The following is a 53,368-nucleotide window of genomic DNA, read 5'->3' as shown; positions in this document are numbered from 1 at the left end:
ACCGAATAGGTCTGCGGTGTGGGCTTCAGCGTCTTGAACAGCGCCGCGGCAGAGGCGAACTGCCGGGTTGCCCGCGGAAACATGCCGAACACATACTTGAAGCCGCGTGTGAAGATCGCATCCGCCCCGCCGCCGGTCTGGACCATCGGCTTCTTGGCGCGTTCGGTGATCGCCGCCGTCGGCAACACGATGTTGCTGCCGAACGACCCCAGAAAGAAGTCGGTGCCATCGTCGAGCTGACGCTGGATCAAGGTCGTGGCCCGCGCCGGATCCGAGGCGTCATCGAACAGCTTGAGTTCGATGCGATACTTCTCGCCCGCGATCTCGACACCGCCCAGGACGTCGTTCAGATAAGTCGCCGCCGTGATGTATCCGTTATTGACGTTGAGCCCGGTCTCCGCCGCTGCACCCGTGAGCGGCACCGATCCGCCGATCACCAATGTCTTGGCAGTCTGCGCATAGGCAGATCGTATCGCCGGAGAGGGGACGATAACCGCCGCAGCGGCAGCTCCTCGCAGAACATCGCGACGTCGCATATCGATCATCCCCTTTCATGCCCCTTCATGGTCGTCCAGCGCCTCGAAAGCCGATGCTCCCAGATGGCCCGTGTCGGTGCAAGATACATGCCCGTTCGGATCGGCTTTTCCCTGACACGAAGATCGCGACGCGATTGAACGCGGAGCTCTTTCGATATCCGAAAGAGATCGGGTGGCTCCCTCAGGAGGGCAACGAAGGCCGGTCGACCCGCACGCCCGACTTGAATACATCACGATGATGGCGGCGGTCCGCAACGCACTCGATATCCCGCGTGGGATCGCCCGCCACCAGCAGCAGGTCGGCCACATAGCCCTTCGCGATCCGGCCGCGGGTCGGGAGGCGCAGCAATGCCGCGCCATGAACCGTAGCCGAAGTCAGGGCGGCGGCGGCGGGCATCCCGGCATCGACCATGTAGCGCAGCTCTTGCGCGTTCTGGCCGTGCGGATTGAATGGCGTCCCTGTATCGGCCCCCATGGCGATGCGGCCACCGGCCTCGTAATAGGCCTTTACCGAGCAGCGATGGGCTTCCGCGGCACGCAGCACCTTTTCCTTCACCTCGGTACTGAAGCCGCTCTGCAGGTTGGCCATGATGTTGGTCGTGGCCGCCAGCGTCGGCACCAGGTAAATCTTCTGCCGCACCATCTCGCCAATGCTTTCCTCGGTCAGGAACACGCCGTGCTCGATGGAATCTACCCCGGCACGCGCTGCGTTCAGGATGCCGTCGGAGCCGATCGCGTGCGAGGCAACAGGCTTGGCGAAACGCCTCGCCTCGCGGACGCCGGCAACCAGCTCCTCGTAGGTGTAATGGGCCTGCTCGATGGCATTGCCGGGCGTGAGAACGCCGCCGGTCGCCATCAGCTTGATGCAATCGCAGCCGACATGGATTTGCTCGCGTACGGCAGCGACGACCTCGGCCGGTCCGTCGGCGATTCGCGCCACGGCGTAGTTCGCGCCACCGGTCATGCAGATGAATTTGCCGGCCGCCCGGATCGTCGGTCCGAGATGGCGGCCACTGTTGCAGGCGTCGCGCACCGCCAGCTCGATATGGTCGACGCCGCCGCAGTCGCGCAGGGCCGTGATGCCGCCCCGCAGGCACGCCTGGGCGTTTTCCAGCGCCTGCACCGTCAACTGCGCCCGCGTCCCGCCAAGCCAGCGGGCGAATCCGTCGATGTCGCCGGAAAGGGTCAGATGGGCATGGCTGTCGATAAGACCGGGCAGCAACGTCAGTCCGGCAATGTTGCGGCATGGCCCGTGATAGCCCTCGAAGGTGGCGCGCGGCGCCACCTCGGCGATCGTCCCGCCATCGACCAGGACCGCCCACCCCTCGCGCTGCAGGCTTTCGCCATCGAAGATCGCACCGCCGTCAAAAAGCATTGTCATTACGCCATCCAACTCCCGCTTCCAGGCAACCTACACTGAATGCGCCAGCGTGAGGCCGGCAATGCGAGGGACCGCCTCTCGGTTGTTTCCACACCCCCGCTCTGATAGGCCGATGCCTCTCTTGGAGGGCGAGGCTTTCGATGTCGTTGAGCTTGGCGTTGGGCTTGGCGTGGGGTTTGGCAAGGCGCCTGCAGGCGGTGATCTGCCTGATCGTTCTCCTCTCCCCTGGAGCCGGACGGGCGGACCAGTTCAAGGTGCTCGATGCCTATACCGGCTTCGCCGGCACACCCGCCGTCAACAGCGCCTCGGACTATATCGCCTGGCTGAGGCAGCAACCGGCGTTCCGTGACGGCAAGCTCGACCATCTGCCGGACCACGCTGTCATCCTGCACAACACCAACGTGCGCGGCATGTTGAATGGGCTGGGCTACGGCGATGCGGTGATCGAGGAAGTGCCGATCGGCTACACCGATCCCAACGTTCTCTTCGTCGTTCGGCCAGCGCGCGGGCAACCGTTCCTCGTCAATCGCGGCCTGCCCGGCGCCGGCGGCATCAGCACCCAGCTCGCCGAGCTGGCGGCCCTCGGCGTCAAGCAGGCCATCCATATCGGCACTGCCGGCCTGCTGGGCTCGCGGATCCCCTACTCGTCCCTCATCATCGCCACCGGCGCCTACAAGGATGGCGCCGCCTTCCTGCTGGCCTCGACGCCCGCCGAGGCGGCGGAACAGATCGCCTTCGCCGATGCGGGCCTGACCGACCGGCTCGATCGCGACATGACGGCGGCGGGCATCGCTCACGTCCGCGCCTTGGGATTCACCTCGCCGGTCTATTACTTCCAGAAGACCGGCCTGCTGAAGACCCTGCTTACCTTCCCGTTCGATGCGGGCCAGGCGCCGGGCTTCGTCGAGATGGAGGAGGCGTCATTCTTCGCCAGCGCCCGGCTCGTCGACGTCAAGGCGGCCAGCATCGTCGTCGGCTCCGACCGCGCCGTCCCGACCGGCGACACGATCCGACAGGAATTCTTCGACGGCAGTCTCGACCCGCTGCTGTCCCAGGCGTTGCGCCAGGCCATCGTCGCTCTCTCGACCCGCGAATAGACCCAGGAACGGTCCGCCGGGTTCGGCGTTTCCTGTCGGTGCACTCCACCGTCACCCTGACAGACATCATCCTGCGTCTGGCGGCCGCCGTCGTTGCCGGTGGGGTCATCGGTTTCGATCGCGGCACGCGCGGCCGCATTGCCGGGCTTCGGACGACCATCCTGATCTGCGTCGCGGCTGCGGGGGGCGATGATCGAGGCCAATCTGTTGCTCGGCGTGACGGGCAAGACCCAGTCATCCTTCAGCATGATGGATACGCTGCGCTTCCCGCTCGGCATCCTGTCGGGAATCGGCTTCATCGGCGCGGGCGTAATCCTCAAGCGCGGCGACATGGTGATGGGCGTGACCACGGCGGCGACGCTGTGGCTCATCACGGTTATCGGACTGGTGCTGGGCGCCGGCTACTTCGTGCTCGGCGGCGCCATGGTGGTGGTGGCGTTCGTCGTCCTGGTGCTGCTCGTGCGGCTCGAACCGCTGATGGAACGCGATCATCGGGCGGCCCTTACCATCGATGTCGCCGCCAACGGACCGAGCACCGACATGCTTCGCGCCACGATCCGCGAAGGCGGCTACAAGATCAAATCCCTGTCCCTGACCCAGTCGCAAGACCGGCAGCTGCGCTGTTCGGTATCGTGGACCAGCCGGGACGCCAGCGACCAGGTTCCAGCCGTCGTCAGCCGCCTGCTCGAACAGGACGGCGTGCTGCGCGTCGACTGGCATCCGCTCGAGACCGGTCAGCAGCACGACGATTAGCGCAATAGGCATCGACGAAGGCCTGAAGATCGTCGTAGACGGCCTGCGGCCGCGCATAGCGCGGTATCGGTCCGCTCTCGGTCTGGCGACCGAGGCCCGTCCGCACCAGGATGCCCGGACAGCGTGCCCGCCACGCGGCCTTCAGATCGCTCAGCTGATCGCCGACAAAAGGCGTGTCGGCTGCCTTGGCGCCGAAATGGCGTAATCCCTCGAACAGCATTCCCGGAGCCGGCTTGCGCCACTCCGAGCGGAAATTGTCGGTGCAGCACAGGACCAGATCGAGATGGGCCCCCTCGCGGGACAGCATCCGCCGCAACGCGTGGTGGATGGCGTCGAGCTGATGGTGGGTGATGATGCCCTTGTCGACCTCGGGCTGGTTGGTGCAGAGCACGACCTTGATGCCGAGGCGGTTCAGCCTGGCGATGGCTGCCGCGGCGCCGGGCAGCAGAGCGAGTTCAGTCGGCGCCTTGACGTTGTACTTCCGGTTGACGATGACGACGCCATCGCGGTCGAGCATGACCGTCTGCACGATCAGCTCGCGATCGCCTTGAGGAGCTTCGACGGCCGCACTTCCAGCCGCAGCTGCGCCATCGTGCACTGATGCGGTTCCTTGTCCGGGCGCCAGCGCACGAAGCGGGTGCCATGACGAAAGCGGTCGCCGGTGACGTGGTCATACTGGACCTCGGCCACGAGGCGCGGCTTGACCGGCTCCCATTCGGACGAGCGCTCCGTCGACCAGCGGCTCGGCCCGCCGGGCGCCCGCCCGGTGAATCCAGGACCGCCGCGCAGAGCCTCGAGCTTGCGCGTGAGGCCAGGCCGTTCATTGGCGGCGACTGCCGAGGTGAAGCCGACATGATCGAGCTTGCCGCCCGCGTCGAACAGGCCCAGCAACAAGGATCCGACCACGCGAGCGCCGCCGTCGGCCCGGGTGCTGGCGTAGCGGAAGCCACCGACGACGCAGTCGGCGGTGCGCAAGCGTTTGATCTTGAGCATGACGCGCTCGCCGGCCCGATAGCGCTCGTCCTGACGCTTGGCCACGACACCATCGAGCGCCCCGCCGCCGGCCCGTGCCAGCCATTTCTTCGCCTCGGTCAGGCGAGTGGTCACCGGCGACAGGTGGAGGAGTTGATCCGAGCCATAGGTCTTGAAGAAAGCTTCGAGTGCCAACCGGCGTTTCCGCAGCGGAGCCGACACCAGATCGGTGCCGTCCGCTGTCTTCAGCATGTCGAAGACGATCAGGATCGCCGGAGTCTCCTTCGACAGTCGAAGGATGCGGCTTTGCGCGGGATGCAGGCGCATCTGCAAGGCGTCGAAGGAAAGGGCGCTTCCCATCGGAACGGCAAGTTCGCCATCGAGAACGAAGCGACGGGCCGGATGCTGTCCCAGTCCCGCCACCACCTCGGGGAAGTAGCGCGCCAGGCTCTTGCCCGACTTTCCAATCAGCTCGACCGCTTCACCGTCCCGCACGGCGAGGCAGCGGAAACCGTCCCATTTCGGTTCGAATTGCCAGCCCGTTCCCTCGGGCAGCGCATCGACCAGTTGCGCTTCCATCACGGCGACCGGCGCCGACTCACTTTTCGGGATGCTTCTTTTCATCCTGAGGCCGGTTGGTGAAGCGCGCATTGCCGAGGCCCGTGCCGATGGTGAAGACGCCCCAGCGGGTGACATCCTGCATGTTCGGCACCTCGCTCAGCCCCTGCACGACGGCGTCGTTGTGAATGACGAACAACGGTTCGTGCCCATTGATGCGCGGCAGGCGCTGGGCCAGCTCCTTCGCGAGATTGAATTCCTCGCTCTCCCAGTTACCGGGCAGGTTCTGGCTTCCCTGGCGAATCGTGCCATGCTCGTCGATCAGCCCCGGGCATCCGATGCCGAAGAAGGGCGCGACCTTGAGCTTGTGGTCCGCGGCGGCTTGGGCGAGCTCCTTCGCCATGTCGGCCATGCGATCGACGGCCGCGTCGCGCGACGGCTTGTCGTCGCGGTGGCGCCAGTGGAGATACTTCCACACGCCGACCTTCGACATGTCGCCCTTCTTGATCTTCAGCTCCACGATGCCGACCCGCAGGTTCGTACCGCCGATATCCGCCGCCACGATCGCATCGTGACCTTCGAGCATCCAGGTCGGCGCCAGTTGGACCGCGCCGATCAATCCCGCCTTGTCCGGATGATTGTCGATGGTCCTGAGATCGATGCTGATGCCGTCGCCTGCCAGCAGCACGGCCGCTCGGCCCATCGCGAGCTGGCCGATGTGGCTGGCGCTGAGGCCGCCGCCGACCACGATCCGCTCCGTGCCTGCCCAGTCGCGAAGCCTGAGGAAGCGCCGCACCACGGTGGCGAGCTCGTTGCCGAACTCCTCGACGGCGGTGTGCACCAGGCCGGCCGCCACGGGGTCGGCGCCGGCAAGATAGGTATCGAGTTTCGATTTCGAGATCTCGCTGGTGGGCGTATCGCCGAACGGATCATCGCCGTGGCTGCGAAGCCGTTCCCGCCAGTCGTCGAGGATGGCGCGAAATGCGCGGCCGCTTGCGCGATCGCCGACGAAGCCTTCCTCGTCACGCAACACCTCGTTGTAGGTGTCGACGGTGACAGCCGGAAGCACCCGCCCTCCATGCCCCAGGACTGCAGGCTGGCCGACGGGCCTCTCCAAGGTTTTGGTCATTGGGCATCAACGCGGCATTGCGTCACAAGTTGCAGGAGAGGCAATCCACCTCACAGGCCGAACGGCCAGGTCTCCGGCGTTCCAGGCCGCGGCGACGCGGGCAGCGGTTCGACGGCCGACGTGCGATCGAACCAGACATAGGCATCGAACTGCCCCGGCAATTCGACGCCGGCATAGTGGCTCTGGCGTTCGGTCTCAGGCCAATAGATGACACCGATGAACCGCTCCAGGTGCTCGGCCGCCAGACGCTCCCGCAAGATGCCTTTGGTGTCGGCGAGAACCAGAACGCCGCGCCCCAAGCCGCTGTCGTGGAAGTGTCGTTCGATGCTGTCGGCGAGGGAGGGCCGCACTTCCATGATCTCCATCGGCTCGCCCCAGCCGTGAGCCGCCGCGACGGTACCGGTGTGGGTGCCGAAGCCGATCGACACCATCTGGTCGCCAAAGCGTTCGCGGCAAAGCTGGCCGAGATTGAGTTCATCGCGCACGCGCCCCATGTCGGTGAAACGCGCATCGCCGATATGGGAGTTGTGCGCCCAGACGACGGCCTTCGACCCTGGTCCGCGATGATCGAGGAGCCGGGCCAGCGTGTCGAACATGTGCCGGTCGCGCAGATTCCAGCTTTCGGCGCCGCCGTAGTATATGATGCGGTAATAGCGTTCCGCCGAAGCGACAAGCTGGGCGTTCTGGACCGCATCGAAGAACCGATCGTCGCCCTTCGCGGCATAACTCAGCCGATTGGACAGGAGATCGGTCAGGGCCGACACCACCGCCGGTTCGCAATCCCGATAGCCGCGGTTGAGCACAGCCCGGCCGTAGACCGACGGGTCCTGCTGCCAGGGCGTGAGGCAGCCATAACGCTCGCGGGCGACCTGCGCCGCACCCGAATCGACCCGGTCGAGATAACCCAGCACAGCATCGATGGAATCGGACAGGCTATAGATATCGAGCCCGTAGAAGCCCGCCTGCTTTTCCCCACGCAGCGGACGATTGTGCTCGCGCAGCCGCGCGACGAAGGCATCGACCTCGGCGTTGCGCCACATCCAGACAGGAAAGCGACGAAACACTTGCTTCGGCCCATCCGCCGACGTCCGATGACGGACATAGCGGTCGATCACTGCAGCGTCCGGCCAATCCGCCTCCACGGCAACGATATCGAAGCCATGCTTTTCGATCAGGCGCTCGGTGATTGCCGCGCGGGCGCGATAAAACTCCGACGTCCCATGGCTGGCCTCTCCCAACAGTACGACACGTCGATCGCCGAACCGATCGAACGGTTCGGCGAAGTTCGCATCACGAGGATCGGCCAGAACCAACGCCGATTGGCGAATGAGATTCGGCAGCGAGCCGCCGTCAGCCGATGCTGGTTCGATGTTTGACGAAGCCCCTTCGACGATATCGGAACTCCACCCTTCCGCGCCGATCAGGGGCACAAACCGCACGTCTTCGAGCGCTTCCTCCTCGTAGGTGTCGCTGCCGGTCCGTGTCACGCGCATGAGACGCTGCCGGTTCGGGCTGGCGCCGACCGGCATCACCAGCCGGCCCCCAACCGCCAACTGCCGCCGCAGTGGCTCAGGCACACGCGGTCCGCCGGCGGAAGCGACGATGGCGTTGAACGGCGCGGCCTCCGGCCATCCCAGCGTGCCGTCCCCTACCCGGACCTCTACATTGGCGTAGCCCAGCGCCGACAACCGGCTCCGAGCCAGTTCAGCCAGGGCGGGATGACGCTCGATCGCATAGACCTGCGCCGCCAACTCCGCCAGGACAGCCGCGGCATAGCCCGACCCTGCCCCGACCTCCAGGACCCGATCGCCGGTGCCGAGCTCCGCAGCCTCCGCCATGCGGGCGACGATGTAGGGTTGGGAGACGGTTTGCCCCTCCTCGATCGGCAATGCGGTATCCTCATAGGCGAACTCACGCATCGCATCCGGCAGGAAATCGGCCCGCTCTACCTTACGCATGGCCGCCAGCACCCGCCCGTCGCCGATGCCACGCCGGGCGATCTGGCGCTGCACCATGCGGTCCGTCTTGGCGCGGGCGGTATTGGCGCGGGGCATGCGAGGGGAACGACGCCGTCGTCGCAGCGGTTGCAACAATGGTCTGGGTCCGGCGTTCAATCCCTGACCCGCGATCAATGCGCCCGGGAGACTCATCATGAATGAACGGGACGAACGGCTGCGCGACACGATCACCGATACATTCACCAAGATGAACATCGACGCCCGCAACCTCGCGGTCGAGGTCGTCGATGGCGCCGTCATCGTGAAAGGCACCGTCGGCTCCGAGGATGCTCTGCGCCGCTTACAAAGCGTCCTGGCCGAAGGCCGCTTCGGTACCCGGCCGGTGGATTGTCAGGTGGGCGTTCTTGCCACGGTGCCGAGCGACAGTCTCGATGGTCGAGGCCGTTCGCCGGTGACCGGAACTTCTGCCGATTCAGCGCACGAAAGCCGCCATCAATTGGACAAAAGCTGAGGCTTGAAACGACGAAGGATTCGAGGCGTTACTAGCGCCTCGATTTGGATGGCCTACGGAGCCGGATGTTGATTCGAATCAGGTGGCTCCTGGCTGCGGTGGGCCTCGTCCTGGCGGTGGTCGCCGCCGTTGCGACGGGAAAAGCTTGGCCGGGCGCGATCGCCGAAGTTCCGCCCCCGGCACCGGGCAGCTTCGACAAGGCCCTGGTTGGGCGCGGCGAGGGTTTGGCCCATCTGGGGAATTGCAGCACCTGCCATACGGCCGACGGCGGACAGCCGCTTGCAGGCGGGAAGGCCCTGAAGACGCCATTCGGCACCATCTTCGCCACCAACATCACGCCAGACCCGAAGACGGGCATCGGACGCTGGTCGCGTGAGGCGTTCTTCCGCTCGATGCGGGAGGGACTCTCGCGCGACGGGCATCATCTCTATCCAGCCTTTCCCTACGATCATTTCACGCACTTGACCGACAGCGACCTCGACGCCCTTTATGCTTTTCTGATGACGCGTCCCCCGGTCGTCGCACAGGCTCCGGAGAATGAGCTGATCTGGCCGTTGCAGTATCGGGCGGCGGTGGCTGCGTGGAACCTGCTCTATCTCCAGCAAGGTCCGATGGGCTCTGCCGATCGTGGCCAGTATCTCGCCGAAGGCTTGTCTCACTGCGGAAGCTGTCACACGCCGCGCAACAAGCTCGGCGCCGAGATTGTCGATCGCCGCTACGGCGGTGCCTGGACACAAGGCTGGTACGCACCGCCGCTCAATGTCCATTCTCCCGCTGCCCGGCCTTGGACACCGGAAGATCTGTTCGTCTACTTGCGCTCGGGTTTCAGTGCCAACCATGCCGCCGCCGCCGGACCGATGTCGGAGGTTACCCGCGAGCTTGCGGAAGCACCCGAGGAGGATGTGCGGGCTCTCGCCGCCTATTTTGCCCAGCAGATGTCGGCTGCACCGGCCGCGAAAGAAGCGGCCTCCCTCCCGGATCGCTCCGGGCCGGCGGGCCAGGCCCATCCGGAAGGCGCTGTCCTGTTTGCAGGCGCCTGCGCGAATTGCCACGAAGCCGGCGCCGGCATGATGCTGCAAGGCCGGCCGCCGCTTTCCTGGGGAACGCCGCTTCACGAGGAGACACCGCACAATACCCTGCACGTGATCGTCGAGGGCTTGCACCCGGCGCCGGGCATTGCCGGACCGACCATGCCGGCTTTCGGCAACGACTTCACCGACGCCCAGTTGACGGAGATCGCTGCCTATCTGCGAGCGCGCTATACGGACTTGCCACCCTGGCAGGATATCCCGAAAGCCGTAGCCGACGTTCGCAAGGGATCGATCCGATGATCACCTTGACCGTTAATGGAACGACCCACACGCTGGATGTCGATCCGGAAACGCCGTTGCTGTACGCGCTGCGCAACGATCTTGCTCTCAACGGCGCCAAGTTCGGCTGCGGTCTCGGCCAGTGCGGCGCCTGCACGGTGCTGATCGACGACCGTCCCGCCTTCTCCTGTCTGGTCCCCATTGCAAGCCTTGTCGGGCGCAAGATTCGCACGATCGAAGGTCTTGGGACGGCGGAGCAGCCGGGCGCGGTGCCAGCGGCTTTTGAGGCCGAGCAGGCGGCCCAGTGTGGATACTGTATCGCGGGCATGATCATGCGCACCCAGGCCCTGCTCGAACGCAACAATCGTCCGACCGAAGCCGAGGTACGATCTCAGCTCGCGCCCAACCTCTGCCGCTGTGGGACGCATATGCGCATCCTTCGCGCCGTTCGACGAGCCGCAGTGGCCATGGGCGGCGGCGTGCAGGAGTCATCGCCTTGACCGGCTTGGGCAGACGCCGCTTCCTGACCGACGGCGCCCTCGTCATGGCCTTCACGATCTCGGGTCGCGCGCTTGCACAGGAAGCGATGGAGCTGCCGCCTCTTGCCGGCGATCTGCAGAAGTATCCCTTTCTCGACTCGTGGATCCGCATCGATGCCGACGGTCGCATCACTGTCTTCACCGGCAAGGCCGAACTGGGTCAGGGCCTTAAGACTGCACTGCTTCAGGTCGCCGCCGACGAACTTTCGGTCTCGCCTGCGGCGATCGACCTGGTCACAGCCGATACCGGTCGCACGCCCGACGAAGGAGTCACCGCCGGCAGCCATTCCATGCAGGACAGCGGCATGGCGATCCTGAATGCCGCCGCCAATGTCCGTGGCTTGCTGACCGATACAGCTGCCTGGCGCTTTGCCTGCGCAATCGACGACGTCGAACTGCAGGATGGACTCGCTTATGGGCCAAACGGGCAGACACTCGGCTACGGCGACCTGGCGGCCAGCCTTTCGCTCCACGCCGTGGCCAAGCCTGACGCGCCCCGCCGCAGCAAGGGGCGACGGCTGATCGGGGAGAATGTCGGCCGAGTCGATATTCCGGCGAAAGTGAGTGGCGGCGCCAGCTACGTTCAGGACATGCGGCTGCCGGGCATGCTGCATGCGCGCGTCGTGCGTGGGCCGAGCGATGGCACGCGCTTGAAACCGGCGGATTTCGAACAGATTGCCAAGATGCCCGGCATCGACCGCGTCGTCCGTGACGGCCGCTTCGTCGCGATCCTCGCGGCCAAGGAATGGGATGCCGTGAAGGCGCTACGTCATGTTCAGGCCGCCGGTTGGGAACGGCCGAGTCCCGACTTGCCGGCGGCCGATATGCGAGACGCTCTGCAGAAGTTGCCGGCGCGCGATGTCCCGATCTTCGAGTATCCCGGTCCGCCCGCACCGGCCGGCGCCACCAAGGTGACGGCGCGCTACAGCCGCCCTCTCCTGATGCATGGCTCGATCGGCCCGTCCTGCGCCGTGGCGCGATGGGACAACGACAACCTGACGGTCTGGACGCATAGCCAGGGCGTCGGACCGCTGCGCAAGGCGCTCGCCGACTTGCTGCACTTGTCCCCAGACAAGGTGCGCTGCATTCATGTCGAGGGCTCGGGATGCTACGGCCACAACGGTGCCGACGACGTGGCCGCCGATGCAGCCCTTGCCGCGCGCGCGGTTCCAGGCCGCCCGGTGAAGCTGCAATGGACACGCGAGCAGGAGCATGGATGGGAGCCGCTCGGTTCGGCGATGGTGGTGGAGCTGCGTGCGGCGCTAGGCGCGGATCGCCGGATCAAGGCTTGGTGGCACGAGGTCTGGAGCAACGCCCATAACGGCCGGCCCGTGACGGCCGGCGGCCTGCTTGCCGGGGCGGAGGTCGAGCCGCCCTTCCCGCCCCAGATACCGAAGCCGATTCCGATGCCCGAAGGCGGTGGTCATCGCAATGCCAACCCTCTCTATGCGCTGAGCAACGCCGCCGGCATCTATCATTTCGTGGAGTCGGCGCCCGTCCGCGTGTCGGCCCTGCGGTCGCTCGGCGCGCACATGAATATCTTTGCCATCGAGAGCTTCGTGGATGAGGTCGCCGGTACTGCAGGAATGGATCCGGTCGATTTCCGACTTGTCCATTTACAGGACGAACGAGCGCGCGCCGTTGTCGAGATGGCCGCCAACCGTTTCGGCTGGGCCCGCCGTCGCAAGGGTGGCAACGGTCGCGGCAGCGGGTTCGGCTTCGCCCGCTACAAGAATCTCGGAGCCTACTGTGCCATCGCCCTCGAGATTACTGTCGATGAGAGAACCGGCAGGATCGCTGTGCGCCGAGCGGTGGCTGCGGTCGATAGCGGTGAAGCCATCAGCCCCGACGGCATCCGCAATCAAGTCGAAGGCGCCATTGTGCAGTCCCTGAGCTGGACGACGATGGAGCAGGTCACGCTCGACACGGTCCACCGCACGAGCTTCGATTGGAGCGCCTATCCCATCCTGCGCTTCCCGGGCGTGCCGGAATCGGTCGAAGTGCACGTGATTGACCGGCCCGGCGAGCCTTTCCTCGGCACGGGCGAAGCCGGACAGGGACCGACCGCCGCAGCTTTGGCCAATGCCGTATCGGACGCGATCGGCCTGCGGCTGCGCGACATGCCGCTCACCCCGGCGCGCATAAAGGCGGCCCTGCGTAGCTGAATTCAGTCGAGCCAGGAGGTGTTGCGCGACTTGCGGCCGTAATGGCGCTCGCCATCGCCTGTACGCGACGCCATCTCTTCCGCACCGGCGTCGGAGGGCGTCCCTTCGGGCTGAGGCTTCGAGGCGGCGAGGACCTCGCGACCGAGCGGTGTGATCTTCCAGCCCTGAGGCGTCTCGTCGATCAGCTTGTACAAGGCCAGACGGCCTCGGATCGGCGGATCGAGTCCACGCTCCGGTCCGAAGGCAGAGAGATTCTCCAGGACAGCCCTTTCGGCATTTGAAAGTGGGGGGACAGTCATGCCGAACAAACGTTGCCAGTGATTTTCGGTTGCCGTGCAGTTGGCGACGTTTCATTGTGCACATGCGCACGGACCGGAACCGCCTGCCGGACTCGGCGTTGCTCACTGGTTCGCACGGAGGGGGAGAAACGTGCAATCGCTTTGGCCGGATCACATAGGCGTGCTCGATCCGCAGGGGCCCATTGGCGCCGCGGAACGGCTGATCCTTCTCAACGCCACCTCCATCATGCTGGCCGTGGTCATCCCGGTCATTCTGCTCACTCTTGCTTTTGCGTGGTGGTTCCGCGCTCGCAACACGCGCGCGATCCATCTGCCGGACTGGTCCTATTCCGGTCCGGTCGAGCTCGTCGTGTGGTCGATTCCCGCTCTCGTCGTCATGTTCCTGGGCGGCATGGGCTGGATCAGCTCGCATCAGCTCGATCCGCCGCGCCCCATCGCTTCTTCGACTCCGACGCTCAACATCCAGGTCGCATCGCTCGATTGGAAGTGGCTGTTCATCTACCCCGATGAAGGCTTGGCCACCGTCAACCGGCTCGTCGTGCCGGTCGGAACGCCGCTGCACTTCACCCTCACCTCGAACGGCGTGATGAACAGCTTCTTCGTGCCGCAGCTCGGCAGCCAGATCTATGCCATGGCCGGCATGACCACGCACCTCAACCTCATGGCCGACAAGCCCGGCACCTATCCGGGATTGAGCGCGCAGTTCAGCGGCGACGGCTTTGCCGACATGCGCTTCGATGTCGTGGTAATGCCGGTGGAGCAGTACAACGAGTGGCTGCGCACGTCGCGCGCCGGGACAAGCACACTCGACGAGGCGAGCTACCTGAAGCTTGCCAAGCCGGGGATCGTGGACAAGCCAATGCTGTACGCCGATGTGGCGCCGGGCATGTTCGAGACCATCATCCGAAAGGCGACGGGGCACTAGTCATGCTGGGGAAGCTGAGCTGGGACGCGATCCCGTTCGATCAACCGATCCCGATGGCGGCCTCGCTGCTGATGATCCTCGCCATCCTGGCAGTGCTCGCCACCGTGCTGCTGAAGGGCTGGGGGCCGTATCTCTGGCGCGAATGGATCACCAGCGTCGACCACAAGCGCATCGGCGTGATGTACGGTCTGCTCGCCCTCGTGATGCTGCTGCGCGGCTTCACCGACGCCATCATGATGCGATCGCAGCAGGCGCTCGCGGCCGGCGACGCGCGAGGCTATTTGCCCCCGGAGCATTACGACCAGATCTTCTCGGCTCATGGCACGATCATGATCTTCTTCGTCGCCATGCCGTTCGTGATCGGCCTGATGAACTTCATCGTGCCGCTCCAGCTCGGCGTGCGTGACGTCGCCTTTCCCGTGCTGAATTCGATCAGCTTCTGGCTGACGGCGGCCGGCGTCCTGCTCGTCAACATGTCCCTGGTGATCGGCGAGTTCGCCAAGACCGGCTGGCTCGTCTATCCTCCCCTCTCCGAACTGGCCTATTCGCCGGGCGTCGGCGTCGATTATTACCTCTGGGCGCTGCAGATATCCGGCGCCGGCACGCTCATGACCGGCATCAACTTCACGACCACCATCCTGAAGCTGCGCGCCCCCGGGATGGGCTATGGGCGCATGCCGATCTTCTGCTGGACGGCGCTCGCCTCCAACCTGCTGATCATCGCTGCCTTCCCGATTCTCACCGCGACCTTCGCGATGCTGCTGCTCGACCGTTACCTCGGCTTCCACTTCTTCACGACGGACGGCGGCGGCAACGCGATGATGTACATCAACCTCATCTGGGCGTGGGGCCACCCCGAGGTCTATATCCTGATCCTGCCCGCCTTCGGGGTCTATTCGGAGGTGATCTCGACGTTTTCCGGCAAGGCCCTGTTCGGCTATCGTTCGATGGTCGTGGCGACCATGGCCATCTGTATGCTGTCTTTCATGGTCTGGCTGCACCACTTCTTCACCATGGGCGCAGGCGGCGACGTCAACGGCGTCTTCGGCATCGCCACCATGATCATCGCCGTGCCGACGGGCGTGAAGATCTTCAACTGGCTCTTCACGATGTTTGGCGGCCGTGTCCGTTTCACCTCGCCGATCTTGTGGTCGCTGGGCTTCATGTGCACCTTCGTGATCGGCGGCATGACCGGCGTCTTGCTGGCCGTACCGCCGGCCGACTTCGTGCTGCACAACAGCCTGTTCCTGATCGCGCACTTCCACAACGTCATCATCGGCGGAGTACTGTTCGGCGCTTTCGCGGGATATACCTACTGGTTCCCGAAGGCGTTCGGCTTCACGCTTGACGAACGGTACGGCAAGGCCGCCTTCTGGTTCTGGCTGATCGGCTTCTACCTTGCCTTCATGCCCCTCTATTTGCTTGGTTTGATGGGTGCGACCCGTCGCATGCAGCATTATCCGGAGACCGACTGGCAGCCGCTGATGATCGTGGCGATGATCGGAGCGCTGTTCATTCTCGCCGGCATCCTCTGCATCGCGCTGCAGCTCTATGTCAGCATTCGCAATCGGGTAGCGCTGCGCGATCGGACCGGCGATCCCTGGAATGGTCGCACGCTGGAATGGTCGACGGCCTCGCCGCCGCCGCCCTGGAACTTCGCCTTCCTGCCTCACGTCCAGGCACCCGATGCCTGGTGGCGCATGAAGCAGGCGGGGCAACACACCAGCGTTCCCGGCGCCGAGCGGCAGTGGCACGCAATCACCCTGCCGCGTAACAGCCCGGTCGGCTTCTTCATCTCGTTCTTTGCGGTCATCTCCGGCTTCGCTCTGATCTGGCATATCTGGTGGATGGCGATCATCGGTATCGCCGGCATGGCCGCCTCCGGCCTGGTCCATGCGTGGCGCATCGACAGCGAGATCGAGATCCCGGCCGAGGAGGTTGCCGCCTTCGAACAAGCCCGGCAAAGGAGCGCGGCGACATGAGCCTGGTCGACACTCTCACGACGCCGGCTGAAGGTGACGTACCGCTGTCGGAACGCGGTCCAGCCGCTGTCGACGTCGTCGTTGGCTTCGGCTTCTGGCTGTTCCTGCTAAGCGACATCGTGATCTTCGGCTCGCTGTTCGCAGCCTATGCCGTCCTGGCCGGCCAAACCGACGGCGGGCCGGATGGACAGCATCTGTTCGACCGCGCCAATGTCCTGATCGAAACCGGCTGCCTGCTGGCCTCGAGCTTCACCTGCGGCCTTTTCTCCCTGGCCATCGAGCGGCGAGCGGCCGCGGCCACCTATCTCTGGGCGGCCGTCACATTTGCCTTTGGCGCCGCCTTTCTGGGCCTCGAACTTTCCGAATTCATCCGCATGATCGGTGAAGGGGCGGCACCGACGCGCAGCGCCTTCCTATCGGCCTTCTTCACCCTGGTCGGTACGCACGGGCTGCATGTGACGCTCGGCCTGTGCTGGCTCGCGGTGATGGTCGCGCAGATCGCGACCCTCGGCTTCCGCCCGCACATCGTACGCCGGCTGTTCTGCTTCAGCCTCTTCTGGCACGCGCTCGATATCGTCTGGATCGGCGTCTTCACAATCGTCTACCTGGGAGCGGCCTATGCATGACGCCAGCGACGGTCACGACACGCTTCACGACCATGCACCAGGCGGCGGCCGTCACACCCGGGGCGGCGTGCGCACCTACCTCGCGGGCCTGGGCTTCGCGGTCGTGCTCACCCTGGCCTCCTTCTGGGTCGCCAGCACGCAAACGATCTGGGGGCCTTCGGTCCCGGTCCTGCTGGCCGCCCTCGCCATCGGCCAGATGGGCGTGCATGTCGTGTTCTTCCTGCACATCTCGAGCGGCCCGGACGACACCAACAACTTCCTGGCGCTTGCCTTCGGCATCTTCATCGTCGGCCTGGTCGTCTTCGGCTCGATGCTGATCATGTCCAATCTCAATTCCAATAACATGACGCCGATGGCCAACGGCCAGATGCAAATGCAGCGTTAGCGGGCAGGAGCGGCATCGCGGGAGGCAGGTGTGCCATGCGCAAGATGGTCCAGATCGCACCGAGCAGCCTCGAGGCCCTGGCGCTTCTCCAATCGGACAGCGGCAAGACCTTCCAGGCTCTGATGGATGAGGCCATCGCCGACCTGCTGAAGAAACACAAGCGCCCTGTCGGCATGAAGGAGATGTTCGCGCAGAGCCTGGCGCGTGGCGGTCGACCGGCGAAGCGAGGTTAGTCCCGGTTCACGTTGCGCCGAGGACAGGCTCGCTCGCGGAGGCGAGCAGCATGTCATCGACGATGTGGCGAGCGAGGGCCGAACACTGCTTCCGGACATCCGGGACCGCCGTCGTCTCCCAGAGCGCACCGCGTATGGGCGGTCCCAATGCGAACAGCGACGGCAACGGCGCTCCTGCCGCCGATATCAACTCGTAGCCCGCCGACACGTCCAGGCCCAGCGCCAGCGCGTCCGGACGGGCAAGTCCGTTCTTGAACAGCGACTTTATGAGTGGTTCCTCGATTCGGCTGTAATCCAGCTCCGGGCCCGAACAGTTGACGATCCAAGCCGCTTCGACGGTCTGCAATTCCCCATCTCGGCGGCGTCGATAGGTCACGGCAAGCCGGTCTCCCCGAACCTCGATGTCGCGGATGCGGCCGGCAACGAGTGACAGCGTTCCCTCCTGGCGCAGGGCCTGAAGATCGGCGTCGACGGTAGGCGCCAGTCGGTGTCGATGCACTTCCCAATAGGGCCGGGGATGTCTCAGGAAACGCCGCTGCTCGCCCAGGGGAAGCGCGCGCCAAAGGGCCTGGGTTTGCGGACGCATGGCATCGACCACGCTGCGCCAATCGAAACCGGCCTCCTGGGCGATCCGCACCTCGCGGCGCACGAGGCGCAGCAACTCTAGGGTACGGTGGGGTAGATTTGCCGGATCGAGGAAGGGCTTGTAGGCCATGACTTCCTTGTGCGGATTGGGCTGCAGTCCTCGCCGCGAGATGGCCGTCATCGGGCCGACGTGGCCGCGACACACGAGATCGAGCGCTGAGTCGACCATCGTCAGCCCGGTCCCGACCAGCAGCACCGGATCGTTCCGCCCCACCGACTCCATGCGGCGCCAGTCCCAGGGATTGGCGATGTAACGGTCTCCCGCCCGATCGATCATCGCCCCCGGCAATGGCAACGCGGGCGGGAAATTGCCGATGCATAAGACAGCACAATCGACGCCGCGGGTGACGCCATCCGACTGATGCAGCGTTATTCCACTGCCGTCCCTTGTCAGGTTCGTCACCTCGGCGGAGATACGGCTGACGATCGAGCCCGGCTCCTTCCGGCTCGCCTCTTCCATGGTCTCTTGCAGGTATGTGCCATAGCGGCCTCGCGACACGAACGCGTGCCCACTTGGCGGTATCAGCCCGTCGTCGTCCTTGCTCCACAGCCAGCGCAGGAAATGATGCGGGTCATGTTCGTACGCGCTCATGTTGGCGACCCGCACATTCAACAGATGCTTGGCGTTCGGCGTTGAATAGGCCGTGCCACGCCCGAACGCTCCCGCGCGGTCGAACAGCAGGATCTCCAGCGGCGATCGCGATGCCCCCAGGAGATTGGCGGCCAGCATCGTGCCGGTGAAACCGGCGCCGATGATACCGATGGATCTGATTCCCGCGCTCATGGGTCAACTCTTACGCCGTAATTGTGCAAGGGGAATGGAGCACAATCGCATAGCCCAGCGCCACCATCGCCGTCAGCATTCTCGGCACGACCGCGAGGCCGGTCGTCACAGAAACGACATACCGCCGCTCAGGGCCACGGTCTGACCGGTCATGTACGCGTTGCCGACCAGCATCATCACGACCTGCGCGCATTCTTGCGGCGTGCCGAAACGTCCCAGGGGAATGCGAGCTGGCGACGATGCAAGGCCCGATCGCACCATGTCGGTCTCGATCAACGAGGGCGCAACGGCGTTCACCGTAATACCGTCCTTGACCAGCCGCGCCGCATACCCGCGAGTCAGGCCTTCCATCCCAGCCTTGGAGGCATTGTAGTGCGGGCCGATCCCTCCGGCGCCGCGCGCCGCACCGGACGAGATGTTGACGATGCGGCCCCACTTGCGGTCGCGCATGCCGAGGATCACCGCCTGCGTGCACAGAAAGACCGACTTGAGGTTGACCGCAATGGTGAGATCGAAATCCTCCTCGGTCAGTTCGTCGACGGTCCGGATCAGGCCAATACCGGCGTTGTTCACCAGCACATCGATCGGGCCCAGCGACTCTCCCACCTCTTCGACCAGGGCCCGCACCTCGGCAGCCTTCGAAACATCCGCCGGAACCGCGACGGCACGGCCGCCGGCTTTTTGGATCGTCTCGACGACATGCTGCGCTTCAGCGCTGCCTTGCTTGTAGTTCACGGCCACGGCCGCACCCGCTTCGGCGAGCGAAATCGCAATCGCCTGCCCGATGCCGCGGGAACCTCCCGTCACCAGAGCCACCCGTCCGCTGAGTTCCGTCATTTCTACCCCCTCTATCGACCGCGTCGGCCGTGCATGTTAGGCGAATACCAACCGCAGGTTTAGGGAGGTCTCATGCATCGGCTCGGTTTCGGCGCCTTTCTCGCTCCGCATCATCCCATCGGCGAACACCCGATGCTGCAGTTCCGGCGCGACTTGAAATTCGTCCAGCATCTCGACGAACTCGGATACGACGAGTTCTGGTGCGGCGAGCACCATTCGAGCGGCTGGGAGATGATCGCCTCGCCGGAGATGTTCCTGGCCGCGGCGGGTGAGCATACCAAACGTATCAAGCTCGGCACCGGCGTGGTCTCGCTGCCCTATCATCACCCCTACAACGTCGCCCAGCGCATGGTGCAGCTCGATCACATGACCGGCGGCCGCGCCATCTTTGGCTCCGGTCCCGGAGCGCTGCCGTCCGACGCCCACACGCTCGGCATCGACCCCATGACCCAGCGGGATCGCCAGGACGAGGCGATCGGCATCATCCGTCGCCTGTTCAAGGGCGAGCGTGTCACGGCGAAGAGCGACTGGTTCACCCTGCAGGACGCCGCCCTGCAGATCCTGCCGCTGCAGGAGGACATGCCCTTTGTCGTGGCATCGCAAATCAGTCCTTCCGGCATGACGCTGGCCGGCAAGTACGGCATCGGCATCATCTCGATCGGCTCCATGTCGGAAGACGGTCTGCTCGCGCTGCCGACGCAGTGGGGGTTCGCCGAGGATGCGGCGAAGAAGCATGGCCAGACGGTCGATCGCCGGAACTGGCGCGTGCTGTTCAACTGGCACATCGCCGAAACGCGCGAGAAGGCGCGCGAGGAAGCCAAGCACGGCCTGCTGCGCTGGCACAACGAGTACATCGTCGGCACGCTGCAGCGTCCCGGCACCGAACCCTTCTCGTCACCCGACGAAGCGGTCGACAAGACCGCGTTCAGCGAAGGCTCCGCCGCCACCATCGGCACGCCCGACGATCTCGTGAAGACCATCAAGTCGGTCTACGAGAAGAGCGGCGGATTCGGCACCGTGATCGGCTTCGTCCATGACTGGGCCAACCCGGAGAACACGCTGCGCAGTTGGGACATGGTGGCGCGCTATGTCGTCCCCGAGATCAACGGCTATCTCAAGGGCCTGCGCACCTCGCAGAAGTTCGTGATCGACAACCGCGCCGTGTTCCAGCGCGCGAACCAGGCCATCATGGCCAAGATCATGGAGAACGAGGCGGCCGCCCAGGCGCTCAAGGTCACGAAGGCACCGCGCTTCGCCGCGGCATCGGCCTCCGTTCCGGACCTGGAGAAGGCCAACCAGCGCAGCAAGTGACCGTACGGGGCGATCATGCCGATCATCGTCGTCATGGGGGTGTCGGGGTCAGGCAAGACCACCGTCGCCGCGATGCTGGCCGGCGCCCTGCACTGCCAGTTCCAGGAAGGCGACGATCTGCATCCCCGCTCGAACGTGGAGAAGATGCGCAGCGGCATCCCGCTCACGGATGCCGATCGCCTGCCCTGGCTGACCCGGATCGCCGCCGAGATCGATGACTGGCGCTCGCATGGTCAATCGGGTGTCGTGACCTGCTCGGCCTTGAAGCGGACCTATCGCGACATCCTCATCGGCGACCGAGCGGACGTGATCCTTGTCTACCTGCGCGGGTCGAAGGAACTGATCCACGAGCGCATGGCCGCCCGTCACGAGCATTTCATGCCCGTGGCGCTGCTCGACAGCCAGTTCGCAACCCTCGAGGAACCCGCAGCCGACGAACATCCGATTATCGTCGACATCGGCGGGCGGCCGGCCGAGATCGTGGCCGAGATCCTGCGCCAGCTCAGGGCTCGGAGCACCCTGCCGTAGCCGCGTCCTCCTCTCTTCCGGGACCGCGGGCTTCCCGCCCGCTCTTCCTCGCGGACACCGACCGTCTGCCGGTCAGAGCACGCTCGCGCCGCTTTCCTCGCACAAGGTCGCAACGTCCGCGCGCTGCTGCGCAGACGAGCCGATCTGAACGACGACGAACGTCGTTGCAGAAGGGCCGGCCATGGCGCCGATGAAGGGCACCATGCCGCTATACTGGCCGGCGGAATTGCGACCGCTCACAGTGCCGCAGACGGTGATCCAGCCGTGTCGGTTCCTGGCCGCTGCCATGGCGCCAAACGATGCACTATTCGGATCCTTCATCCATTTGAGGACTGAGGTCACTACGAGTTCTTGCTGGCGCGGATCGAGCTTGACGGGGGCACCGGCCTCGATCGGCGTGCCGGGCGATGCATCCGGCAGCGTGCTGTAGGGCGCCTCGAGCCGAACGGGCAAATTCGGTGGATCCGTCTGCACGCAGCTGGCTATCGCCGCGCAAAGCGCGAGCAGGAGCAGGCTGCGCATCGTATCGAACTCTCCCGTGAGGAAGAGGACATTAGACGGATGACCACCGTCCTTCCACTGTCACCGTCGTCGCAAATTGCACAGCGTGTGGGGCCTACGGCTCGTCGACGCCAAAGGCCTGCCGCATCGCCTTCACACCCTCCTGGTGAGGCGTCCACATGCGGCCGCCAACCAGCCCGCCATCGACGACGAGATCGTGGCCGTTGATGAAGGTGGAATCGTCGGAGGCCAGGAAGACAGCGGCTTGTGCGATATCGTCCGGAACGCCGGCACGGGGAATGGGCTGGTTCTTGGCCATGCTGGCCTTCATGGCCTCGGCATAGGCATCCGCCTTGTCGGGCGCCAGGCCGAGCGCCTTGGCGAAGATACCGGTGGCGATGCCGCCGGGCGAGATCGAGTTCACACGGACGTTCTTCTCGCCGAGCTGCATGGCGGCGCAGACGGTAAGGTGGTTCACGGCCGCCTTTGCCGCGCCATAGATCATCGAGGTGGAATAGCCGGCGCGGCGGCCGGCCACGCTACCATTGTTGATGATGCTGCCGCTGCCCTGTCTCATCATCACCGGCGCTGCGTGCTTCATGCCGAGCATCACCGACCGCACCAGCGTGGCCATCGCCGCGTCGAAGCCCTCGACAGGCACCGTCTCGATACCACCCACGGGCGCCGGTCCGCCGGCGTTGTTGAACAAGCAATCCAGTCGCCCCCACTTCGCGAGGCAGGCATCGATGACGGCCTTCACATCGGACTCGAGCGTCGCATCGGCGGTGACGAACAGGCACCTGTCCTTGCCAAGCGACTGCTCGAGCGTACGGCCAAGGGCCTCGCGGCGGCCGGTCGCCACCACCTTGGCACCCTCCTGCACGAAGATCTCCACCGTGCGGCGACCGATGCCGCTGGTCGCCCCCGTCACGATCGCGATCTTTCCGTCGAGCTTGCCCATCGATACCCTCCTAGATGTGCGGTGCGAGGCGGTGCGCCACCTGCGAGGCATACTTTGCCGCCACCGGCAGGAAGGCGCCGAAGTCGATATGGCTGGCCGCGCCGGCCAGATCGCTGAGGCAGCGGACATTGACCAGCGGCAGATTGCCGAACCGCTCGGCCACCTGGGCGACGGCTCCGCCTTCCATCTCGCAGGCAAGCGCGCCGTAGGTTCCATGCAGGCGATTGCGCGTGCGCTCGCTGTTCACGAAAGCGTCGCCCGTGGCGATCGGGCCCAATCGCACGAGCGGCGTGCGCGAGCCGACACCGACGGCCGACGGCAGCGGGTCGAGGCTCACGCCGTCGATAATCCCTCTCAGGCGCTCGACGAGATCCGTCGGCAGATCGTAGCCATGGCTGTCGTCGAAGCCGGGCAACGGCGGCTTGCCGGGTTGATAGGTCTTGAAGCCGTCTTCCTGCTCCGCGCCGTAGTCGTACTGGATATTGCGCGTGCCAACGACGATGTCGCCCACGCCCAAGGCCGGATCGAGACCACCGGCCACGCCGCAGAACATCAGCGCCGAGCACGGGAATCGGTCGAGCATGAGGGCCGCCGCGACACCGGCATTGACCTTCCCCATGCCGCACTCGACGAACACCGCCTGGCGTCCGGCGATATGTCCCTGGAGGTAGGAAAGTCCGCCGACGTCGGTCCGCCCCCGCGAATCGTCCGCCAGGTGAGTGAGTTCCTCGGGCATCGCCGAAATGACGCCCAAAAGCCTGTTTGTCATGGCTGAATGGGTTATAAGGTCGCCGCTCCCAACGCAACCATCCCGTGACCCAGCCCCTCCCTTCCCTCCGCACCCTGCGCGAAGCCACCACTGCCATCGCCCGCGACGCCGCACGGGAGATCATGCGGATCTATGCCGGCGATCTCGGCCAGCGGATCAAGGCCGACCAAAGCCCCGTGACCGATGCGGACCACGCCGCCGAGGCCGTCATCCTGGCCGGCTTGCGCGGCCTTACGCCTGGGACACCCGTGGTGGCTGAAGAGGAAATGGCGGCCGGCCGCGTGCCGACGCTCGACGGCGGGCCGTTCTGGCTGGTCGATCCGCTGGACGGCACCAAGGAGTTCATCAAGAGGAACGGCGAGTTCACCGTCAACATCGCGCTCATCGAGGCGGGAAAGTCCGTGCTGGGCATCGTTCTCGCCCCTGCAACCGATACGCTTTGGCGCGGCGCCAAGGACCTGGGGGCAGACAAGAGCGACAAGGGTGGGCCGTTCACCCCCATCTCCACCCGGGTGGCACCCGCCGAGGGCCTGGTCGCCTGTGCCAGCCGCAGCCACGCCATCTACAGCGATCTCGACATCTGGTTCCGCAACAACGGCCTCAAAGTGGCCGATCGCATTCAGGCAGGGTCGTCGCTCAAGTTCTGCCTGATCGCCGAGGGCAAGGCCGACATCTATCCCCGCTTCGGACCAACCAACGAATGGGATACAGCGGCAGCCCAGGGCGTGCTCGAGGCGGCCGGCGGAGAAGTCGTCACCACCGACGGCCGCCCGCTCCTCTACGGCAAGCCCGGTTTCGGCAACCCGCATTTCATCGCCCGCAGCAAGACGGCGCGATGAGGATAGTCGGGCCCACCGCCGACGCCATCCGGGAGGCGGCTGACCTGCTGCGCGCCGGCGAGTTGGTCGCCTTTCCGACCGAGACCGTCTATGGCCTGGGTGCGGACGCGACCAACGAGCGTGCCGTTGCCGCCATCTTCGAGGCCAAGGGCCGGCCGCGCTTCAACCCTCTCATCAGCCATGTGCTGGACGCTGCCTCCGCGCGCCGGTTCGTGCAGTGGAACGAGAGCGCAGAGAAGCTCGCCGCGCGCTTCTGGCCAGGGCCACTGACGATGGTGCTGCCGCGCGCGAAGGATTCGCCCATCGCCCAGTTGGCCACGGCCGGGCTCGAGACCGTCGCCATCCGTGCGCCGTCGCATCCGGTGGCACAGGCCTTGATGCGGGCCGCGGACCTGCCGATCGCCGCCCCCTCCGCCAATCGCAGCGGCGCCGTGAGTCCGACCCGTGCCGATCATGTCGCCGAATCGCTGGGCGAGCGCGTTCCGTTGATCATCGATGGAGGCCCGTGCCTTGTCGGCGTGGAATCCACGGTGCTGGATATCAGCGGCCAAACTCCCGTGCTGTTGCGACCCGGTGGCGCAACGCGCGAGGCGATCGAGGCGGTGATCGGACCGATCGCGGTGTCTCATGCCTTGCCGACAGGCGATGCCGCGCGCAGTTCGCCGGGACAGCTGGAGAGCCACTATGCGCCGTCGCGTCCGGTGCGACTGAATGCGACCAGCGTCTCCCTGGAAGAGGGATTGCTGGCGTTCGGACCGAATCCCCCCGCCGGCGCGGCACTGTCCTACAATCTCAGCCCCACCGGCGATCTGGCCGAAGCCGCCGCCAATCTGTTCGCGCAAATGCGGGCTCTGGATCGGCCCGGGATTGGCCGCATTGCGGTGATGCCCATTCCCGAATCGGGCCTCGGCCTTGCGATCAACGATCGGCTGCGCCGGGCTGCCGCTGATGACGGCTCACAACGTCGGGGCTAATCTTCGGGCAAAGAGAGAGGAAACATGCCCGACACAGCCATTCCCGTCATCCCGACCATTCCCGTCACCCCTGCGGTGCTCGAGTCGCTGCGCGCGATCGTTGGCGACAAGGGGCTGATTCTCGACGACCAGGGCAAACAGCCTTTCGTTACCGACTGGCGCGGCTCTCTCGTGGGGACGGCTGCCGTCGTGGTGCGCCCTGCCAACACCGAGGAAGTCTCGAAGGTGGTGAAGCTCTGCTACGAGCAGGGCATCGCCATCGTGCCTCAGGGCGGCAACACCGGCCTGATGGGCGGCGCAACGCCGTGGCCGACCCATCAAGGCATCCTCCTGTCGCTGGGGCGCATGAATCACGTTCTGGAGGTGGATCCGGTCGGCTACTCGATGACGGTGGAAGCCGGGTGCGTGCTGCAGACGCTGCAGGAGACGGCGGCGAGCCACGATCGCTTCTTTCCCCTCAGCCTTGGCGCCCAGGGCTCCTGCATGATCGGCGGCAATCTCTCGACCAACGCCGGCGGCGTGCAGGTGCTGCGCTATGGCAATGCGCGCAATCTGGTCCTCGGACTGGAAGTCGTACTGCCCAACGGAGAGATCTGGAACGGGCTGAGGTCGCTCAAGAAGGACAATACGGGCTACGACCTCAAGCACCTGTTCATGGGCGCCGAGGGTACGCTCGGCGTCATCACCAAGGCAGTGCTGAAGCTGTGGCCGGCGCCGAAGGATGTCTGCACGGCCTGGCTGGCCATTCGCGACCCGCAGGCCGCAATCGAGATCCTGTCCGAGGCCCATGCCGCCTCCGAGGACAATGTCGGTTCGTGCGAACTGATGAGCCGGGCCTGCACCGACATGGTGCTGCGCCACATTCCCGGCACCCAGGATCCGCTCAAGGCCGACACGCCCTGGTACCTGCTGCTCGAATGGTCGTCCTCCCGCCCGCGCGCCGACGGCGCCGAGGGCATGTCGGAGAAGATGGAGCAGTTCCTTGCCGACCAGATGGAAGCCGGCCGCGTGCTCGATGCGGTGATCGCCCAGAACGAGGCGCAATCGCGCAACATGTGGGTCATCCGCGAGGCAGTGGCGCCGGCGTCGCGCGCCGAGGGGCCCGGCCTCAGCTATGACATTTCCGTCGCCATCTCGAAGATTCCCCAGTTCATCGACCAGGGCGTGAAGGCCGCTCTCGATATCCTCCCCTCGATCCGTCCCTACCCGCTCGGCCATATCGGCGACGGCAACATCCACTTCTCCTTCATGGGTCCGAAGGACATGGATCGCGCGACGCTGAACCAGTACACGCCCGCGATCACGCGCGCCGTCAACGACCTTGTCACCTCGATGGCCGGTTCGATCTCGGCCGAACATGGCATCGGCATCGACAAGCTCGATGAGCTGGCCCACTACCGATCGAAGATCGAGCTCGACACGATGCGCTCGATCAAGCGTGCACTCGATCCCAAGAACATCATGAATCCCGGAAAGGTGTTGCGGTTGTGATGAGTGAGTTTGTCGACAAGCTGCGTGCCATCGTCGGAGACAAGGGACTGATCACCGACGAACAGACCAAGCATCCTTACGTGACGGACTGGCGTGAGAACTACCTCGGCACCGCGCTCGCCGTCGTCCGGCCCGCGTCGACCGAGGAGGTCGCCGCAGTCGTGAAGCTCTGTGCCGCGGAGAAGGTCGCGATCGTTCCTCAAGGCGGCAACACCGGCCTTGTCGGCGGGGGCATGCCGCACGAGACCGGCCGCGAGATCGTGCTGTCGCTGACCCGCATGAACCGCATCGTCGAGGTCGACACGATCGGCTATTCGATGACGGTCGAGTCGGGCGTGGTGCTGAAGACCATCCAGGAGACGGCAGCGGCGCACGACCGCCTGTTCCCGCTCAGCCTGGCCGCCGAAGGCAGCTGCACCATCGGCGGCAATCTCTCCACGAATGCCGGTGGGGTGCAGGTGCTGCATTACGGCAACGCGCGCCATCTCGTTCTCGGCCTCGAGGTCGTCACGCCGGCCGGCGACATCTGGAATGGACTGCGGGCGCTCAAGAAGGACAACACCGGTTACGACCTGCGCGATCTCTATCTCGGCGCCGAAGGCACGCTCGGCATCATCACCAAAGCCGTGCTGAAGCTCTGGCCCAAGCCCAAGGACATCGCCACCTCATGGATCGCGGTGCCGTCGCCAGATGCGGCGGTAGCGCTGTTGAGTGGCGCCCATGCCGCCTCCGAAGACAACGTCACCTCCTGCGAGCTGATGGCGCGCCAGGGCCTCGACTTCGTGTTGAAGCACATTCCCGGCTCCGTCGATCCGCTCACGGAAATCCACGACTGGTACGTCCTGCTCGAATGGTCCTCGACTCGCGCTCGCCGCGAGGGCGGGAACGAAGGCGGATTACGGGAGAAGATGGAAGCCTATCTGGGCGAGGCCATGGAGAAGGGCCTCGTGCTCGATGCCGCGATCGCCCAGAACGAGGCGCAGGCGCGGGCCCTCTGGGCATTGCGCGAGAACCATGCCGAGGCGCAGAAGAAGGAAGGGCCATCGATCAAGCACGACATCTCGGTCGCGGTGAGCAAGCTACCCGCCTTCATGAAGGAAGGGCTGGCGGCGATGAAGAAATCGCTGCCGGACTGCCGGCCCGTCCCGTTCGGCCATGTCGGCGACGGCAACCTGCACTTCAATTGCCAGTCACCGCCCGGCTGGGACAAGCCGAGCTTCATGAAGTATGGCGAGGCGATCAGCGGTGCCGTGTACGATCTCGTCGTCGGTTATGGCGGCTCGATCTCGGCGGAGCACGGCATCGGCCAGCTCAAGCTCGAGGACCTCGCGCACTACCGCTCGAAAGTCGAGCTCGACGTCATGCGCTCGGTCAAGCGTGCGCTCGACCCGCACAACATCATGAATCCCGGCAAGGTGATCCAGGTTTGACGGTCAGCGCCGGCCGTCGTCCCGGCGCTCGACGATCTCGTAGGTAACGTCGACCACTTTCGGGCCGCGCCGCGCCGGCGGCCCGCCGCGATCCCGCTCGCCGAGCAGGCCCTGCAGCCAGGCCCGCGCCTTCAAGGCGAACACCGCAAGCAGCGCCACGGCGGCCATGCCCGCGATCAAGGCAAACCCCAGCACCGCGAGCACCGTGAAACCGACGATGCCCACGACGATCTGCAGCCAGACACGGGCCGGCAGCCGAGCCAGGAGCTCGAAGATCTGCCGTCCACTCACACCTGGGCCCACTTCTTCTCGAATTCCCATACTTCCGGAAACCCCATCAGCTCATGCATGCCACGATATTGCGGCACGATCATGTCGTTGCTGGTTCCCTTTTCCTTGAGGTGCTGCCAGGCCTGCCGCATGGCCTCTGCGGCAACACTGAAGCCGAGGCCCGGATAGATGGCGAGATCGAAACCCCACTCCTTCAGGCGGGCCGTTTCCACACGCGGCGTCTTGCCGAACTCGACCATGTTGGCGAGCAAGGGCTTGCTCACCTCCTTGCCGATGCGCTGGAGTTCGGCCTCGCTCTCCGGTGATTCCACGAAGATGATATCAGCACCCGCTTCCTCGTAGAGCTTCGCCCGACGCAGCGCCTCGTCGAGGCCATGCGCGGTCCGTGCGTCGGTGCGTGCCACGATCAGGGTGTTCGCATCGCGACGGGCATCTGCCGCTACCCTGATCTTGAGCACCATGTCCTCGGCCGGTACGACGCGACGGCCCGGCGTATGACCGCATTTCTTGGGCATCTCCTGATCCTCGATCTGGATTGCCGCGACACCGGCCGCCTCGTAACCGCGCACTGTCCGTTGCACATTCAAGAGGCCGCCGTAGCCGGTATCGGCGTCGGCGATCAGCGGCGTATCGATCACGGAGCAGATCATCTCGGCCCGTCCCACCATGTCGGAATAGGTCGCCAGGCCCGCGTCAGGCAATCCAAGCATGGACGCCGTCGCGCCATAGCCCGTCATGTAGAGGGCCGGAAAGCCCATGCGGTCCGCGACCCGGGCCGAGATACCGTCATAGATGCCCGGCGCCAGGATGAACTCGCCTTTCGCCAGCAATGCCCGCAAGGCACTCGCCTTCGCATTTCCCGCCATGTCGATCCTCTTGCTGTTGATTGCCGCATTGCGCACGCGCCGCAGCGCTCTGGCAAGAGCGTGGCAACGGGCTGCTGTCTCTCGTCAGCGACTCACCCGATTGAGGACGATCTCGCAGGTCCGTCCGCCGCTATGCGCCTCGGGTCCCGAGCCGTTGATGACGTCGCCCATCACTTGCGCCGGCATGGTGGCCGTCTGCAACGGTGCATTGGCATTGTTGAGGGGAACGAAAAGCCTCTGAACGAGGACCGCGTTGCCCGTGACCTTCAGGGTGATCGATTGATTGCCCGTCGTGCCTGGTCCGGAGCCGGGCCGCACCCAGGTTCCCGTGCCGCCCGCGATCCTGATTTCGAAACCGGCGTTGAAGGGCCCTGCCCCGCGATTGGCCGAGCAATGCATCGAGCCGCGCCACAGACCATCGGCGCCTGCCGCGACGGATGCACTTGCAGCAGCCGTCGCGGGCTGTGCCGGCGAGGGCGACGCCGGCACGACTTTCGCGCGAGAGGTTGCCTCGTCGGCCTTCTTCTGATCCTCGTCGAATTTGGCGATCGCGGGGCTCGCGTCGCGCAGCAGCGTCTGGTTCTGCATGCCTGTCAGGAAGCCGGTGGCGGCAAAGCCCCGGCTCTTCTGCCAGGCTGCGATCATGTCGCGCGTATGGCCCCCGAACACGCCGTCCGAGCCGTTGGTGCTGAAACCCAGCGCCGTCAGCGCTACCTGGACATGCTGGCGATCGAGCAGCGTCAGATGCAGCGCCTCTTCGGCAGCCTGGGCGCTCTTGCGGTCTTCCTCCTCGGCCTTGCGCCTCGCGGCCTCCTCGGCAACGGCTTTCTGTTTGGCATCCTCTTCCGCCTGCTGCTTGGCGGCCTGGTCGGCCGCCATCTTCTGGCGGCTCTCGTCTTCCAGCTTCTGCCGTTGTGCCGCCTCGGCCGCCTGCTGATCCGCCATGGGCTGCCCGTCTGGCGCCTTCCCTGGCTTGCCGGGCGTTGCCGCCGCCTGCTCGGTCAGCGGCTTTCCCGGCTTGCCAGGCGTCGTCGCCTGCTCGACCGATACCTTCGGTGCCCCCTTGTCCTGCAAGGCGTAGTAACCGCCGCCCAGCATGAGGACGGCCAGCGCACCCGCTCCAAGCCAAAGACCGGTCCGGCTTTTGCCCGCCGGTAAGGCGGGCGACGGCGCACTGGGAACCGGCGATGCCGGTGCCTCCGGCGGCGCAACGGTCGGATCCGCTGGCGCGCGCACCATGACCGTCACATCGGCATCGACCGGCGCTGTCTGCGTTAGCACCGGTCTCCAACCGGCGATCGATTGTGGTCGATCGAGAGCTCTGACGGCCAAGCCCGTATCGAGGCCCACCAGAAGACCAAGGGCAAATCCAGCCGGCCGCAGTTGGCCCAACGGCCGGTAGCTGTCGTCCAGTATGCGGTCGAAAGCGGAGGGTGGAGGCGCGCCGGTGATGGCGTGATACATCGTCGCCGACAGGCCATAGATGTCGGTCCAGGGACCTTGCTTGGCCGAGGTGAACTGCTCGGCAGCGGCATAACCCGGCGTGAAGATCGCCGTCATGGCCGTGGTCCGGCCAGCCATGGCGGCGCGTGACGCGCCGAAATCGATCAGGGTCGGATTGCCGGCCGCATCGAGCAGGATGTTGGCCGGCTTGATGTCGCGATGGAGGAAGCCCGTGGCATGGACCTGTTCCAGCCCATCCAGCAGCGGCCAGAGGATATGGTTCACCTCGTCGGGCGAAAGCGTGCGACCACCCTTCAGCCGGTCCTCGAGCGTCGTGCCCGGCACCAACTCCATGACGATGTAGGCGGTGCCGTTGGCTTCCAGGAAGTCGAACACCCGCACGATTGCCGGCGCGCGCTGCAGCGTCGCCAATGTGCGGCCTTCATCGACGAAGCGCTGGCGGCCCCAGGTGAAGTCATCCGACATCCTGGTCGAGCGCGGCAGCACCGTGCTGCCGTCCTGGCGCACAGCCAAGGCCGACGGCAGATATTCCTTGATGGCTACGTCGCGGTTGAGCTGGGAGTCGCGCGCCCGATAGGTGATGCCGAAGCCACCTTGCCCCAGGATGGCGACGATCTCGTAGCGGCCGACTTTCTGCCCGGGCGCCAGCGCGACGAAATCCACTTCCGAGGCCGGCCCGTGGTTCGGACCCAGGTTCTGATCCCCGCTCGTGGCATCGCTCATCGAGATTCCCCGCAGCACAGCGATGCGGCAGGACAGCCGGCAAGACTGCCGCTGCCTGCCCCCTCGCCACTCCGGCGCTCAGACGGAAACGGGCTTCAGCTCGTTCGATCCCGCCGCCTGGCAGAAGGTCGTCGTCTCGCGCGTTGTCTGGCCGTTCTTGGTGGCCGTCAGCTCGATCGGCCGGCAGGTGCCGCCATCGGGACGCGAGGTGCGCGGACCGACAGGCTTCGCCGCCACAACCGTCGGCGGTGGAGGCGGCGCGGATGAAGAGGCGTTCTTCGGCGGCGGGACGGTGTAGACGGTCGCTTCGTCGGTATCGGATGTGTAGGCCTTCTGCGTGGCCTCGGCGAGACGGCGGCGCTCCTGCTCATCGAGCGCGCGGCCGACCAGATTGCCGGCGAGCGCACCGACCAGCGTGCCGCCCACGGCGCCGCCAACGGACCCGAATGCCAGCCCGCCGACGGTCCCGCCAAGCGCGGCGCCCACCAGCGTACCCGTGGTCTGATTCGACGGGCGAGAATTATCGCCGTCGCCGACGCAACCGCCCACGACGGTGCAAAGCGCGACGAAGGCCGCGATATGGGTCACAAGCCTGGTCTTCGTGGCGGCACGCGGCGCCGCGATCGACATCGTAGCCGTCATTTCGAACATCTCCCTTTGTATTCCGGCACCTTAACTCTACCCCAAAGCGACTGCGCGCGCCTACGCGCATCGTCCTCCGCATCGGCATAGAGACGCGGAGCATCACAGGAGGCGAGCACCAATCCGTTGCGCACCAAGGCCAACGCGAGATCGCTCCGGTCGGCGTCAGGAATGTCGGCCAGCGGCTCCTTGGCGTTCAGCGGCGTGATCAGGCAACGGTAGAGCGGCGTGCCATCGGTCAGCCGATCGGTCTGGCGACATTTGACATGGCGCGGCTGCGCCGCAAGCGCAGTGACGGCGAGCTGCCGCAGCGCGGGGTCGTCGACGATGTCGACCCCCTGCAATTGAATTTCATCGGCATGATCCTTCAGCGCGATCGTCACCAGCGTCTTGCCGAAGTGGTCGAAGTCTCCGGCCACGAACTCGATCTTCTTCCGCGCATCCTCGATCGCCTTGCGTCTGTCCGTTTCCTCCTGCTCCGCCTTCGCTTTTGCCGCTTCTTCCTGTCGCCGCTGCTCGGCGAGTTCCGTTTCGATCTTGCGGCGCGCGTCGTCTTCCATCTGCTTGCGCATGGCCGCCTGCGCTTCCTCTTCCCGTTTGCGCGCCGCAGCCGCCTCCTCCGCCTTCTGGCGCTGCTCGACCTCGGCTTTGACGCGGGCGGCTTCCTCTTCAGCCTGCTTGCGTTTGGCTTCCGCCTCTTCGGCCAGTGCCCGCGCCTTGACGACTTCAGGATCGGGCCCACGAGGAACAAGCAGGTAGTAGCCGGCGCCACCCACCACGGCGAGAACAACGACGACGATCGCCGCCCACAAGGCAGTCGAGCTGCGCGGCTTGGGCGCCACCGCTGAAGGCGTCGCTGGCCCTTCCGTCGGAGGGGGCGGCAGTCCACCCGAGCGCGCCGCCTCCTGGCTGCGCGATGCTCCCATCACCACGGTCGCATCAGCCGCCGGCGCCGCGGTCAATCCCAGCAGCGGCCGCCAGCTCGCGATGGTCTGCGGCCGGTCGCGCGCCGCCACGGCGAGGCCGGCATCGATTCCGGCCAGCATCCCAGGCGCGAAGCCAGCTGGCTTCGACTGCGCCAGCGGTTCGTAGGTGTCTTCCAGGATGCGCTCGAAGCTGTTGGGCGGCACCTTGCCCGTGATGGCGTGGTAGAGCGTCGCCGACAGTCCGTAGATATCCGTGGGCGGCCCCTGCTTGGCAGAGGTCATCTGCTCTGGAGCCGCATAGCCCGGGGTGAAGATCGCCGTCATGGCCGTGGTCCGACCGGCCATGGCCGCGCGCGACGCGCCGAAATCGATCAGAGTCGGATGGCCGGCGGCATCGAGCAGGATATTGGCCGGCTTGATATCGCGATGCAGGAAACCTGCCTGGTGCACTTGCTCCAGCCCGTCCAGCAGCGGCCACAGGATACCCTCGATCTCCTCCGGCCCCAGCTTGCCTTGCCGCTTGAGGCGGTCCTCGAGCGTCTCGCCGCTCAGGAGCTCCATCACGATGTAGGCGGTGCCGTTGGTCTCGAGGAAGTCGAAGACGTGGACGATGGCGGGCGTCCGATGCAACGTCGCGAGGGTGCGTCCCTCCGACACGAATCGCTCGCGTCCCCAGCCGAAATCATCGGCAAGCTTTGTCGTGCGCGGCAGGACTGTCGAACCGGCTTCCCGGATGGCCAGGGCCGACGGCAGATACTCCTTGATTGCGACATCGCGGCCGAGCTGTACGTCGCGCGCCCGGTAGGTGATCCCGAAGCCGCCCTGTCCCAGCACCGAGACGATCTCGTAGCGACCGATCATCTGGCCAGGCTTCAGCGCGGAATGATCGACTTCCGGCGGTTGGCCGGGCATGGAGCCGGCAGTGGTGGACGGATCCATGATCGGCGTGCGCCCGCTAGAGCTGCCGGATGGAAAGTTCGACGTCGCCGACCTTCAAGCGGCTGCCCGTCTGCAACGATACGGGAGCGCTGGCCACGACCAGCGTGCCATTGACCGCGGTGCCGTTCGTCGACCCCAGATCCTCGATCTGCAACGCATCGCCCTTCAGCGCCAGCCGGGCATGTCGGCGCGAAACGGTCGCGTGCGGGATGACCAGCTCGCATTGATCGGCGGACCGTCCGATCACCATGCCGTGCGGCAGCGCCATCAACTTGTCGAGTGCGACGTCGAAGGAATATTTCTGGCCGGTCGAGTTCGCGCCTTCGAAGCGCAGGGTGATCTGCGGCAGGATTCTCGTCGTGGTCTTCGACGACAGGCAAACCGTCGCCCCGGCTTGCTGGGCCGGCTCTGCGCTGCGCACGTGATAGATGTGCACGGGCCGGCTGACATTCTTGAGCTTGTGCTCGCCTGCATCGACGAAGGTGTAGTCGATCCGCAGCTCCGTCACGTCGCGCACGGCACGGGAGACGGCAATGCCGCCCGGCTCTGCCATGGCCTGGATGCGTGCCGCCAGATTGACGCCGTCGCCGAAGATGTTCTGGTCCTCTTCATCGACGATCACCTCACCGAGGTGGATGCCGATGCGGAACAGCATGCGCTGATTCTCGTCCAACCCGTCGTTGAACCGCGCCATGCGCTCCTGGATATCGATGCCGGCCGAGACCGCGCCGACCGCCGAGCCAAACTCGGCCAGCATGGCGTCCCCTGCTGTTCCCACGAGCCGCCCACCGCCGGCAACAATCGCCGGGCGCCAGACGTCGGTCTGCGCGGACTTGAGGTGCCGGAAGGTTCTGGTCTCCGCGCCTTCCATCATCCGGGTGAAACCGGCGAGATCGGCATGGACGATGGCCGCCAAACGACGCTGCATTTTGCTATTTTAGCGCTGATCTGCACATTCTGCTCGTCCGAATAGCAGAATTTGTACGATGTCAGCGAGCCTTGAAGAGGGGCGGACGGCGCTCGCGCAAGGCCGACAGCCCTTCCTGGAGATCCTCCGACCCCTGACAGGCGCGAATTCCCTCCCGGATCGATGGGATATCCGGCTGAGCCTGGGCAAACTGCTCGATAGCGCGTTTCATGTTCATCATCGACAGCGGCGCCAATCCGGCCAGCCGTGTTGCGATCTCGTCGCGTTTGGCCAAGAACTGCTGGCGGTCGACCAGCCAGTCGAGATAGCCCACGCGCAGCAGCTCCTCGTCGGTGAAATCCTCCGACAGCAGGAAGGCCCGCTTGGCAAAGCTCGGACTGACTTTTTGGGTATAGCGGCGAACGCCACTCGGATAGTAGTGCAGCCCGAACCGGGCGGCCGGCATGAAGAAGCGCATGCCCTTGACCCCCAGCCGGAAGTCGCAGGCCAGCGCCATATCCGTCGCCCCACCATAGACGCCGCCATTCAGCGCGCAGAGGGTCGGCATGCGCATCGCCTCGAGGCGATCCATGACCGACTCGAAACTGTCGCGGCCTTCCGTTGGCTGGGCCGACTTGCCGGAGGGAATCGATCCAAGGTCGTAGCCTGAGCAGAAGGTCTTCTCGCCGGCGCCGGTCAGCACGGTGACCCGCACATCCGGATGGGCATCGACGGCCTCGATGGCTTCACGCAGCTTGCCGAGACCGGCCGTATCGAGCCGATTGTGCTTGGCCGGATCGTTGAGGGTGATGGTAGCCCGTGGGCCGTCGATGGCGAGCAGAACTGTGTCGGTCATGTTGGCGCGACCATAGCCGAGCCCGTCGCCAAAGGCGACCGAGCGCGCCATATTGCGAAACGGAGGACAACACATGACTTACACCGCCCCCCTCGACGATATGCGTTTCGCGCTGCGCGAAGTCGCCGGCCTTGGCCAGATCGCCGCCCTGCCGGGCTACGAACACGCAACCGACGACACCATCGACGCAGTCCTTGAAGAGGCCGCCAAGCTCGCCGGCAACGGCCTCGCGCCACTCAATCGCGACGGCGACAAGGTGGGTGCCAAGCTGGAGAATGGCGTCGTACGCACGGCGCCGGGCTTCGCCGGCATCTACAAGGAGTTCGTGGAAGGCGGCTGGAATTCGCTTCCGTTCGATCCGGAGTTCGGTGGCCAGGGCATGCCATGGCTGCTCGCGGCATCGGTGCAGGAGATGTGGCAGGCCGCCAATATGGGGTTCGGCCTCGTGCTGCTCCTCAACCAGGGCGCCATCGATGCCATCCATCATCACGGCTCGGCCGAACAGAAGGCCACGTACCTGCCCAAGATGATCTCGGGGGAATGGACCGGGACGATGAATCTGACCGAACCGCAGGCAGGCTCCGACCTCGGGCAGCTCAAGACTCGGGCGGTGAAGAAGGACGACCACTACCTCGTCACCGGCCAGAAGATCTTCATCACCTACGGCGAGCACGACATGACCGAGAACATCGTGCATCTCGTGCTGGCGCGTACACCGAACGCGCCGGCCGGCGTGCGCGGCATCTCCCTGTTCATCGTGCCAAAATTCCTGGTGGGTGCCGATGGCACGCTGGGCCGCCGCAACGACCTGCGTTGCGTCTCGCTCGAGCACAAGCTCGGCATTCACGCCAGCCCGACCTGCGTCATGTCCTACGGCGACGATGGCGGCGCCGTCGGCTACCTGGTCGGCGAGGAAGGACGTGGCCTCTCCTACATGTTCACGATGATGAACAACGCCCGCCTCTCCGTCGGCATCCAGGGGCTGGCAATCGCCGAGCGGGCATATCAGCAGGCAGCCGCCTTCGCTCGCGCGCGCGTCCAGTCCAAGGACGATGGCAGTGCCGATCCGAAACCCGTCGCGATCGTGCATCATCCCGATGTGCGCCGCATGTTGATGACCATGAGGTCGCAGATCGAGGCCATGCGCGCTCTGGGCTATTACACCGCGGCCGGCATCGACGGCGCCGCCAAGCATCCCGACAAGGAAGCCGCGCGCAAGATCCAGGACCGCGTCGATCTGCTGATCCCGATCGTGAAGGCCTGGTTCACCGATCTCGGCAACGAGATCGCCTCGACGGGCGTGCAGATCCACGGCGGCATGGGCTTCATCGAGGAGACCGGCGCCGCCCAGCACCTGCGCGATGCGCGGATCCTGCCGATCTACGAAGGCACGAATGGCATCCAGGCGCGGGATCTGGTCGGTCGCAAGATCGCCAAGGACGGCGGTGAGACCATGCTGGCACTCGTGGCGGAAATGCGGGCGCTGGCCGATGAACTCGGGGCGGCGCCAGGCGACGATCTGGCAGCGATCCGCAGCGGGCTCGTTGCCGCGGCCGATGCGCTGGAAGAGGCCACCCGCTGGGTGGCGCAATCGGTGAAGGCAGAACTGGTGGCCGCGCTGGCGGGCTCGGTGCCCTTCCTGCGGCTGGCCGGTACCGCCCTCGGCGGATGGCTGCTCGCCAAGGGCGCCTTGGTGGCGCAGCGCAAGCTCGCCAGCCGCGATGGCGATCCCACCTTCCTGGAAGCCAAGCTGGTTACGGCCCGCTTCTATGTCGATGTGATCCTGCCGCCCGCGCTGGCCCAGCTCGGGCCGCTCAAGGCCGCCGGTCGCACCGTCTACGCCCTCAAGGAGGAGCAGTTCTGAGACCGTATCCGGGGCCGCTTTCCATTTAATAAATGGAAATTTAAGCGTTACCTCGTGGTAACCATAGAATCGAGCTGGAGCGCCATCATACCTCGCCATGGCGCCCAGCCTAAGCCAGGGACGGCCGCATCCCTATTCCGGTCGTGAACGGGGCAAGCGTGCAGGACTGGGCCTGACACGATCCAAGCGCCAGCGAGCGCCGCTCGCCTCGCAACGCCAGAATGAGCAAAAGAAAACGCCCGGAGTTGCCACCGGGCGTTTTCGCAATTCCGAGCCTTGAGGCAGAGGCTTACGCCGCTTCCTTCTGCTCCGTCTCCGCCGACGGGCCCGAATCCTGGCCCTTGGCAGCGGTGTCGCGCTCGACGAACTCGATCACCGCCATCGGGGCAGCGTCGCCGAAGCGGAAGCCCGCCTTGAGGACGCGCAGGTAGCCGCCGTTGCGCTTGGCATAGCGCGGGCCCAGCGTCGTGAAGAGCTTGTCGGCGACGTAGGGATCGCGCAGGAAGCCGATCGCCTGGCGGCGCGCATGGAGGCCGCCCCGCTTGCCGAGCGTGACCAGCTTCTCGACGATCGGACGCAGGTCCTTCGCCTTGTGCAGCGTGGTCGTGATCTGCTCGTGCTTGATGAGAGCACCGGCCAGATTCATGAACATCGCCTTGCGATGCTCTGCCGTGCGGTGGAATTTCCGCCCGCGATTTCCGTGACGCATGACTTAAGTCCCCTTACCGGCTTAGTACGGCTCTTCCAGCCGCTTCGCCATTTCCTCGATGTTGTCCGGCGGCCAGCCCGGGATTTCCATGCCCAGGTGCAGGCCCATACCGGCCAGAACTTCCTTGATCTCGTTCAGCGACTTGCGGCCGAAGTTCGGCGTCCGCAGCATCTCCGCCTCGGTCTTCTGAACCAGATCGCCGATGTAGATGATGTTGTCGTTCTTCAGGCAGTTGGCCGAGCGGACCGACAGCTCGAGTTCGTCGACCTTCCGCAGCAGGTTGCGGTTGAACGGGAAGGTATCTTCCGCCTCTTCCTTGCGGACTTCGCGCGGCTCCTCGAAATTGATGAAGAGCTGCAGTTGATCCTGCAGGATGCGGGCCGCGAGCGCGACGGCATCGGCTGGCGCCGTCGTGCCGTTGGTCTCGACCGTCATCGACAGCTTGTCATAGTCGGTGACCTGACCGACGCGGCTATTCTCGATCTTGTACGAGACGCGCTTGACCGGGCTGAACACCGAATCGATCGGAATCACGCCGATCGGCGCATCCTCGGCGCGATTGGCGGAGGCCGGGATATAGCCCTTGCCGGTCGCGACCGTGAGTTCCATCGAGATCGAGGCGCCATCGTCGAGCGTGCAGATCAGATGCTTGGGATCCATGATCTGCACATCGCCCGGCAACTCGATCATGCCGGCAGTGACTTCGCCCGGCCCGACCGCGCGCAGATACAGCCGCTGCGGACGGTCGCCCTGCATCTTCACCGCCATGGCCTTGATGTTCAGCACGACGTCCACCACGTCCTCTCGGACGCCGGGAATCGAGGAGAACTCGTGCAGCACGTTGTCGATCTTGATCGACGTCACAGCCGCACCCTGGAGTGAGGACAGCAACACGCGGCGCAGCGCGTTGCCAAGCGTGAGACCGAAGCCGCGCTCGAGCGGCTCGGCGACGATCGTCGCCACGCGACTCGGATCGACGCCCGCTTCGGTGACAAGCTTCTCCGGCTTGATGAGATCTTGCCAGTTCTTCTGAAGCACGAGGGCTACCTCTCTAGACCGGTTGGTTCACGGGGCTCCTGGCGGAGCCGCGACACATGCAAAAAGAGCGCGACGCGAATTGAATGCGCCGCTACTCGAACTCAGACGCGACGACGCTTGGGCGGACGGCAGCCATTGTGCGGGATCGGCGTCACGTCGCGGATCGCGGTGACGGCGAGACCGACAGCCTGCAGCGCCCGCAGCGCCGATTCACGTCCCGAACCCGGGCCACGCACTTCGATCTCGAGCGTCCGCATACCGTGTTCCATCGCCTTGCGGCCGGCATTCTCGGCGGCCATCTGAGCGGCGAACGGCGTCGACTTGCGCGAGCCCTTGAAGCCCTGCTGACCTGACGACGACCACGCAATGGTGTTGCCCTGGGCGTCGGTGATGGTGACGATCGTGTTGTTGAACGACGCGTTCACGTGCGCGACGCCCGAGATGATGTTCTTGCGCTCCTTGCGGCGAGGACGTGCGCCGGTGGCGGCGCCACCCGTAGCGGCGGCAGCAGGCTTGGCCATGATCCGGATCTCCTCGGGTTACTTCGTGACTTTCTTCTTGCCGGCGATCGGCTTGGCCGGACCCTTGCGGGTGCGCGCATTGGTATGCGTGCGCTGGCCGTGGACCGGCAGGCCGCGGCGATGCCGCAGGCCGCGATAGCAGGCGAGATCCATCAGGCGCTTGATGTTCATCGCCACTTCACGCCGCAGGTCGCCCTCGACCGTGTAGTCGCGGTCGATGGTCTCGCGGATACGGATGACTTCGTCGTCGGTCAGCGTGTTGACGCGCCGCGACTCGTCGATCCCCACTTTCCCCAGGATTTCCTTGGCTTTCGCCTGGCCAATCCCGTGGATGTATTGCAGCCCAACCACCACCCGCTTGGCGGTCGGAATGTTCACGCCGGCTATACGAGCCAAAGTTCTAACTCCTTCAATGACTTACGGCGCGCTCAGGCGCGCCCGTACGACGTTCCGCTGGCCCCGGAAAAGCGCGCGATTATATGTATCGGCGCCCCTGAGTCAACGGACCTTCAACTTGTCAAGCCCCCGCCAATACGGCGCGGATCTGACGGTACACCTCATCCATGGACGCCATCCCATCGACCTTCCGCAGCACCTTCCGGGTGCTGTAGTAGGGCAACAGGGGCTCCGTCTGAGCCCGGTAGGCGGCCATCCGGGTCTTCATGGTCTCTGCATTATCGTCCTTGCGGCGGGTGAACTCCTTCGACCCGCAGACGTCGCAGATACTGTCGACCTTCGGCCGCTTGAACTTGTCATGATAACCCGCGCCGCACTTGGCGCAGGTAAATCGGCCGACCACGCGTTCGGTCAGCGCCTTTTCGTCCACTTCCATCTCGATGACGCGGTCGAGCGTCTTGCCCGACTTCGCCAACATCTTGTCCAGAGCCTCGGCCTGGGCTTCCGTGCGCGGGAAGCCGTCCAGGATGAAGCCCTTGGCGCAGTCCGGCTTCTCGATGCGATCCTCGATCAGGCCGACCATCACCTCGTCGGGCACCAGCTGGCCCTTGTCCATGATGTCCTTGGCCTTCTTGCCGAGCTCGCTGCCCGACGCGACCGCAGCGCGCAGCATGTCCCCCGTCGAGAGCTGCACCATACCGAGATCGCCCTGGAGCCGCTGTGCCTGGGTGCCCTTGCCGGCACCCGGCGGTCCGAGAAGAATGATATTCATCGCCTTTAGCGTCCCTTGCCCCTAAGCCGGGCCTTCTTGATGAGGCCCTCATATTGATGCGCCAGCAGATGCGCCTGGATCTGGGTCACTGTATCGAGCGTCACCGAGACCACGATCAGGAGGCTGGTGCCGCCGAAATAGAACGGAACGCCGCCGCGTGCGATCAGCAGTTCCGGCAGGATGCACACCGCCGAGAGATAGAGCGCACCGATCACGGTCAGCCGGTTGAGGATATACTCCAGATAGTCGGCCGTGTTCTTGCCTGGCCGGATACCCGGCACGAAGCCGCCGTTCTTCTTCAGGTTCTCGGCCGTGTCGGTCGGATTGAACACGACCGTCGTGTAGAAGAAGCAGAAGAACACGATCAGCGCGACATACATCACCAGGTACAGCGGCTGGCCGTGGGCCAGATAGGTGGCGATCCACTGCGCAATGCCCGGCTCGCCGGTATTGCCCTGGAACGAGGCGATGGTCGCCGGGAAGAGCAGCAGCGAGGACGCGAAGATCGGCGGGATCACGCCCGACGTGTTGATCTTGAGCGGCAGATGCGAGGCCTCACCGCCATACATGCGGTTGCCCACCTGGCGCTTTGGATATTGCACCACGATGCGCCTTTGTGCCGTCTCCATGAAGACGACGACCGCGACGACCACCACGATGCCCACCGCAAGGGCGATGATGAACAGCGCCGAAAGCGCGCCGGTGCGTCCCAACTCGAGAGTCTGCACCAGGGCATTCGGCAGAGCCGCAACAATGCCGGCGAAGATGATCAGCGACACGCCGTTGCCGACGCCGCGCGCGGTGATCTGTTCGCCGATCCACATCAGCAGCAACGTGCCACCCACCAGGGTGACAGTCGTCACGAAGCGGAAGAACAGGCCAGGATCGTGCACCACCGGCCCGGCCGAGGCGCTCTGCCCCTCCAAGCCAACGGCGATGCCGTAGGCCTGGAACGCGGCCAGGAACACAGTGCCGTAGCGGGTGTACTGGTTGATCTTCTTGCGGCCGGCCTCGCCCTCCTTCTTCAGCGCCTCCAGCGACGGCACGACCGTCGTCAGGATCTGCATGATGATGGAGGCCGAGATATACGGCATGATCGACAGCGCCAGGATGGACATGCGTCCGATCGAGCCGCCCGAGAACACGTCCAGCATGCCGGCGATGCCGCCGGCATTGCGGTGGAAAATCTCGGCCAGGGCCGCCGGATCGACACCCGGCACGGGAATGTAAGCGCCGATGCGGAAGACGATAAGCGCGCCGATGGTGAACCACAGGCGCTTCTTCAGCTCGGTCGCCTTACCGATCGCGCCCCAGTTCAGATTGGCTGCGAGTTGCTCGGCGGCGGATGCCATGGACCCTCACGCGTGTACGACGACGTTAGCGGGGAGATTTCGCACCTCCCCCGATACACCGTCGGGCTTAGGCCGCCTCGGCGACAGGCTTCGGCGGCAGTTCGACCTTGCCGCCGGCCTTTTCGACCGCGGCGATCGCCGACGCCGAGGCGCCTGCGACCTTCACTTCGATCTTGGACGTGATGTCGCCCTTGCCCAGCAGCCGGACGCCGTCGCCGACGGTCTTGAACAGGCCGGCGGCCTGCATGGCGGCGGCGTCGATCACCTGACCGGCGTCCAATTTCTTGTCGTCGATCGCCTTCTGCAGCGCGCCGAGGTTCACCACCTGCCACACCTTCTGGTGCGGCGGACGGAACCCGCGCTTGGGGATGCGACGATGCAGCGGCATCTGACCGCCTTCGAAGCCCTTGATGGCGACGCCGGTACGGGACTTCTGGCCCTTGACGCCGCGACCGGCGGTCTTGCCCTTGCCCGAGCCGATACCCCGGCCCACCCGCATGCGGCCCTTGCGGGCGCCTTCGTTGTCGGCGATCTCGTTCAGCTTCATGTTCTTGCCCTCCGCGCCGGAGCTCCTCGGCTCAGCGCGCTTCCTCTTCGACATGCACCAGATGGCGCACCTTGTTGATCATGCCGCGTACCGAAGGCGTGTCCTCGAGGACGTTGCTGCGGTGACGCTTGTTCAGTCCCAGCCCGATCAGCGTCGCGCGCTGATCGTCCGTGCGGCCGATATGGCTGCCGGTCTGGGTCACCTTGATCTTCTTGCCGTCGGACATGGTCATACTCCTCAGGCGGCGGTCGCTTCAGCCGGCTGCTCGCCATCGCGACGGCCCAGCAGCTCGCCCACCTTCTTGCCGCGGCGGTTCGCCACCATGCGCGGCGAGTTGAGCTGAACCAGTGCGGCGAAGGTCGCCTTGATCATGTTGTGCGGGTTGGACGTGCCGACCGACTTGGCGACGATGTCCTTGATGCCCAGCGTCTCGAAGATGGCGCGCATCGGACCGCCGGCGATGATGCCAGTACCGGCCGGAGCTGCCCGCAGCGTCACCTTGCCCGCGCCGAAACGGCCGCGCACATCATGATGCAGCGTGCGACCGTCGCGTAGCGGCACCCGGATCAGCGCGCGCTTGGCGGCTTCCGTCGCCTTGCGGATCGCTTCCGGCACTTCGCGCGCCTTGCCGGCGCCATGACCGACGCGGCCGCGCTGGTCGCCCACCACCACGATGGCGGCGAACGCGAAGCGGCGACCGCCCTTCACGACCTTGGCCACGCGATTGATGGTGACCAGCTTGTCGGTCAGTTCATTTTCCTCGTCGCGGTCGCGATCGCGGCCCCGTTCGCGCTCGCGCGGGGGACGGCCGGAACCACCGGGTGAACGAGCCATTGTGCTAACTCCCGATCAGAACGACAGACCGCCCTCGCGGGCGGCATTGGCCAGCGCAGCGACGCGGCCGTGAAACATGTATCCGCCGCGGTCGAACACGACTTCCTTGACGCCGGCCGCGATGGCGCGCTCGGCGATCAGCTTGCCGACCTCGGCAGCGGCCGCCTTGTCGGCACCGGTCTTGATCTTGCCCTTCAGGCCCTCGTCCAGGGACGAGGCGGCGGCAAGCGTCGCGCCCTTCCGATCGTCGATGACCTGCGCGTAGATGTGCTTGCCCGAGCGGAACACGCTCAACCGCGGGCGCCCGCCGGCGGCCTGGCGCAACGCGTGACGCGTGCGCCGCTGGCGACGGGCGAAGAGAGCTTTGGTATCGGCCATGATGGATCGCCTTACTTCTTCTTGCCTTCTTTGCGCCGGATCGTCTCGGTCGAGTACTTGATGCCCTTGCCCTTGTAGGGCTCGGGCGGACGCAGGCTGCGAATCTCCGCCGCCAGCTGACCGACCTTCTGACGATCCGAGCCGGTGATTTCGATCTCGGTCGGCTTCACCGCCTTGATCTGGATACCGGCCGGAATGGGAACCTCGACGTCGTGGCTGAACCCGAGCTGCAGCTTCAGGTTCTTGGCATCCGCCTGGGCGCGATAGCCGACGCCGTTGATCTCGAGGTTGATGGTGAAGCCGTCCGACACGCCGCGCACCATGTTGCGGGCGAGATTGCGGGCGGTGCCCCACTGCATGCGGGCGCGGCGGCTCTCGCCGCGCGGCTTGAAGGACAGGCCCTCGGCGGTCTTGGTCACCTCGACGTCGTCATGCACCACGAGCGACAGCTCGCCGCGCTTGCCCTTGACCTTCAGGGCCTGGCCCTGGAGATCGACGGTGACGCCGCTTGGAATGGGAACGGGATTCTTGCCGACGCGCGACATGGTCAGAACACCTTGCAGAGAACTTCGCCACCGACATTGGCGGCGCGCGCCTCGGCGTCGGACATGACGCCGCGCGGCGTGGACAGGATCGAGATGCCGAGACCGTTGAAATGGCGCGGCAACTCGCGGATCTTCGAATAGACGCGACGGCCCGGGGTCGACACGCGGCGGATGTCCTTGATGACCGGACGGCCGTTGTCATACTTGAGCTCGATCCGGATCTCCTTGATTCCCGGACGCATCTCTTCCTCGAACCAGCCGCGGATGTAACCTTCACGCTGGAGCACATCGAGAACACTCGACCGCATGCGCGAGGCCGGCACGGTCACGCTGTCAAGGCGCGCGGCCTGGCCGTTGCGGATGCGGGTCAGCAAATCACCGACGGGATCTGTTATCGCCATGGTCTACGGTCCCCGGTTACCAGCTCGACTTCACCACGCCGGGCAGTGCGCCCAGCGAGGCCAGCTGACGCAGCGCCAGGCGCGACAGCTTGAATTTGCGATATACGGCGCGTGGACGCCCCGTAAGTTCGCATCGATTGCGGATGCGCGTCGGAGAAGAGTTGCGCGGCAGCTCGGCAAGCTTGAGCCGCGCTCCGAAGCGCTCTTCCGGCGTCAGCGTGTTGTCCACCGCCATCGCCTTCAGCTTGGCGCGCTTGGCAGCGTACTGCTTCGCCATCTTGGTGCGCCGCTTGTTCTTCTCGACTGAACTCGTCTTGGCCATGTCTGTCTCCGGCCTCAGTTCACGAACGGGAAGTCGAAGCCGCGGAGAAGCGCCTTGGCTTCCGCGTCCGTCTTCGCCGACGTGCAGATGATGATGTCCATGCCGCGCACCTGGTCGACCTTGTCGTAGTCGATTTCCGGGAACACGATCTGCTCCTTCAGGCCCATGGCGTAGTTGCCATTGCCATCGAAAGACCTGCCGTTGAGGCCGCGGAAGTCGCGGACGCGCGGCAGAGCGATGTTCACCAGTCGGTCGATGAACTCGTACATGCGATCCCGCCGCAGGGTGACCTTGGCGCCGATCGCCATGCCCTCGCGCAGCTTGAAGGTCGCGATCGACTTGCGCGACTTGGTGATCACCGGCTTCTGGCCGGTAATCGCCGTCAGGTCGGCCACGGCGCCATCGACGGCCTTGCGGTCATTGACCGCCTCGCCGACACCCATGTTGATCACGATCTTCTCGAGCTTCGGCACTTCCAAGGGGTTCTTGTAGGAGAACTCCTTGATCAGCGCCTCTCGAACGGTCTTCGAGTAGTGTTCTTGCAGTCGCGCGGGCATGGCCCGTTCTCCTAGCGGTCGATTGTTTCACCGGAGGCGCGCGCAATGCGCACTTTCCGGCCGTCTTCGAGGAACTTGAAGCCGACCTTGGTCGGCTTGTCGGACTTGGGATCCAGCAGGGCCACGTTCGAGACGTGGATCGCGGCCTCGCGTTCGATGATGCCACCGGCGTCGGTGCGGCCCGGCTTGGTATGGCGCTTGATGACGTTCACGCCAGACACCACGACACGCTGTTCGGCTGGAAGCACGCGCAGCACGTCGCCAATCTTGCCCTTGCTGCGGCCGGTGATGACCTTCACCCGGTCGCCCTTGCGGATCTTGAGCTTGTTAGTCATGGCCTCAGAGCACCTCCGGGGCGAGCGAGATGATCTTCATGAACTTCTTGGCCCGCAGTTCGCGCGTGACCGGTCCGAAGATACGGGTCCCGATCGGCTCGTCCTGCTTGCTGATCAGCACGGCGGCGTTGCGATCGAAGCGGATGGCGCTGCCGTCGGCGCGCCGCAGCGCGAACGACGTCCGCACCACCACCGCGCGATGAACCTCGCCCTTCTTCACGCGACCGCGTGGAATGGCGTCCTTCACCGACACCACGATGACATCGCCGACGCTGGCATATTTGCGGCGCGAGCCGCCCAGCACCTTGATGCACTGGACTCGCCGGGCGCCGGAATTGTCGGCGACCTCGAGATTGGTACGCATCTGGATCATGTCTGCCTGCCCTCGGCTTTAAGCCTTCGCGCCTTCGACCAGAACTTCCCAGCTCTTGGTCTTGGACAGCGGCCGGCACTCGCGAATACGCACGCTTTCGCCAACCTTGCCCTTGAAGGCATTGGTCTCGTCATGCGCGTGGTACTTCTTCGACCGGCGGATGAACTTCTTGTAGATCGGATGCTGAACGCGCCGCTCGACCTTCACGACGATGGTCTTGTCCATCTTGTCGCTGACGACGACGCCTTCGAGAATTCGCTTCGGCATTTACGACTCCTTAACCCGCGGACTTCTCGCCCAGCACCGTCTTGATGCGGGCGATGTCGCGGCGGACCTGGCGCACGCGGCCGGTCTTGCCGAGCTGGCCACCCGCCTTCTGGAAGCGCAGGTTGAACGCTTCCTTGCGCAGGTTACCCAGCTCTTCCTTGAGCTGATCAACGGTCTTGGGACGCAGATCGGTGGCCTTCATGGCTTTCTCCCTCAACCCTCGGCGCCGACGCGGCTGACGAACCGCGTCTTGATCGGCAGCTTGGCAGCAGCGAGCGCCAGGGCTTCCTTGGCGACCGTCACAGGCACGCCGTCCAGTTCGAACAGGACGCGGCCAGGCTTCACGCGCGCGGCCCAGAACTCGGGTGCGCCCTTGCCGGAGCCCATGCGGACTTCAGCCGGCTTCTTCGACACGGGCACGTCCGGGAACACCCGGATCCACACGCGGCCGGCACGCTTCATGTGACGCGTGATGGCGCGGCGGGCGGCCTCGATCTGGCGCGCGGTCAGGCGATCCGGCTCCATCGCCTTCAGCCCGAACGAGCCGAAGTCGAGGTTGAAACCGCCCTTGGCAGCGCCATGGATGCGGCCCTTGAAGGCCTTGCGGTACTTGGTGCGCTTCGGTTGCAGCATGATGCCTTACGCGTCCCTCTGCTCGGGGCGATCGATTCGCGCCGGCGTCCGTTGCGGCGCGGCTTCTTCCGCGCGCTTGTCGTGCGCCATCGGGTCGTGCGCCATGATCTCACCCTTGAACACCCACACCTTCACGCCGCAGGTTCCGAAGGTAGTGAAGGCGGTCGCGGTGCCGTAGTCGATGTCGGCACGCAGCGTATGCAGCGGCACGCGACCTTCACGGTACCACTCCATGCGGGCGATTTCGGCGCCACCCAGACGGCCCGAGCAGTTGATGCGGATGCCCTGCGCGCCCAGGCGCATGGCCGACTGCACCGCCCGCTTCATCGCCCGCCGGAACGCCACGCGGCGCTCGAGCTGCTGGGCGATGTTCTCGGCGATCAACGTCGCATCGATCTCGGGCTTGCGGATCTCGACGATGTTGAGGGCCACTTCGCCCTTGGTCATCTTGGCGAGATCGCCGCGCAGCTTCTCGATGTCAGCGCCCTTCTTGCCGATCACGACGCCCGGACGGGCAGTGTGAATCGTGACACGGGCGCGCTTGGCCGGACGCTCGATGACGATCTTGGCGACACCCGCCTGGGCCAGCCGCTCGCGCAGCACCTTGCGGATGTTGATGTCCTCGTGGAGCATCGTCGAGTATTCGCCGCCTTCGGCGTACCAGCGCGAGTCCCAGGTCCGGTTGATCCCGAGACGCAGGCCGATCGGATTGACCTTCTGACCCATTACTTGTCCTCCGCCTCGGGCCGCTCGCGCACCACGATCGTGAGGTGGCTGAACGGCTTCTTGATCCCGGCCGCGCGGCCACGGCCGCGGGTCTGGAAACGCTTCATGACGAGGCCCTTGCCCACCGACGCCTCGGCCACGATCAAGCGGTCGACGTCGAGATTGTGATTGTTCTCGGCATTGGCGATGGCCGAGTTCAGCGCCTTCTTCACGTCCTGCGCGATGCGCTTCTTGGAGAAGGTCAGCTCGTTGACGGCCGACGAGGCCTTCTTGCCGCGAATTGTGGCAGCCACGAGGTCGAGCTTGCGCGGGCTGACGCGAACGGTGCGCAGCACGGCCTTGGCCTCGTTGTCCGCCTCACGGCGGGGAGCGGATGGTTTGCTCATCGCGCCTTACTCCTTTGAGACCTTCTTGTCGCCCGCGTGACCGGTGAAGGTCCGGGTCGGCGAGAACTCGCCCAGCTTGTGCCCGACCATCTCCTCGGAGACGTTCACCGGGATGAACTTCTTGCCGTTGTAGACGCCGAACGTCAGACCGACGAACTGCGGCAGGATGGTGGAACGACGCGACCAGGTCTTGATCACCTCGCTGCGCACGCTCTGGCGCGCTTTTTCGGCCTTCTTGATCAGGCTGCCCTCAACGAAGGGGCCTTTCCATACGGAACGTGCCACTGCCTATCTCCTAGCGCGTCGCGTGACGGCGGCGGATGATGAACTTGTCCGTCGCCTTGTTCTTGCGAGTCTTCTTGCCCTTGGTGGGCTTGCCCCAAGGCGTCACCGGATGGCGACCGCCCGAGGTCTTGCCTTCACCACCGCCGTGCGGATGGTCGACCGGGTTCATCGCCACGCCGCGGACGACCGGGCGGAAACCCAGCCAGCGCAGACGACCGGCCTTGCCGGCCACCGTGTTCTGGTTATCGGGATTGCTGACCGCCCCGACGGTCGCCAGGCACTCGCCCGGCACCAGACGCAGCTCACCCGAGTTCAACTTGATCTGAGCGTAGCCGGCATCCTTGCCGACCAGCTGGGCATAGGTGCCCGCCGAGCGGGCGATCTGCCCACCTCGGCCGCGCTTCAGCTCGACGTTATGCACGATCGTTCCGACCGGCATGTTGGCAAGCGGCATGGCATTGCCGGGCTTGATGTCGACGCGCTCGCCCGACATCACCTGGTCGCCGGCCTTCAGGCGCTGCGGCGCCAGGATATAGGCGAGCTCACCGTCGGTGTACTTGACGAGCGCGATGAACGCCGACCGATTGGGGTCGTACTCCAGACGCTCGACCGTCGCCGCGACATCGAACTTCCGACGCTTGAAATCGACGATGCGCAGGCGGCGCTTGTGTCCGCCACCGCGATGGTGCGCCGTGATGTGGCCGTGGTTGTTACGACCGCCGGACCCTGCCTTGCCCTGAGTCAGCGCCTTGACGGGTTTGCCCTTCCACAGGCCCTCCCGGCTGACGATGACCAGCTGCCGCAGCGACGGCGTGATCGGCTTGAAACTCTTGAGTGCCATTGCCTCTTCTCCCGTCCTACAGGCCCGTGGTCACGTCGATCTTGTGACCCTCGACCAGAGAAACGATGGCTTTCTTCCAATCGCTCCGCAGGCCCGGACGGCCTTTGAACAACTTGCTCTTGCCCTTCACCGTGACGGTGTTGATGGCCTTCACCTTGACCTTGAACAGGCCTTCGACAGCCTGCTTGATCTCGGGCTTGGTGGCGTCCATCGCGACCCGGAAGGTCACCTGGTTGTGCTCCGAACCATTGGTGGTCTTCTCGGTGATGAGCGGCGCGCGGATCACTTCGTACATGCGCGCGCGTGATACCGGGTTGATCTTGGCGCTCATTGCAGGCGCTCCTCGAGATGCTTGACCGCATCCTTGGTCAGCACGAGCGTGTCGCGCCGCAGGATGTCGTAAACGTTCGCACCCTGCTGCGGCAGCACATCGACATGAGCGATGTTGGCAGCCGCGCGGGCAAAGTTGGTGTCGACCTCGGCACCGGCGATGACCAGCACGCTCGAGACACCGAGCTTGCCGAAGTGCCCCTTGAGCTTGGCCGTCTTGGGCTCCGCCAGCGTGGCGTTGTCGACGACGATCAGCTTGCCTTCCGCCGCCTTGGCCGACAGCGCCGTCCGTAGCGCGAGCTTGCGCACCTTCTTCGGCAGGTCGCTGGCATGGCTGCGCACGACCGGCCCGAAGGCCTTGCCGCCGCCGCGGAACTGCGGAGCGGCCTCGTTGCCGTGGCGGGCGCGACCGGTGCCCTTCTGGGCATACATCTTCTTGGCCGTCGCCGTGACTTCGGAGCGCCCCTTGCTCTTGTGGGTGCCCTGCTGCCGACGGGCGAGCTGCCACACCACGCAACGCTGCAGGATGTCCTGTCGGACAGGAGCGGCGAACACGGCGTCGGCGAGATCGATTTCGCCGGCGCTGCCGCCCTCGATGGTTTTGACCGCGATCTTCATGACCTGATCCTTAAGCCTGCGGAGCCGCGTCGGCTGCCGGCGCCTCGGATGCCGGAGCGGCAGCCTTGCGCAGGCCTGCCGGATATGGGGCATCCTTGGGACGGGCGCGCTTGGAGGCGTCCTTGACGATGATGTAGCCACCAGCCGGGCCGGGGACGGCGCCGGCAACCAAGAGCAGACCCTTCTCGTCGTCGGCGGCGACGACCTTGAGGTTCTGCGTGGTCACCCGCTCGGCGCCGTAATGGCCGGCCATCTTCTTGCCGGGGAAGGTGCGGCCGGGATCCTGGCGGTTACCAGTCGAACCGTGGCTACGATGCGACACCGACACGCCGTGGCTGGCCTCGAGACCGCCGAAGTTCCAGCGCACCATCGAGCCTGTGAAGCCGCGGCCGATCGTGGTTCCAACCACGTCGACGAACTGGCCCGGAACGAAGTGGCTCGGCACCAGTTCCGCGCCCACCTCGAGCACCGCGTCCTTGGCGACGCGGAATTCGACGAGCTTCTTCTTCGGCTCGACCTTGGCCTTGGCGAAGTGACCGCGCATCGGCTGCGTCACGTTCTTGACCTTGGCCTTGCCGTAGCCGAGCTGCACGGCCGTGTACTTGTCCTTCTCTTCCGAGCGGACAGCGACAACCTGCAGCTGATCCACCTTCAGAACGGTGACGGGCACATGTTCCCCGGCGTCGTTGAAGACGCGGGTCATGCCGACCTTCTGGGCGACGAGACCGCAACGCATGGTCCTGATCCTCTTCCCTATCCCTTAGGCGCCGAGCTTGATCTCGACGTCCACGCCGGAGGCGAGGTCGAGCTTCATCAGCGCGTCCACCGTCTGCGGCGTCGGATCGACGATATCGAGCACGCGCTTGTGCGTGCGCACTTCAAACTGCTCACGCGACTTCTTGTCGATGTGCGGCGAACGGTTGACCGTGAAGCGCTCGATGCGCGTCGGCAGGGGGATCGGTCCCCGCACCTGTGCGCCCGTCCGCTTCGCGGTGCTGACGATCTCGCTCGTCGACGTGTCGAGCACGCGATGATCGAAGGCCTTGAGCCGGATGCGGATATTGGTGCTTTCCATGATCTTCTCGCTTGCCGCGCCGGTTCAGTTACTTGACGATTTTGGTTACGACGCCGGCGCCGACGGTGCGTCCGCCCTCGCGGATGGCGAAGCGCAGGCCCTCGTCCATGGCGATCGGCTGGATCAGCTCCACCACCATGCGGGCATTGTCGCCCGGCATCACCATCTCCGTCCCCGCCGGCAGCGTCACCACCCCCGTCACGTCGGTCGTGCGGAAGTAGAACTGCGGACGGTAGTTCGTGAAGAACGGCGTGTGACGGCCGCCCTCTTCCTTCGTCAGGATGTACGCCTCGGCCTCGAAGTTCGTGTGCGGCGTGATCGAGCCCGGCTTCGCCAGGACCTGACCGCGCTCCACGTCCTCACGGCCAACGCCGCGCAGCAGCGCCCCGATGTTGTCGCCCGCCTCGCCGCTGTCCAGCAGCTTGCGGAACATCTCCACACCCGTCACCGTCGTCTTCGTCGTCGCCTTCAGGCCGACGATCTCGACTTCCTCGCCAACCTTCACAACGCCACGCTCCACGCGGCCCGTCACCACCGTGCCGCGGCCCGAGATCGAGAACACGTCCTCGATCGGCATCAGGAACGGCTTGTCCTTGTCGCGCGTCGGCTGCGGAATGTAGCGGTCAACCTCCGCCATCAGCTTCAGCACCGCCTGCTCGCCCAACTCCGGGTTCTTGTCCTCAAGCGCCATCAGCGCCGAACCCCGGATCACCGGAATGTCGTCGCCCGGGAACTGGTAGCTCTTCAGAAGCTCGCGAACCTCAAGCTCGACCAGGTCCAACAGCTCCGGATCGTCCACCATGTCGCACTTGTTCATGAACACGACCAGCGCCGGAACGCCAACCTGGCGCGCCAGCAGGATGTGCTCCCGCGTCTGCGGCATCGGACCGTCCGCCGCTGATACCACCAGGATCGCTCCGTCCATCTGCGCCGCGCCCGTGATCATGTTCTTCACGTAGTCCGCGTGACCCGGGCAATCCACGTGCGCGTAGTGACGGTTCGTCGTCTCGTACTCAACGTGCGCCGTCGAGATCGTGATCCCCCGCTCACGCTCCTCAGGCGCCTTGTCGATCTGGTCGTAGGCCGTGAACGTCGCGCCGCCCGTCTTCGCCAACACCTTCGTGATCGCCGCCGTCAGCGACGTCTTCCCATGGTCCACATGCCCAATCGTGCCGATGTTGCAGTGCGGCTTGTTCCGCTCAAACTTCGCCTTCGTCATG

General features: G+C 65.3%; 65 protein-coding genes (1 of these 65 cut by a window edge). 18 read left to right on the top strand and 47 right to left on the bottom strand.

All coding sequences use genetic code 11. The features are described 5' to 3' along the window. On the bottom strand, window positions 1–536 hold the start of the coding sequence (locus B5D62_RS20460; RefSeq protein WP_170921041.1) for an amino acid ABC transporter substrate-binding protein. It extends 697 nt beyond the left edge of the window; only the first 536 of its 1,233 coding nucleotides appear in the window; its start codon is at window positions 534–536; its stop codon lies off the left edge, out of view. A 181-nt stretch (window positions 537–717) separates the two neighbouring features. Continuing rightward, window positions 718–1,917 (bottom strand): metal-dependent hydrolase family protein, encoded by a 1,200-nt coding sequence (locus B5D62_RS20455; RefSeq protein ID WP_085935804.1) that lies wholly within the window; start codon window positions 1,915–1,917, stop codon window positions 718–720. Window positions 1,918–2,057: 140 nt separating this feature from the next. Between B5D62_RS20455 and B5D62_RS20450 the strand changes: the two genes are divergently transcribed. Both B5D62_RS20450 and B5D62_RS20445 read left to right on the top strand, forming a co-directional pair. Further along, the gene (locus B5D62_RS20450) at window positions 2,058–3,014 is read left to right on the top strand and encodes a phosphorylase family protein (protein ID WP_085935803.1); all 957 of its coding nucleotides are present in this window, start codon (window positions 2,058–2,060) and stop codon (window positions 3,012–3,014) included. Between the two features lie 189 nt (window positions 3,015–3,203). Then, window positions 3,204–3,767, top strand: coding sequence for an MgtC/SapB family protein (locus B5D62_RS20445; protein ID WP_085935802.1), 564 nt, complete (start codon window positions 3,204–3,206; stop codon window positions 3,765–3,767). Here the strand turns inward: B5D62_RS20445 and B5D62_RS20440 are convergent. The 4 genes from B5D62_RS20440 to B5D62_RS20425 all read right to left on the bottom strand — a co-directional run bounded on the left by B5D62_RS20440 (window position 3,688) and on the right by B5D62_RS20425 (window position 8,480). After that, window positions 3,688–4,296, bottom strand: a complete 609-nt coding sequence (locus B5D62_RS20440) for an HAD-IIIA family hydrolase (protein WP_139373995.1) — start codon at window positions 4,294–4,296, stop codon at window positions 3,688–3,690. The genes B5D62_RS20445 and B5D62_RS20440 overlap by 80 nt on opposite strands. A gap of 2 nt (window positions 4,297–4,298) precedes the next feature. Continuing rightward, window positions 4,299–5,363, bottom strand: a complete 1,065-nt coding sequence (locus tag B5D62_RS20435) for an ATP-dependent DNA ligase (protein ID WP_218191171.1) — start codon at window positions 5,361–5,363, stop codon at window positions 4,299–4,301. Continuing rightward, window positions 5,338–6,366 (bottom strand): ROK family protein, encoded by a 1,029-nt coding sequence (locus tag B5D62_RS20430; protein WP_218191170.1) that lies wholly within the window; start codon window positions 6,364–6,366, stop codon window positions 5,338–5,340. Before B5D62_RS20430 ends, B5D62_RS20435 begins: the two co-directional genes overlap by 26 nt. A 110-nt stretch (window positions 6,367–6,476) precedes the next feature. Next, a complete protein-coding gene (locus tag B5D62_RS20425) occupies window positions 6,477–8,480 on the bottom strand; it encodes a protein-L-isoaspartate(D-aspartate) O-methyltransferase (RefSeq protein ID WP_085935799.1) in 2,004 nt (667 codons plus the stop codon). 97 nt (window positions 8,481–8,577) lie between these two features. On the opposite strand from B5D62_RS20425, the gene B5D62_RS20420 reads away from it, so the two are divergent. From B5D62_RS20420 to B5D62_RS20405, 4 genes are all read left to right on the top strand, one after another. Next, on the top strand, window positions 8,578–8,895 hold the full coding sequence (locus tag B5D62_RS20420; protein WP_085935798.1) for a hypothetical protein: 318 nt from the start codon (window positions 8,578–8,580) through the stop codon (window positions 8,893–8,895). A gap of 65 nt (window positions 8,896–8,960) precedes the next feature. After that, on the top strand, window positions 8,961–10,226 hold the full coding sequence (locus B5D62_RS20415; RefSeq protein WP_085935797.1) for a cytochrome c: 1,266 nt from the start codon (window positions 8,961–8,963) through the stop codon (window positions 10,224–10,226). Then, window positions 10,223–10,705 carry a (2Fe-2S)-binding protein gene (locus tag B5D62_RS20410; RefSeq protein ID WP_085935796.1) on the top strand — a complete coding sequence of 161 codons (483 nt, stop codon included), beginning with the start codon at window positions 10,223–10,225 and terminating at the stop codon, window positions 10,703–10,705. The genes B5D62_RS20415 and B5D62_RS20410 overlap by 4 nt, the downstream gene beginning before the upstream one ends. Further along, window positions 10,702–12,909, top strand: a complete 2,208-nt coding sequence (locus tag B5D62_RS20405) for a xanthine dehydrogenase family protein molybdopterin-binding subunit (protein ID WP_218191169.1) — start codon at window positions 10,702–10,704, stop codon at window positions 12,907–12,909. Before B5D62_RS20410 ends, B5D62_RS20405 begins: the two co-directional genes overlap by 4 nt. A gap of 2 nt (window positions 12,910–12,911) precedes the next feature. Here B5D62_RS20405 and B5D62_RS20400 read toward each other — a convergent pair whose 3' ends face one another. Further along, entirely contained in the window at window positions 12,912–13,208 is a 297-nt protein-coding gene (locus tag B5D62_RS20400; RefSeq protein WP_139373992.1) for a hypothetical protein, read from the bottom strand. A 130-nt stretch (window positions 13,209–13,338) separates the two neighbouring features. On the opposite strand from B5D62_RS20400, the gene cyoA reads away from it, so the two are divergent. From cyoA to B5D62_RS20375, 5 genes are read left to right on the top strand one after another with little or no spacing between them, the layout of a single operon-like run. Continuing rightward, window positions 13,339–14,133: a ubiquinol oxidase subunit II gene (gene cyoA, locus B5D62_RS20395; RefSeq protein WP_085935794.1), complete on the top strand. Its 795-nt coding sequence runs from the start codon at window positions 13,339–13,341 to the stop codon at window positions 14,131–14,133. Window positions 14,134–14,135: 2 nt separating this feature from the next. Next, a complete protein-coding gene (cyoB, locus tag B5D62_RS20390; protein ID WP_085935793.1) occupies window positions 14,136–16,115 on the top strand; it encodes a cytochrome o ubiquinol oxidase subunit I in 1,980 nt (659 codons plus the stop codon). Then, complete coding sequence (gene cyoC / locus B5D62_RS20385) at window positions 16,112–16,741, top strand: cytochrome o ubiquinol oxidase subunit III (RefSeq protein WP_085935792.1); 630 nt, start codon at window positions 16,112–16,114, stop codon at window positions 16,739–16,741. Before cyoB ends, cyoC begins: the two co-directional genes overlap by 4 nt. After that, the gene (cyoD, locus tag B5D62_RS20380; protein WP_085935791.1) at window positions 16,734–17,126 is read left to right on the top strand and encodes a cytochrome o ubiquinol oxidase subunit IV; all 393 of its coding nucleotides are present in this window, start codon (window positions 16,734–16,736) and stop codon (window positions 17,124–17,126) included. Before cyoC ends, cyoD begins: the two co-directional genes overlap by 8 nt. A gap of 35 nt (window positions 17,127–17,161) precedes the next feature. Beyond that, a complete protein-coding gene (locus B5D62_RS20375; protein ID WP_085935790.1) occupies window positions 17,162–17,359 on the top strand; it encodes a hypothetical protein in 198 nt (65 codons plus the stop codon). A 7-nt stretch (window positions 17,360–17,366) separates the two neighbouring features. Here the strand turns inward: B5D62_RS20375 and B5D62_RS20370 are convergent, their stop codons facing one another. Continuing rightward, the gene (locus tag B5D62_RS20370; protein ID WP_085935789.1) at window positions 17,367–18,788 is read right to left on the bottom strand and encodes an FAD/NAD(P)-binding protein; all 1,422 of its coding nucleotides are present in this window, start codon (window positions 18,786–18,788) and stop codon (window positions 17,367–17,369) included. A 105-nt stretch (window positions 18,789–18,893) separates the two neighbouring features. Further along, entirely contained in the window at window positions 18,894–19,625 is a 732-nt protein-coding gene (locus B5D62_RS20365; protein ID WP_085935788.1) for an SDR family NAD(P)-dependent oxidoreductase, read from the bottom strand. Window positions 19,626–19,697: 72 nt separating this feature from the next. On the opposite strand from B5D62_RS20365, the gene B5D62_RS20360 reads away from it, so the two are divergent. Together B5D62_RS20360 and B5D62_RS20355 are read left to right on the top strand one after the other, a co-directional pair. Further along, window positions 19,698–20,936 carry an LLM class flavin-dependent oxidoreductase gene (locus tag B5D62_RS20360; RefSeq protein ID WP_085935787.1) on the top strand — a complete coding sequence of 413 codons (1,239 nt, stop codon included), beginning with the start codon at window positions 19,698–19,700 and terminating at the stop codon, window positions 20,934–20,936. 15 nt (window positions 20,937–20,951) lie between these two features. Continuing rightward, a complete protein-coding gene (locus B5D62_RS20355; protein WP_085935786.1) occupies window positions 20,952–21,464 on the top strand; it encodes a gluconokinase in 513 nt (170 codons plus the stop codon). Window positions 21,465–21,536: 72 nt separating this feature from the next. Here the strand turns inward: B5D62_RS20355 and B5D62_RS20350 are convergent, their stop codons facing one another. The 3 genes from B5D62_RS20350 to B5D62_RS20340 form a co-directional block, all read right to left on the bottom strand. Then, the gene (locus B5D62_RS20350; protein WP_085935785.1) at window positions 21,537–21,986 is read right to left on the bottom strand and encodes a hypothetical protein; all 450 of its coding nucleotides are present in this window, start codon (window positions 21,984–21,986) and stop codon (window positions 21,537–21,539) included. A 94-nt stretch (window positions 21,987–22,080) separates the two neighbouring features. Then, window positions 22,081–22,926 (bottom strand): SDR family NAD(P)-dependent oxidoreductase, encoded by an 846-nt coding sequence (locus B5D62_RS20345; RefSeq protein ID WP_085935784.1) that lies wholly within the window; start codon window positions 22,924–22,926, stop codon window positions 22,081–22,083. A gap of 10 nt (window positions 22,927–22,936) precedes the next feature. Then, the gene (locus B5D62_RS20340; RefSeq protein ID WP_085935783.1) at window positions 22,937–23,695 is read right to left on the bottom strand and encodes a 5'-methylthioadenosine/S-adenosylhomocysteine nucleosidase; all 759 of its coding nucleotides are present in this window, start codon (window positions 23,693–23,695) and stop codon (window positions 22,937–22,939) included. 122 nt (window positions 23,696–23,817) lie between these two features. Here B5D62_RS20340 and cysQ point away from each other — a divergent pair, with 122 nt between their 5' ends. From cysQ to B5D62_RS20320, 4 genes are read left to right on the top strand one after another with little or no spacing between them, the layout of a single operon-like run. Further along, window positions 23,818–24,534 (top strand): 3'(2'),5'-bisphosphate nucleotidase CysQ, encoded by a 717-nt coding sequence (cysQ, locus tag B5D62_RS34030; RefSeq protein ID WP_419188799.1) that lies wholly within the window; start codon window positions 23,818–23,820, stop codon window positions 24,532–24,534. Continuing rightward, window positions 24,531–25,508 (top strand): L-threonylcarbamoyladenylate synthase, encoded by a 978-nt coding sequence (locus B5D62_RS20330; protein ID WP_085935781.1) that lies wholly within the window; start codon window positions 24,531–24,533, stop codon window positions 25,506–25,508. The genes cysQ and B5D62_RS20330 overlap by 4 nt, the downstream gene beginning before the upstream one ends. 24 nt (window positions 25,509–25,532) lie before the next feature. After that, window positions 25,533–26,999, top strand: coding sequence for an FAD-binding oxidoreductase (locus B5D62_RS20325; protein WP_085935780.1), 1,467 nt, complete (start codon window positions 25,533–25,535; stop codon window positions 26,997–26,999). Beyond that, window positions 26,999–28,429, top strand: coding sequence for an FAD-binding oxidoreductase (locus B5D62_RS20320; protein WP_085935779.1), 1,431 nt, complete (start codon window positions 26,999–27,001; stop codon window positions 28,427–28,429). The genes B5D62_RS20325 and B5D62_RS20320 overlap by 1 nt, the downstream gene beginning before the upstream one ends. A gap of 3 nt (window positions 28,430–28,432) precedes the next feature. On the opposite strand, the gene B5D62_RS20315 is transcribed toward B5D62_RS20320, so the two are convergent. The 7 genes from B5D62_RS20315 to B5D62_RS20285 form a co-directional block, all read right to left on the bottom strand. Beyond that, window positions 28,433–28,720 (bottom strand): hypothetical protein, encoded by a 288-nt coding sequence (locus tag B5D62_RS20315; RefSeq protein WP_085935778.1) that lies wholly within the window; start codon window positions 28,718–28,720, stop codon window positions 28,433–28,435. Further along, complete coding sequence (locus tag B5D62_RS20310; RefSeq protein WP_085935997.1) at window positions 28,717–29,586, bottom strand: isocitrate lyase/PEP mutase family protein; 870 nt, start codon at window positions 29,584–29,586, stop codon at window positions 28,717–28,719. The genes B5D62_RS20315 and B5D62_RS20310 overlap by 4 nt, the downstream gene beginning before the upstream one ends. Before the next feature lie 84 nt (window positions 29,587–29,670). Continuing rightward, window positions 29,671–31,773: a serine/threonine-protein kinase gene (locus B5D62_RS20305; protein WP_085935777.1), complete on the bottom strand. Its 2,103-nt coding sequence runs from the start codon at window positions 31,771–31,773 to the stop codon at window positions 29,671–29,673. Window positions 31,774–31,851: 78 nt separating this feature from the next. Further along, window positions 31,852–32,415, bottom strand: coding sequence for a glycine zipper domain-containing protein (locus tag B5D62_RS20300; protein WP_170921039.1), 564 nt, complete (start codon window positions 32,413–32,415; stop codon window positions 31,852–31,854). Continuing rightward, window positions 32,412–34,280, bottom strand: coding sequence for a serine/threonine protein kinase (locus tag B5D62_RS20295; RefSeq protein ID WP_085935775.1), 1,869 nt, complete (start codon window positions 34,278–34,280; stop codon window positions 32,412–32,414). The genes B5D62_RS20300 and B5D62_RS20295 overlap by 4 nt, the downstream gene beginning before the upstream one ends. Before the next feature lie 16 nt (window positions 34,281–34,296). Further along, window positions 34,297–35,208, bottom strand: a complete 912-nt coding sequence (locus B5D62_RS20290) for an adenylate/guanylate cyclase domain-containing protein (RefSeq protein ID WP_085935774.1) — start codon at window positions 35,206–35,208, stop codon at window positions 34,297–34,299. A 61-nt stretch (window positions 35,209–35,269) separates the two neighbouring features. Continuing rightward, the gene (locus B5D62_RS20285) at window positions 35,270–36,094 is read right to left on the bottom strand and encodes an enoyl-CoA hydratase/isomerase family protein (RefSeq protein WP_170921038.1); all 825 of its coding nucleotides are present in this window, start codon (window positions 36,092–36,094) and stop codon (window positions 35,270–35,272) included. Between the two features lie 22 nt (window positions 36,095–36,116). On the opposite strand from B5D62_RS20285, the gene B5D62_RS20280 reads away from it, so the two are divergent. Continuing rightward, entirely contained in the window at window positions 36,117–37,907 is a 1,791-nt protein-coding gene (locus B5D62_RS20280; protein WP_085935772.1) for an acyl-CoA dehydrogenase, read from the top strand. A 289-nt stretch (window positions 37,908–38,196) separates the two neighbouring features. Here the strand turns inward: B5D62_RS20280 and rplQ are convergent, their stop codons facing one another. From rplQ to tuf, 28 genes are all read right to left on the bottom strand, one after another. Further along, complete coding sequence (rplQ, locus tag B5D62_RS20275) at window positions 38,197–38,616, bottom strand: 50S ribosomal protein L17 (protein ID WP_085935771.1); 420 nt, start codon at window positions 38,614–38,616, stop codon at window positions 38,197–38,199. Between the two features lie 21 nt (window positions 38,617–38,637). Then, complete coding sequence (locus B5D62_RS20270; protein WP_085935770.1) at window positions 38,638–39,654, bottom strand: DNA-directed RNA polymerase subunit alpha; 1,017 nt, start codon at window positions 39,652–39,654, stop codon at window positions 38,638–38,640. A 101-nt stretch (window positions 39,655–39,755) separates the two neighbouring features. Beyond that, on the bottom strand, window positions 39,756–40,175 hold the full coding sequence (gene rpsK / locus B5D62_RS20265; RefSeq protein WP_085935769.1) for a 30S ribosomal protein S11: 420 nt from the start codon (window positions 40,173–40,175) through the stop codon (window positions 39,756–39,758). 18 nt (window positions 40,176–40,193) lie between these two features. Next, a complete protein-coding gene (gene rpsM / locus B5D62_RS20260; protein WP_085935768.1) occupies window positions 40,194–40,571 on the bottom strand; it encodes a 30S ribosomal protein S13 in 378 nt (125 codons plus the stop codon). A 121-nt stretch (window positions 40,572–40,692) separates the two neighbouring features. Then, the gene (locus B5D62_RS20255) at window positions 40,693–41,343 is read right to left on the bottom strand and encodes an adenylate kinase (protein WP_085935767.1); all 651 of its coding nucleotides are present in this window, start codon (window positions 41,341–41,343) and stop codon (window positions 40,693–40,695) included. Between the two features lie 5 nt (window positions 41,344–41,348). Beyond that, window positions 41,349–42,695, bottom strand: a complete 1,347-nt coding sequence (secY, locus tag B5D62_RS20250; RefSeq protein ID WP_085935766.1) for a preprotein translocase subunit SecY — start codon at window positions 42,693–42,695, stop codon at window positions 41,349–41,351. 67 nt (window positions 42,696–42,762) lie between these two features. Next, the gene (rplO, locus tag B5D62_RS20245) at window positions 42,763–43,242 is read right to left on the bottom strand and encodes a 50S ribosomal protein L15 (RefSeq protein WP_085935765.1); all 480 of its coding nucleotides are present in this window, start codon (window positions 43,240–43,242) and stop codon (window positions 42,763–42,765) included. 31 nt (window positions 43,243–43,273) lie between these two features. Then, entirely contained in the window at window positions 43,274–43,474 is a 201-nt protein-coding gene (rpmD, locus tag B5D62_RS20240) for a 50S ribosomal protein L30 (protein ID WP_231714881.1), read from the bottom strand. Between the two features lie 5 nt (window positions 43,475–43,479). Beyond that, entirely contained in the window at window positions 43,480–44,076 is a 597-nt protein-coding gene (gene rpsE, locus B5D62_RS20235) for a 30S ribosomal protein S5 (protein WP_085935763.1), read from the bottom strand. Window positions 44,077–44,091: 15 nt separating this feature from the next. Next, window positions 44,092–44,454: a 50S ribosomal protein L18 gene (gene rplR / locus B5D62_RS20230; RefSeq protein WP_085935762.1), complete on the bottom strand. Its 363-nt coding sequence runs from the start codon at window positions 44,452–44,454 to the stop codon at window positions 44,092–44,094. A gap of 11 nt (window positions 44,455–44,465) precedes the next feature. Next, window positions 44,466–44,999, bottom strand: a complete 534-nt coding sequence (rplF, locus tag B5D62_RS20225) for a 50S ribosomal protein L6 (protein ID WP_085935761.1) — start codon at window positions 44,997–44,999, stop codon at window positions 44,466–44,468. 2 nt (window positions 45,000–45,001) lie between these two features. After that, window positions 45,002–45,400, bottom strand: a complete 399-nt coding sequence (gene rpsH, locus B5D62_RS20220) for a 30S ribosomal protein S8 (protein WP_085935760.1) — start codon at window positions 45,398–45,400, stop codon at window positions 45,002–45,004. Window positions 45,401–45,416: 16 nt separating this feature from the next. Continuing rightward, window positions 45,417–45,722 carry a 30S ribosomal protein S14 gene (rpsN, locus tag B5D62_RS20215; protein WP_085935759.1) on the bottom strand — a complete coding sequence of 102 codons (306 nt, stop codon included), beginning with the start codon at window positions 45,720–45,722 and terminating at the stop codon, window positions 45,417–45,419. A gap of 14 nt (window positions 45,723–45,736) precedes the next feature. Then, window positions 45,737–46,279: a 50S ribosomal protein L5 gene (gene rplE, locus B5D62_RS20210; protein ID WP_085935758.1), complete on the bottom strand. Its 543-nt coding sequence runs from the start codon at window positions 46,277–46,279 to the stop codon at window positions 45,737–45,739. An 11-nt stretch (window positions 46,280–46,290) separates the two neighbouring features. Further along, window positions 46,291–46,614, bottom strand: coding sequence for a 50S ribosomal protein L24 (rplX, locus tag B5D62_RS20205; protein ID WP_085935757.1), 324 nt, complete (start codon window positions 46,612–46,614; stop codon window positions 46,291–46,293). 4 nt (window positions 46,615–46,618) lie between these two features. Next, window positions 46,619–46,987, bottom strand: a complete 369-nt coding sequence (gene rplN, locus B5D62_RS20200) for a 50S ribosomal protein L14 (RefSeq protein ID WP_085935756.1) — start codon at window positions 46,985–46,987, stop codon at window positions 46,619–46,621. A gap of 18 nt (window positions 46,988–47,005) precedes the next feature. Then, window positions 47,006–47,254 (bottom strand): 30S ribosomal protein S17, encoded by a 249-nt coding sequence (rpsQ, locus tag B5D62_RS20195; protein WP_085935755.1) that lies wholly within the window; start codon window positions 47,252–47,254, stop codon window positions 47,006–47,008. Window positions 47,255–47,264: 10 nt separating this feature from the next. After that, a complete protein-coding gene (rpmC, locus tag B5D62_RS20190; RefSeq protein WP_085935754.1) occupies window positions 47,265–47,456 on the bottom strand; it encodes a 50S ribosomal protein L29 in 192 nt (63 codons plus the stop codon). 11 nt (window positions 47,457–47,467) lie between these two features. Beyond that, window positions 47,468–47,887: a 50S ribosomal protein L16 gene (rplP, locus tag B5D62_RS20185; protein WP_085935753.1), complete on the bottom strand. Its 420-nt coding sequence runs from the start codon at window positions 47,885–47,887 to the stop codon at window positions 47,468–47,470. Between the two features lie 6 nt (window positions 47,888–47,893). Further along, complete coding sequence (rpsC, locus tag B5D62_RS20180; RefSeq protein WP_085935752.1) at window positions 47,894–48,613, bottom strand: 30S ribosomal protein S3; 720 nt, start codon at window positions 48,611–48,613, stop codon at window positions 47,894–47,896. Then, window positions 48,613–48,999 (bottom strand): 50S ribosomal protein L22, encoded by a 387-nt coding sequence (gene rplV / locus B5D62_RS20175; RefSeq protein WP_085935751.1) that lies wholly within the window; start codon window positions 48,997–48,999, stop codon window positions 48,613–48,615. The genes rpsC and rplV overlap by 1 nt, the downstream gene beginning before the upstream one ends. Window positions 49,000–49,005: 6 nt before the next feature. After that, a complete protein-coding gene (rpsS, locus tag B5D62_RS20170; RefSeq protein WP_085935750.1) occupies window positions 49,006–49,284 on the bottom strand; it encodes a 30S ribosomal protein S19 in 279 nt (92 codons plus the stop codon). A 10-nt stretch (window positions 49,285–49,294) separates the two neighbouring features. Next, window positions 49,295–50,125 carry a 50S ribosomal protein L2 gene (rplB, locus tag B5D62_RS20165; RefSeq protein WP_085935749.1) on the bottom strand — a complete coding sequence of 277 codons (831 nt, stop codon included), beginning with the start codon at window positions 50,123–50,125 and terminating at the stop codon, window positions 49,295–49,297. 16 nt (window positions 50,126–50,141) lie between these two features. Then, window positions 50,142–50,456, bottom strand: a complete 315-nt coding sequence (locus B5D62_RS20160) for a 50S ribosomal protein L23 (protein ID WP_085935748.1) — start codon at window positions 50,454–50,456, stop codon at window positions 50,142–50,144. Further along, the gene (gene rplD / locus B5D62_RS20155; RefSeq protein WP_085935747.1) at window positions 50,453–51,073 is read right to left on the bottom strand and encodes a 50S ribosomal protein L4; all 621 of its coding nucleotides are present in this window, start codon (window positions 51,071–51,073) and stop codon (window positions 50,453–50,455) included. The genes B5D62_RS20160 and rplD overlap by 4 nt, the downstream gene beginning before the upstream one ends. Window positions 51,074–51,083: 10 nt before the next feature. Beyond that, window positions 51,084–51,809, bottom strand: a complete 726-nt coding sequence (gene rplC, locus B5D62_RS20150) for a 50S ribosomal protein L3 (protein ID WP_085935746.1) — start codon at window positions 51,807–51,809, stop codon at window positions 51,084–51,086. A gap of 24 nt (window positions 51,810–51,833) precedes the next feature. After that, window positions 51,834–52,148 (bottom strand): 30S ribosomal protein S10, encoded by a 315-nt coding sequence (gene rpsJ, locus B5D62_RS20145; protein WP_085935745.1) that lies wholly within the window; start codon window positions 52,146–52,148, stop codon window positions 51,834–51,836. Window positions 52,149–52,176: 28 nt separating this feature from the next. Beyond that, on the bottom strand, window positions 52,177–53,367 hold the full coding sequence (gene tuf / locus B5D62_RS20140) for an elongation factor Tu (protein WP_085935461.1): 1,191 nt from the start codon (window positions 53,365–53,367) through the stop codon (window positions 52,177–52,179). Window position 53,368: the final 1 nt, after the last annotated feature.

Source organism: Enhydrobacter aerosaccus, from assembly GCF_900167455.1.
GTDB classification, from domain to species: Bacteria; Pseudomonadota; Alphaproteobacteria; order Reyranellales; family Reyranellaceae; genus Reyranella; species Reyranella aerosaccus.
The sequence above is the reverse complement of the archived record's forward strand: the minus strand, read 5'-3'. Positions and strand labels throughout refer to the sequence as shown.

Coding starts and splice junctions, on each gene's coding strand:
- rplF (WP_085935761.1), bottom strand. CDS start 44,999: ATGTCGCGCGTCGGCAAGAATCCCGTTCCCATTCCAAGCGGCGTCACC.
- rpsJ (WP_085935745.1), bottom strand. CDS start 52,148: ATGGAAAGCACCAATATCCGCATCCGGCTCAAGGCCTTCGATCATCGC.
- B5D62_RS20410 (WP_085935796.1), top strand. CDS start 10,223: ATGATCACCTTGACCGTTAATGGAACGACCCACACGCTGGATGTCGAT.
- B5D62_RS20255 (WP_085935767.1), bottom strand. CDS start 41,343: ATGAATATCATTCTTCTCGGACCGCCGGGTGCCGGCAAGGGCACCCAG.
- B5D62_RS20370 (WP_085935789.1), bottom strand. CDS start 18,788: ATGAGCGCGGGAATCAGATCCATCGGTATCATCGGCGCCGGTTTCACC.
- rplV (WP_085935751.1), bottom strand. CDS start 48,999: ATGAGCAAACCATCCGCTCCCCGCCGTGAGGCGGACAACGAGGCCAAG.
- rpsH (WP_085935760.1), bottom strand. CDS start 45,400: ATGGCGATAACAGATCCCGTCGGTGATTTGCTGACCCGCATCCGCAAC.
- rpsC (WP_085935752.1), bottom strand. CDS start 48,613: ATGGGTCAGAAGGTCAATCCGATCGGCCTGCGTCTCGGGATCAACCGG.
- B5D62_RS20345 (WP_085935784.1), bottom strand. CDS start 22,926: ATGGGCAAGCTCGACGGAAAGATCGCGATCGTGACGGGGGCGACCAGC.
- B5D62_RS20355 (WP_085935786.1), top strand. CDS start 20,952: ATGCCGATCATCGTCGTCATGGGGGTGTCGGGGTCAGGCAAGACCACC.
- B5D62_RS20285 (WP_170921038.1), bottom strand. CDS start 36,094: ATGGCGCGCTCGGTCGCCTTTGGCGACGGGCTCGGCTATGGTCGCGCC.
- B5D62_RS20375 (WP_085935790.1), top strand. CDS start 17,162: ATGCGCAAGATGGTCCAGATCGCACCGAGCAGCCTCGAGGCCCTGGCG.
- rplN (WP_085935756.1), bottom strand. CDS start 46,987: ATGATCCAGATGCGTACCAATCTCGAGGTCGCCGACAATTCCGGCGCC.
- rplE (WP_085935758.1), bottom strand. CDS start 46,279: ATGCCCGCGCGACTGCAAGAACACTACTCGAAGACCGTTCGAGAGGCG.
- tuf (WP_085935461.1), bottom strand. CDS start 53,367: ATGACGAAGGCGAAGTTTGAGCGGAACAAGCCGCACTGCAACATCGGC.
- rpsQ (WP_085935755.1), bottom strand. CDS start 47,254: ATGCCGAAGCGAATTCTCGAAGGCGTCGTCGTCAGCGACAAGATGGAC.
- rplQ (WP_085935771.1), bottom strand. CDS start 38,616: ATGCGTCACGGAAATCGCGGGCGGAAATTCCACCGCACGGCAGAGCAT.
- rplP (WP_085935753.1), bottom strand. CDS start 47,887: ATGCTGCAACCGAAGCGCACCAAGTACCGCAAGGCCTTCAAGGGCCGC.
- rpsN (WP_085935759.1), bottom strand. CDS start 45,722: ATGGCCAAGACGAGTTCAGTCGAGAAGAACAAGCGGCGCACCAAGATG.
- cysQ (WP_419188799.1), top strand. CDS start 23,818: ATGCGGATCTATGCCGGCGATCTCGGCCAGCGGATCAAGGCCGACCAA.
- rpmC (WP_085935754.1), bottom strand. CDS start 47,456: ATGAAGGCCACCGATCTGCGTCCCAAGACCGTTGATCAGCTCAAGGAA.
- rplC (WP_085935746.1), bottom strand. CDS start 51,809: ATGCGTTGCGGTCTCGTCGCCCAGAAGGTCGGCATGACCCGCGTCTTC.
- B5D62_RS20160 (WP_085935748.1), bottom strand. CDS start 50,456: ATGAGCGCCAAGATCAACCCGGTATCACGCGCGCGCATGTACGAAGTG.
- B5D62_RS20290 (WP_085935774.1), bottom strand. CDS start 35,208: ATGCAGCGTCGTTTGGCGGCCATCGTCCATGCCGATCTCGCCGGTTTC.
- B5D62_RS20325 (WP_085935780.1), top strand. CDS start 25,533: ATGCCCGACACAGCCATTCCCGTCATCCCGACCATTCCCGTCACCCCT.
- B5D62_RS20280 (WP_085935772.1), top strand. CDS start 36,117: ATGACTTACACCGCCCCCCTCGACGATATGCGTTTCGCGCTGCGCGAA.
- B5D62_RS20350 (WP_085935785.1), bottom strand. CDS start 21,986: ATGCGCAGCCTGCTCCTGCTCGCGCTTTGCGCGGCGATAGCCAGCTGC.
- B5D62_RS20365 (WP_085935788.1), bottom strand. CDS start 19,625: ATGACGGAACTCAGCGGACGGGTGGCTCTGGTGACGGGAGGTTCCCGC.
- rplR (WP_085935762.1), bottom strand. CDS start 44,454: ATGGCCGATACCAAAGCTCTCTTCGCCCGTCGCCAGCGGCGCACGCGT.
- rpsK (WP_085935769.1), bottom strand. CDS start 40,175: ATGGCCAAGCCTGCTGCCGCCGCTACGGGTGGCGCCGCCACCGGCGCA.
- cyoD (WP_085935791.1), top strand. CDS start 16,734: ATGCATGACGCCAGCGACGGTCACGACACGCTTCACGACCATGCACCA.
- B5D62_RS20360 (WP_085935787.1), top strand. CDS start 19,698: ATGCATCGGCTCGGTTTCGGCGCCTTTCTCGCTCCGCATCATCCCATC.
- B5D62_RS20450 (WP_085935803.1), top strand. CDS start 2,058: ATGTCGTTGAGCTTGGCGTTGGGCTTGGCGTGGGGTTTGGCAAGGCGC.
- rplD (WP_085935747.1), bottom strand. CDS start 51,073: ATGAAGATCGCGGTCAAAACCATCGAGGGCGGCAGCGCCGGCGAAATC.
- cyoC (WP_085935792.1), top strand. CDS start 16,112: ATGAGCCTGGTCGACACTCTCACGACGCCGGCTGAAGGTGACGTACCG.
- B5D62_RS20415 (WP_085935797.1), top strand. CDS start 8,961: ATGTTGATTCGAATCAGGTGGCTCCTGGCTGCGGTGGGCCTCGTCCTG.
- B5D62_RS20435 (WP_218191171.1), bottom strand. CDS start 5,363: ATGAAAAGAAGCATCCCGAAAAGTGAGTCGGCGCCGGTCGCCGTGATG.
- B5D62_RS20310 (WP_085935997.1), bottom strand. CDS start 29,586: ATGGCGGGAAATGCGAAGGCGAGTGCCTTGCGGGCATTGCTGGCGAAA.
- B5D62_RS20400 (WP_139373992.1), bottom strand. CDS start 13,208: ATGACTGTCCCCCCACTTTCAAATGCCGAAAGGGCTGTCCTGGAGAAT.
- rplB (WP_085935749.1), bottom strand. CDS start 50,125: ATGGCACTCAAGAGTTTCAAGCCGATCACGCCGTCGCTGCGGCAGCTG.
- rpsE (WP_085935763.1), bottom strand. CDS start 44,076: ATGGCTCGTTCACCCGGTGGTTCCGGCCGTCCCCCGCGCGAGCGCGAA.
- rplX (WP_085935757.1), bottom strand. CDS start 46,614: ATGACTAACAAGCTCAAGATCCGCAAGGGCGACCGGGTGAAGGTCATC.
- B5D62_RS20420 (WP_085935798.1), top strand. CDS start 8,578: ATGAATGAACGGGACGAACGGCTGCGCGACACGATCACCGATACATTC.
- B5D62_RS20330 (WP_085935781.1), top strand. CDS start 24,531: ATGAGGATAGTCGGGCCCACCGCCGACGCCATCCGGGAGGCGGCTGAC.
- rplO (WP_085935765.1), bottom strand. CDS start 43,242: ATGAAGCTGAACGAGATCGCCGACAACGAAGGCGCCCGCAAGGGCCGC.
- B5D62_RS20295 (WP_085935775.1), bottom strand. CDS start 34,280: ATGGATCCGTCCACCACTGCCGGCTCCATGCCCGGCCAACCGCCGGAA.
- cyoB (WP_085935793.1), top strand. CDS start 14,136: ATGCTGGGGAAGCTGAGCTGGGACGCGATCCCGTTCGATCAACCGATC.
- secY (WP_085935766.1), bottom strand. CDS start 42,695: ATGGCATCCGCCGCCGAGCAACTCGCAGCCAATCTGAACTGGGGCGCG.
- rpmD (WP_231714881.1), bottom strand. CDS start 43,474: ATGACCATGTCCGACGGCAAGAAGATCAAGGTGACCCAGACCGGCAGC.
- B5D62_RS20320 (WP_085935779.1), top strand. CDS start 26,999: ATGAGTGAGTTTGTCGACAAGCTGCGTGCCATCGTCGGAGACAAGGGA.
- B5D62_RS20300 (WP_170921039.1), bottom strand. CDS start 32,415: ATGACGGCTACGATGTCGATCGCGGCGCCGCGTGCCGCCACGAAGACC.
- B5D62_RS20455 (WP_085935804.1), bottom strand. CDS start 1,917: ATGACAATGCTTTTTGACGGCGGTGCGATCTTCGATGGCGAAAGCCTG.
- B5D62_RS20340 (WP_085935783.1), bottom strand. CDS start 23,695: ATGACAAACAGGCTTTTGGGCGTCATTTCGGCGATGCCCGAGGAACTC.
- B5D62_RS20425 (WP_085935799.1), bottom strand. CDS start 8,480: ATGCCCCGCGCCAATACCGCCCGCGCCAAGACGGACCGCATGGTGCAG.
- B5D62_RS20305 (WP_085935777.1), bottom strand. CDS start 31,773: ATGAGCGATGCCACGAGCGGGGATCAGAACCTGGGTCCGAACCACGGG.
- B5D62_RS20445 (WP_085935802.1), top strand. CDS start 3,204: ATGATCGAGGCCAATCTGTTGCTCGGCGTGACGGGCAAGACCCAGTCA.